We start from the raw sequence: 57,671 nt of genomic DNA on the forward strand, positions 1-57,671 counted from the left end.
AATGAGGTAGAAGTTTGGCGGATAGCAGCCCTCATTGGCACTTATAGTCTATGGGTATTGTTCGTCGTGACGGTGACAGTCACAGCGAGTGCATTATTCTCTACGGGTGTTGCGGGTACTCTAGCAATTCTTCTGACGTATTTTCTACAGCTAATCGATAGCATTATCGGACAGTTCTGGACAGTGTCTCCTTGGAAATTGGGCACATACGCAGTAACGTGGCTTGGGTCAAAACCAGATAGTAGTGATTTTTGGTTATCGGTCGTCGTGACGGTTGTTGCCATAATAGTGTTAATGTTAGTCGGAGTATTTGGTGCAAGAAAGAATATGGAGAATATAAAAATATAAAAAACAAGCTATTCCTTCTCTTCATGTAAAGAGAGAGGAATAGCTTGTTTTTATTTAGATCGTTTTTTAGTCGCTATAGAGTGGGCTTTTTGAGTATTTGCAAAATGCCATTTCGTCATAGATTTTAATGTCGCTTCGCCTTTTGATAATAAAATACGCGCGGCCATTTCATCTACCTTATTACTAGCTCCCTTTTGCAGATCAAATCCAACTAAATCGGCGAGGCGGTCCATTTCTTTTAAGAAGGCGTATCGTGCTAGAATAGAGGCAGCGGCTACTGAAACATGTAATTGTTCTGCTTTTGTAGCAAATAGTACATTCTCTTTAACGATGATTTTTTCATTTTTTAGGTGGTTATAGTAAATGCCACGTTCCGCAAATTGGTCAATCAAAATATGTGCTGGTTTTTCTGGTGCAATTTTGCCGAGCACGTTATGAAGTGCCTGGTTGTGCATCATTGCTTTGATTTTCCCTTGAGACCAGCCTCTAGCTTGAATAGTGTTATATTTGTCGTTTCGTACCGTTAGAATGCTATGAGGTAGTGCTCGCATTAAATCAGGCGCGATTTGTCTCATAAAATCATCCGTTAGCATTTTAGAGTCTTTAACACCGAGCTCACGAACGAGTGCAATTTTATTAGCAGATACATATACGGCTGCTACCGTTACTGGGCCGAAGTAATCGCCTGTTCCTGTTTCATCAGAACCCATTACGGAGAGTTGTTCAAAATTGGAAGGCAACTTATCACCCTTTGATGACGTCTTTTTAGTCGTAGGATCATTAGGTTTCCCCCATCGACTAGACTCCCGTTCGGCTCCGTTACCTTGAAACATCACTTTGCCAGATTTATATGAAGTGATAGAAGTATCGCTTAACTTCGCAGCAAATATGACTCCTGGCGCATTGCGTTCTACTCTAGATGAGGCATAATAAGAAGCAAGTTCTCCTTGCTTTTCGGTTGTTAAAACAATTACAATATTAGACATTTTATAGTCCTTTCTACTCTCGTTATTCACATGATAAACAGTTTCATGGTATGATTAGAAATAGGATTTTAAGGAGGGGCAGCTGTGTCAGAGCAACAAAAAAATCGAATTTCAGTTGATATATATGGTCAAACATATACTATGCTTGGTACAGAGTCAACAACACATATGCGTTTAGTCGCGTCCACAGTTGACAATACTATGAGAGAGATTAAACAGGCAAACCCGAGCCTTGACAGTACAAAACTGGCCGTCCTTACAGCTGTAAATTCAGTAAATGATAGTTTGAAATTAAAAGAGCAACTTGTATTATTAGAAGAAGAACTGAAAAAACTAAAGGATTGAAGTAAATGATCGATATACTTATAATTATTTTATTAATTGCCGGCATTATCACTGGCGGAAGAAGAGGTTTAGTAGTCCAGTTGATACATATCATTGGATTTTTAATCGCGATGATTGTCGCTTATGTTTATTATAAACCTTTAGCTGAGAAATTTGTGCTTTGGATTCCATATCCAGCAGTTGACGGGAATACGACGTTAACTTATGCGATGGAACAATTAGATCTTAGTCAAACATTTTATCAGCTACTTGCCTTTGCACTTATTTTCTTTGTCGTCAAATTTGCAATGCAAATTGTGGCGTCAATTTTTGATTTCTTAAAATATGTGCCTATTATAGGTCCGTTTAATCGCTTTTTTGGCGGAATACTAGGATTTATAGAAGCTTATATATTAGTATTTATTTTACTTTATATTTTAGCGTTGTTACCATTAGATGGTATCCAGAAGTATGTTGATAATTCAATCCTCACAAAATTAATGCTCGAATATACACCAATTATTTCGAACATGTTCAAAAATATGTGGTTTGTCTACATGAAATAACTGTTCTCAACTGAGAGCAGTTTTTTTACGAATAAGGAGGTCATTTTTTGAATAAAAAAACTATCATTCGTACATTTGAAAAAATAGCCTTGTATTTAGAATTACAAGGTGTTAACCCATTTAAAATTTCAGCATTTAGAAAAGCTGCGGCAGCACTAGAAGCAGATACAAGAAGCCTGAGCGAAATTGAAGATATTACTGCGATAAAGGGCATTGGTAAGGGTACTGCAGCAGTTATAGAAGATTTACTGGCAACTGGCGAATCTTCTGTTTTAAAAGAACTTGAAGAGGAAGTACCTAAAGGGTTACCACCATTATTAAAATTGCCTGGCCTTGGCGGGAAGAAAATTGCTAAGTTATATCAAGAGTTAGGCGTGGATTCAGCAGATACGCTAAAGGCAGCTTGTGAAGAAGGTAAAGTTTCCGCTCTCGCCGGCTTTGGCAAAAAAACTGAAGAAAAGATATTAAAAGAACTAGAGGCATTTGGCACACGTTCTGAGCGACTACCAATTTGGCAATTAGATAAAGTTGTCCAAGAAATTGAAGATATTTTAAGCGGAATTTCTGAAGTGCAACAGTTTTCGGTCGCAGGTAGCTATAGACGTGTAAAGGAATCGAGTAAGGACGTTGATTTCATTATTGCAACGGCAAACCGAGAAGCGGTGAAAGAACAACTTTTAGGGGCACTTGTCATTTCAGAAATCATTGCAGCAGGGGATACTAAAATTTCAGTAACTTTGGACGCCGAAGAGCCCGTTAGCGTTGACTTCCGTCTAGTGACACAAGATGAATATGCAACGGCACTTCATCACTTTACTGGGTCAAAAGAACATAATGTAAGAATGCGTCAATTGGCAAAAGACCTTGGTAAGAAAATAAGTGAATATGGTGTAGAGCAAGCGGATGGAACTGTAACAACATTTGCTTCAGAAGCTGAATTTTTTGCTCATTTTGACTTACCGTTTATCCCACCTAGTATACGAGTAGGTAATAAAGAATTTGACCGTTTGGATGAGATTAAGGAACTTGTTCAATTAGAAGATATTCGTTCTGATTTGCATATGCATACAACATGGTCTGATGGTGCTTATGCAGTACATGAAATGGGTGAAGCACTCATTGCTAGAGGTTATGAATATGCGGTTATTACGGATCACTCACAATATTTAAAAGTTGCAAATGGTTTAACACCTGAACGATTAATCGAACAGCGCAAAGAGATTTGGGCATTCAATGAAAAGCATCCAGACTTCCGTTTGCTTGCAGGAACTGAGATGGATATCTTACCAGATGGGTCGCTTGATTTTGAAGATGATGTATTAAAGGAATTAGACTTTGTCATTGCGTCGATCCACTCCAGCTTTTCACAGCCGCAAGAGAAAATTATGGACAGGCTACATAATGCTCTAAAAAACCCATATGTTCATATGATTGCCCATCCTACTGGTCGTATAATAGGTGATCGTGAAGGCTATAACCCAGATATCTCTCAATTGATTGAATGGGCTAAAGAATATGGTAAAATTTTAGAGTTAAATGCAAATCCATATCGTCTTGATTTATGTGAAGAACATTTAGAAATGGCAGCCGCTGCGGGTGTGCCAATTGCTATAAATACAGATGCACATGCCATTGACCAACTTCGTTTTATGGAAGTTGGAACGAAATACGCACAAAAAGCATGGTTAAAGAAAAATAATATCGTGAATACGTGGACATTAGAAGATTTTGTCCACTTTATACAGAAGAAATGAAGGGGAGGTGTTTTGAATGATAGCAGAACGCGCATTGAAAACACTAGAATTTGATAAAGTACGTGCTCAAGTAGCTTCATATTGTACATGCTCTTTAGGGAAAACTGTGATCGATGAACTTGTCCCTGAAACTGATATAGAAAAAGTATTACAACTATTAGATGAAATGGATGAAGGTTTATCAATTCTACGCGTAAAAGGTAACGTGCCAATGGGCGGTATTTTCGATGTCCGCCCGCATGCTAGACGCGCGCAAATTGGTGGTGTACTTAGTCCAGTTGAATTGATGGAGATTTCGAGCACAATACGTGCTAGTCGTATACTTCGTCAGTTTATAGAAGGAATTGAAGTGGAAGAGGATATACAAATTCCATACTTCATTCAGAAAAAAGAAAGCATGCCAACATTGACAGGTTTACAGCATGAGATTAATGCTTGTATCGATGAGAACGGTGCTATTCTAGACTCTGCTAGCTCTGAGCTTCGTTCAATTCGTCAGCAATTGCGAGCACAAGAAGGTCGTGTTCGTGAAAAATTAGCGAGCTTAACACGTGGCACTAATGCAACAAAAATGCTATCTGATGCGATTGTTACAATTCGTAATGATCGATTTGTTATTCCTGTAAAATCTGAATACCGTAGTCATTATGGTGGTGTTGTACATGATCAATCTTCATCTGGTCAAACACTATATATTGAACCGGATGCTGTCGTACAAGCGAATAATGAAATCCATCAATTAAAATCAAAAGAACAAGTTGAAATTGCCCGCATTTTATTAATGTTATCTCTAAAAGTACAAGAGGTAGCACATGACATCTTTATCACTGTGCAATTACTTGGCGAAATTGACGTTATTTTAGCAAAAGCAAAATACGGACAAGCCAATAAATGTTCGAAGCCAATTATGAATAACGATGGATATATAAAATTAGGCAAAGCACGTCATCCTTTACTACCAATAGAAGAAGCAGTAGCAAACGATATTGAATTTGGTAAAGACTTCACTTCAATCGTAATTACTGGGCCTAACACAGGTGGTAAAACGGTTACGTTAAAAACAGTTGGGCTATGTACGTTGATGGCGCAGTCGGGTATTCCAGTGCCAGCTCTTGATGGTTCTCATCTCGCGGTATTTGATCAATTATTTGCTGATATTGGAGACGAACAATCAATTGAGCAAAGCTTGAGTACATTTTCATCACATATGGTGAATATTGTTGATATTTTAAATCAATTCGATGATCGTTCACTCATTCTTTTTGATGAGCTAGGTGCAGGAACTGATCCACAAGAGGGTGCAGCACTTGCCATCTCAATTTTAGATGAAGTACATGGTCGCGGAGCACGAGTAATGGCAACAACTCATTATCCTGAGTTAAAAGCATATGGCTACAATCGTCCAGGTGTTGTCAATGCAAGCGTGGAATTTGATGTGGAGACGTTGAGTCCGACTTATCGTCTATTAATTGGAGTTCCAGGACGTAGTAATGCCTTTGAAATTTCGACTCGTCTTGGACTACCAGATTCTATTATTGATCGTGCTAAGACATTCACAGGTACTGATCGTCATGAAGTCGAATCTATGATTGCCTCTCTAGAAGAAAGTCGACGCCAATCAGAAGAAGATGCTGAAAGAACACTTGTATTACGCAAAGAAGCAGAAGCACTTCAATCAGAATTAGATGAAAAATTAAAAGCTTATGAAGCGAAAAAAGAAGCATTAGAACAAAAAGCAAAAGACAAAGCACGTAAAATCGTGGATGAAGCGAAAAAAGAAGCTGAAGAGGTTATTTCAGAACTTCATAAAATGCGCTTAAATGCTAACAAGATTGTTAAAGAGCATGAAATCATTGATGCACGTAAACGTTTAGAAAAAGCTGCGCCGGAAAATAAAGTACTGAAAAAGCAACAGCAATTAAAAGCGCGCGCTCAAGAGCTATCTAAGGGTGACGAAGTAAAAGTACTAAGTTACGGTCAAAAGGGTGTGTTACTTGAAAAAGTATCAAATTCTGAATGGATTGTGCAAATTGGAATATTGAAGATGAAGCTTGATGAATCAGATTTAGAGTACGTGAAACCTGAAAAAGACAAGCAAACTGTAAATGTTTCAAGTGTTCGAAATCGAGATTCTAATGTTAAGCTAGAATTAGACCTACGTGGAGAACGTTATGAAGATGCGATTGTACGTACGGAAAAATATATTGATGATGCATTACTGTCTAATTATCAACGCGTCTCAATTATTCATGGTAAAGGAACTGGGGCTTTGCGCCAAGGAATTCAAGCTTTACTAAAGAGACATCCACGTGTAAAATCCTATCGTTTTGGCGAAGCAGGAGAAGGCGGCTATGGTGTGACAGTAGCCGAGCTAAAATAAACCTTTTAAAGTAATCAAAGATAGAGAAAAAATTTGACATTGAAAAGGGGATATTTATGTTATTAAATGGATTTTGGCAATATCCTGTTGTCGAGGCTGCTGGTAATTTCAGTGTTGTTGTCCTTTGCTTAATCCTATCAATGGTGATATTTGAAATCGTAACAAAATACAAAAATTGGGTAGAAATAAAAAAAGGTAATGTAGCAGTTGCACTTGCAACAGGTGGGAAAATATTAGGGGTGTGTAATATTTTCCGTTACTCCATTGAGAGGCATAACTCGCTCGTAGAAATGATGGGTTGGGGACTGTTTGGATTTATCTTACTAATATTTGCATATGTTTTATTTGAATTTATGACACCGACATTTAAGGTAGATGAAGAAATTGAAAAAGATAATCGATCAGTTGGTTTTATTTCGTTTACGATTTCAGTAGGTCTGTCATTTGTTATCGGTGCAAGTATTTCTTAGGGGAGAGTATATGGAAACTTTATCGAAAGTACTAATTGGCGTATGTATTGCGTTTATTTTAGTAGGAATCGTCTTTTTAATAATGAACTAATTTTGAAGTCCTTTATAGGGCTTCTTTTTTTTATGTGTTTGATCAAAAGGTGCTGAAGGACTAGCTAATGATATTACTTTGTTATAGATAAATGAAAGTGAATTTTATAAACGACTTCCAGTGATTGTCGAGAAAGTTAAATTTAAATAAAGATTTATCTGGGAATGAAATACTATTGAGCTTCTAACTAAAATTAAAGAGTTACCGATAAAAGAAGATGATTATAAAAATGTTAAATAGTGTATATATTCGATACTATTTTCATGGTAAGAGAGATATAATATTAATAGTTTAGAAAAAAATGTATGGGAATATTTCTTTCCTAGAATTAATTTCTCAAACATACAGGAGGGGTCAAAATGAGTTTGTATAATAAAAAAACTTCTATATATCTAACAAATTGTGCATTCGTATCTATGGGAATTCTTTTAGCTTCAAGTGTGAGTCCATTCGAAACACCAATATCACCCAAAAAAGTTGAGGCAGCTACCATAAAAACATATAAAGTAACTTCCAATGTGAACTTACGATCTAAAGCCTCAACAAAAGGGAAAATTCTAATAACAATACCAAAGGGAAAATCTGTAACATATATTTCTAAAACCGGCAGTTGGTATAAAGTGAAATATGGTAGGGAAATTGGTTATGTTAATACAAGTTATATTAAAATCACAACTAAAACGACGACGACCTCAACTTTCGCTGCAACAAATTATCAAACAAAAGAAAAGGTGAATTTACGGTCTAGTAGCTCTACAAAAGGGAAAATACTATTGTCGATTCCAAAAGGCAAGACGGTGAAAGCTACCGCGAAATCTGGAGCATGGTATAAAGTAACATACGGAGGCAAAACTGGTTGGGTAAGTAGTTCGTATGTGAAAGAGTATGATGCTTATAAAGAGACTACAACTACTTATTTCCTAATAAAAAAAACGGCTTCATTGCGTATAACACCTAGCACCAAGAAAGCACAAGTTTACACTATCCCAACAAATAATATCTTCACTTCTACGCAATCAGTTGTGAATAGTAAAGGAGAAACTTGGTATCGAATATCCTACAAGGGTAAGTATTATTTTGTGCAATCTACTGTAGTTAGTAAAGTAACACCAACGCAAATGACAAGTACGGATTATAAAGCTAATTCGACAACATCTTTATTTGCTGAAGCGGGAGTTTCGCATACTATACTAACTAGCATTCCAAAAGGTGCAAAAGTGACTTCGACCGATCGAGTTGGCAATTGGTATAAAGTAACCTACGAAGGTAACACAGGGTATATAGACAGTACTAAATTTAGTGTCGATACACCAATTGTCGATACGGAACCGGATGATACAGATGACGATACCTCTACATTACCAAGTGGTTCAACAATTAGTCAGATGACTATTTATAATATTGAAGATTTAAAATTACTCAAAACAAATTCTACATCATCAGATTTGTTACAAGTGATTCCTGCGAAGACAAAGCTGACGACAACTTATAAAGCAAATAATGGATGGTATCAAGTGAGTTATGAAGGTTTTACAGGTTTTGTATCTGGCACTTCTTTAATAGATGAAACAACGAAGTCCAGAATCGCTAGTTTAGAATCCAATCCAAATAGCTATTTGTTTATGGATCTTCGTACTACGTCTTCTGTGAAAGCAGATCAAATCAATACGTATATTGCTAGTAAGACTGTCGGAAAAACAAGCGTTTTAACGGGACAAGGACAAGCAATTATTAATGCTGCCAATAAGTATGGCGTAAACGCTCTATATTTTGCAGCACATGCAATTCATGAGAGTGGATTTGGAGTTTCCGACATTTCACTTGGAAGAAATAACTTGTTCGGCTTTGGAGCATATGATATTACCCCGTTCATAGGTTCTGTAAAATTTGATTCCATCGACAACAATTTGGAGTTTATTGCGCAATCAATGAAGGCTACTTATTTAAATCCTTCCAATTGGAAATACAATAGTGGGGCTTATTTAGGATACTCCGTTAAAAACGTTAATGGAGCTCGCATTGATTCCTTAAGTAAGGGGATGAATTTTTATTATGCAAGTGATACTAATTGGGGAAATGCAATCGCCAATCATATGAACGGGATTTTGGCATATGATAAAGAAGAAGCAGTTTCAAAAAAACCTAATATAGTCGTTCCTTCTGCTCCAAAGTATCCTGAGCTTAAAGACGTGTTCCCGACTGGAACGTTAGCGATTGCGAATAGTAATTTGAATGTTTACAGTGAAAAAGGAAGTACAAATAGTGTTGCAGCAACTATTTCAAAAGGTGAGTCTTTTAATTTGCTAGAAAAGCACAATGATTACTGGCTAACAGTATCCTATAAAGGGGAAAAGTATTATACAAATGTTGTAAGTTTCAGTGCTTACAATAAACATTTTACTGTGCAGAACTTAGCTCGTGTTAATACTTCTTCAGCTAATGGAATAGCACTAAATGTACGCTCAGAAGGAAACGCGTCCAGTTCTAAAGTAGGCGAATTAGCAAACTATCAATTTGTTGAACTGGAAATAGATACAAATAATAAGCCGATTATGAGTGGAACTTGGTATAAAGTAAAATTACCAAATGGAAAACAAGGCTATGCATCAGGTACCTATTTAGTTCGTGAATTAAATAAATAAGTATATATATTAAAATACAAAAAAATGACTTCGATAAAAATTGAAGTCATTTTTTTGTCTAGGTGGGGTGATCTTTATTGTTGTTGTATGTTTAGCTCATTTAAGTAAATTATAATGGGGAATGTTTTTATTGCTCCTAATGGAAGGGAAAAAAATTATTTCCAATAAATTGATATTAAATTTGAAAGCGTTACCACTTTTATTTTATACTGAATTATAAGAGTATTCTTATAATTTTATAACAAAGGGGGAATGGAGCATGACTGAACAGGTTTGGCTGTCAAATTATCCGGATAATATTCCTACGTCTTTGGAATATGAAACAATTCCTTTGCAACAGTATTTGACAAGAGCGAGCAGCAAGACACCTTCCAAAGTTGCAATTCATTTTATGGGGAAGGATATTACGTACAAAGAGTTGTATGAGAGCTCATTAAAGTTCGCCAATTATTTAGTTTCCATTGGTATTGAGAAAGGTGATCGCGTAGCCATTATGCTTCCAAATTGTCCTCAAGGCGTTATAGGTTATTTTGGGGTGCTATATGCCGGAGGAATTGTCGTTCAAACAAACCCGCTTTATACAGAAAGAGAAATTGAGTATCAGATGAAAGATTCGGGCGCAAAGGTGATTTTATCTTTGGATATTTTATATCCCCGTATTGCTAAGGTCATGAAGGATACTCATCTAGAACATGTCATTATTACAGCGATTAAGGATTACTTACCTTTCCCCAAAAATTTAATTTATCCATTTATTCAGAAAAAACAATATGGCTTTAAGGTTACAGTTGAGCATAGTGGTAGCAATCATTTATTTACAGAAATTATAAGGGTAAGCACAATTGAATCAATCGTTTTAAATTTTAACATTGAAGAGGACATCGCATTATTGCAATATACAGGCGGTACAACCGGCTATCCTAAAGGAGTTATGTTAACGCATAAAAACCTAATAGCGAACGTACAAATGTGTAGTGTATGGATGTCTGAGTGTATACCAGGTGAAGAGGTAATTATGGGTGTGCTGCCATTTTTCCATGTTTACGGGATGACAACGGTATTGTTATTGTCTGTTATGCGAGGAGATAAAATGGTACTCTTACCGAAATTTGATGTTGAAACAACGTTAAAAACGATTCAAAAACAAAAAACAACGCTATTCCCAGGGGCGCCTACCCTCTATATAGGTTTATTAAATCATCCAGATATAGCGAAATATAACTTATCTTCTATCAAGGCTTGTATGAGTGGTTCAGCACCATTGCCAATTGAAGTACAAGAGAAATTCGAGAAAATTACGGGCGGCAAGCTTGTAGAAGGATACGGTTTAACAGAAACATCACCTGTAACACACTGCAATTTTATTTGGCATAATGAGCGTGTGAAAGGTTCTGTCGGCGTTCCTTGGCCGAACACAGACGCGGCTATTCTCCAAGTAGATTCAACAGAGCCACTACCAATTGGTGAAATCGGTGAGATTGCTGTGAAAGGTCCTCAAGTGATGAAAGGATACTGGAATCGCCCTGAAGACACAGAAATGGCGATGCGCGATGGTTGGCTTTTGACTGGAGATCTAGGTTATATGGATGACAAAGGCTACTTTTATGTTGTTGATAGGAAAAAGGATATTATCATTGCTGGTGGATTCAATATTTATCCTAGAGAAATTGAGGAAGTTTTATATGAGCATGAAGCCGTTCAGGAATGTGTAGCTCTTGGTGTACCAGATCCATATCGCGGTGAAACAGTAAAAGCTTTTATCGTGTTAAAAGAAGGTATGAAAGCGACAGAAGAGGAATTCAATACGTATTGCAGAGAAAACTTAGCGGCATTTAAAGTTCCGCGTATTTATGAATTCCGCGATGAACTACCAAAAACAGCTGTAGGTAAAATACTACGACGTACTTTACAAGATGAAGATAAAGAAAGAACTCAGAAAATTATGTGAAAATAATGACAAGTCCGCTTGACAAGTGTAAAATGAAATTATAAGATGAAAATATGAATGAATAGTCATTCATATTTTCATTTTTTATATGGTGGTGATCGTATTGAAGAAAGATAAACCGAAGTATAGACAAATTATCGATGCGGCCGTTATTGTAATTGCGGAAAATGGTTATCACCATGCACAAGTTTCCAAAATTGCTAAACAGGCAGGCGTCGCCGATGGAACAATCTATTTATACTTTAAAAACAAAGAAGACATATTAATTTCGGTTTTTAAGGAAAAAATGTCTGTTTTTGTAGAAAATTTACAGTGTATAATTAGAGATGGAAAGTCATCGTCTGAAAAGTTAAATGCGATGATTGAGAAACATTTCCAGGTACTAGCAGGAGATCATCATTTGGCTACAGTTACACAATTAGAGCTTCGTCAGTCTAATAAAGATGTTCGTCTCAAAATCAATACGATATTAAGAGAGTATTTAATATTACTTGATGAAATATTAGTAGAAGGTATGGAGACGAAAGAATTCAATCCAGAGATGGATCTGCGACTTGCTCGTCAGCTCATTTTTGGAACGATTGATGAGGTAACAACATCATGGGTCATGAATGATCATAAATATGATTTAACTGCGCTAGCACCGAAAGTACAACATTTAATACTCAATGGAATAAAGGCATAGGCAATTGTAAAAATCAATTGGTTGAATTGGTAGTAGCCAAACCATTGCTTCGATTCAACTAGGAAACTACTTACATAGCCAAATGCAAAGGGGGAAATGGGAGTATGGAATTTTTACGTTGGACAGTTGAAGATGGAGTTGCAATTGCAACGATTCAGCGCCCACCCGCTAATGCTTTATCGCGGGGACTAATTTTAGAAGTAAATGAACTTTTAACTGCTGTAGAGCACGATGATTCAGTTCGAGTCATTGTATTGCATGGAGAGGGAAGATTCTTCTCAGCAGGAGCAGATATTAAAGAATTTACAGATGTTACATCGGGTGCTGAATTTGTAAAATTGTCTGCTAATGGACAAGATGTCTTTGAGCGTTTAGAGAAATTCTCTAAGCCAGTTATTGCTGGAATTCACGGCGCAGCTTTAGGTGGGGGACTTGAGCTAGCGATGAGTTGTCATTTCCGCTATGTGACTGAAAATGCGAAATTAGGATTACCTGAATTACAATTAGGGTTAATTCCTGGTTTTGGCGGTACACAGCGTTTGCCTCGCTATGTTGGGGTAGCAAAAGCGGCAGAAATGATGTTTACTAGTGATCCAATTTCCGGTACGGAGGCTGTCAAGTGGGGCTTAGCAAACGCTGCCTTTTCTGATGAGGAATTACTACCTCAAACGATTGCAACAGCGAAACGTATTGCAAAAAAAAGTTCGGTTGCTTTAAAAGCCGCAATCGATATGCTGCAATATGCTAAACATACTTCATTCTACGAAGGCATTGAAGCTGAGGCAAAAGCTTTTGGTACCGTTTTCATGTCTGATGATGCCAAAGAAGGTATCCAAGCATTCATCGAAAAACGTGAACCAACTTTCACAGGAAAATAAAAATAGTATTAGGAGGTTTGTTGAATGAACATTTTTGTATTAGTAAAACGTACTTTTGACACAGAAGAAAAGATTGTTGTAACTGGTGGGGCAATCCAAGAAGATGGAGCTGAATTCATCATCAACCCATACGATGAATACGCAATCGAAGAAGCTATTCAAGTTCGTGATGCACAAGGCGGCGAAGTAACAGTTGTTACTCTCGGCGGAGAAGATGCAGAAAAACAACTCCGTACAGCTTTAGCAATGGGAGCTGATAAAGCTGTCTTAATCAACACTGAAGATGATTTAGATGAGCTTGATCAATTCTCAGCAGCATATATTTTAGCTGAATACTTAAAAGATAAAGAAGCAGATCTAATTTTAGGTGGTAACGTTGCTATCGATGGTGGCTCAGGTCAAGTAGGTCCACGTGTTGCGGAATTACTAGGTATTAACTATGTAACAACGATTACTAAACTTGATATCGATGGTAAAACTGCGAAAATTATTCGTGACGTAGAAGGGGATTCAGAAGTTCTTGAAGCACAATTACCACTTTTAGTGACAGCGCAACAAGGTTTAAACGAGCCTCGTTACCCATCATTACCTGGTATTATGAAAGCGAAGAAAAAGCCTCTTGAAGAGCTAGAATTAGATGATTTAGATATTGATGAAGATGATGTTCAAGCAAAGACTACAACAGTTGAAATTTACTTACCAGCTCAAAAAGTAGCTGGACGTGTATTAGAAGGCGATTTATCTGAACAAGTGAAAGAGCTTGTAAGTCTATTACATTCTGAAGCAAAAGTCGTTTAAGCTGATTTTAAATTGTATGGGAGGGACATAACATGTCTAAAAAAGTATTAGTATTAGGTGAAGTACGCGAAGGAAGCTTAAGAAATGTATCATTCGAAGCTATTGCAGCTGCAAAAAAAGTGTCTGGTAGCGGAGAAGTTGTAGGCGTTCTAATCGGAGACGCTGTAGCGAATCTTGCCGAGGAACTTATTCAAAACGGTGCAGACCGTGTAGTGACTGTTGAACACCCACATTTAAAACAGTATACTTCTGATGGCTTTAGCCAAGCATTTATGGCTGTTACTGAGCAAGAGCAACCAGAAGCAATCGTTTTCGGTCATACTGCTCTAGGTAAAGACCTTTCACCTAAACTAGCTAGTAAATTACAAAGCGGTTTAGTATCAGATGTTACAGATATCGAAGGGGAAGATGATTCAGTAGTTTTCATCCGTCCAATCTATTCTGGTAAAGCATTTGAAAAAGTACAAGTGAAAGAGGGACTTGTGTTTGTGACAATCCGTCCAAATAACATTGCACCTCTAGCAAAAGATGAATCTCGCTCAGGTGATGTGTCATCAATTTCTGTAGATATTACGAATCTACGTACTATTATTAAAGAAGTTGTTCGCAAATCAACAGAAGGCGTTGATTTGTCAGAAGCGAAAGTAGTAGTAGCCGGTGGTCGTGGCGTGAAAAGTGAAGAAGGTTTTGCTCCATTAAAAGAGCTTGCTAACGTACTAGGTGGCGCTGTAGGTGCTTCACGTGGAGCATGTGACGCTGATTATTGCGATTATTCATTGCAAATCGGTCAAACTGGTAAAGTTGTTACGCCTGATCTTTATATCGCTGCTGGTATTTCAGGTGCAATCCAACATTTAGCTGGTATGTCTAACTCAAAAGTAATCGTTGCGATCAATAAAGATCCAGAAGCGAATATCTTTAAAGTAGCTGACTACGGTATCGTCGGAGATCTTTTTGAAGTTATCCCAATGCTTACTGAAGAGTTCAAAAAATTATTAGTAAACGCATAATAGCTGCTTCTAAACCCTGTAAACGGTCATACTATTTACAGGGTTTTCTTCATCCAAGCATACATACTAACGTGTGATAGACGTTTTTTACTATCGTTATTGCAAAATAATGCTGTTATAAGCATAACAGTCGCTCGTGCTTTTCATCCATGCTATACTACCGTTATACGTAAGTTGAAGGAGGATATTTAATATGGCAATCGTACACGCAACAGATGCAAGCTTTTCACATGATATCGCAGAAGGTTTAGTACTAGTTGATTTTTGGGCAACTTGGTGCGGACCTTGTAAAATGATCGCTCCTGTTTTAGAAGAACTAGATTCTGAATTAAACGGTGCAGCTAAAATTGTTAAAGTTGATGTAGACCAAAACCAAGAAACAGCAAGCAAATTCGGCATTATGTCAATTCCAACTCTATTATTATTCAAAGACGGAGAGCCAGTTGATAAAACTGTTGGTTTCCAACCGAAAGAAGCATTAGCTGAATTCATTCAAAAACACGCTTAATCTTTGAAAAAATGAATATTAAACCGGGTTCCTACAATGGTTCCCGGTTTTTTTTAGAATTAATAGAGATTAAAACTATTATGTAAAGAATATAAATACAGCGCCTAGACCTCGAGGTCAAAAGCTCAATTGACGTGGAGGTTATAGAATAACCTTTAGGTCAATTCGCCTATGATTGCCGGAACTGAACAAGGTGCTCGCACTTTTTTAAGAAGGTGATAAGATGAACGAATTAATAAAACAAAAATTGGCCATTCTACCTGACCAACCTGGATGTTATTTGATGAAGGATCGTCAAGGAACAATTATTTATGTCGGCAAAGCTAAAGTATTAAAAAATCGCGTACGTTCTTATTTCACAGGCAGCCACGATGGTAAAACGCAAAGACTTGTTAGTGAAATAGAAGACTTCGAGTACATCGTGACATCTTCGGATATAGAGGCATTTATCTTAGAGTTAAACCTCATTAAAACTCATGATCCGAAATACAACATTATGCTGAAGGATGACAAGACGTACCCATATATTAAAATAACGAATGAGAAGCACCCGCGACTGCTTATTGTCCGCAAAATAAAAAAGGATAATGGTAAATATTTTGGGCCTTATCCGAATAGCTTTGCTGCAAATGAAACGAAAAAATTACTTGATCGCTTATATCCGCTAAGGAAATGCACAAATTTACCGAATCGAGTTTGCTTATACTATCATTTAGGACAATGTCTAGCTCCTTGTGTAAAAGAAGTTGAGAAAGAGCAATATCAAGAGATCATTCAAGGTATTACGAGTTTCCTAAATGGTGGGTACGGAGAAGTCAAAGAAGATTTAAATGCAAAAATGCTCGATGCAGCTGAAAAATTAGATTTCGAACGAGCAAAAGAATATCGAGATCAAATTTCACATATTGAAACTGTCATGGAACGTCAGAAGATTACGCTTACGGATTTAACGAATCGTGACGTTTTTGGTTATGCGGTTGATAAAGGTTGGATGTGTATCCAAGTATTCTTTGTAAGACAAGGAAAGTTGATTGAAAGAGATGTTTCGTTATTCCCTATTTATCGAGATCCTGAGGAAGAATTTTTAACATTTGTGGGGCGCTTTTATGAACAGGCAGAACATATCAAGCCAAAGGAAATCTTTATACCTTCTAATATTGAAGGAGACCTTCTAGCTACAGTACTTGATTTAAAAGTGACGATACCTCAAAGGGGAAAGAAAAAAGAGCTTGTTGATTTAGCGAGTAAAAATGCTCAAATTGCTATCTCTGAGAAGTTCCAGTTACTTGAGCGTCAAGAAAAAAGAACAATAGGTGCCTGCGAAGAATTGGGAAATGCGATGAATATTGCGATACCGCTTCGCATAGAATCATTTGATAACTCCCATATTTTTGGAGCGGACGCCGTCTCAGCGATGGTAGTTTTTATTGACGGTAAGCCTAGCAAAAAGGATTATCGAAAATATAAAATTCAAGTTGCAGCAAAGCACGACGATTACGGTGCAATGCGAGAAGTCATTCGCCGAAGATATACTCGTGTATTAAGAGATGGCTTACCTTTACCCGATTTAATCGTTATTGATGGTGGGAAAGGACAAATGGAAGTAGCAAGAGAAATCTTAGAAGATGAGCTTGGTTTAGATATTCCTATTGCAGGTTTGGCAAAAGATGATAAACACCAAACTTCTCAATTGCTGTATGGCTCGCCGCCAGAAATTATTCCGTTGAAGAGAACGAGTGAAGCGTTTTATCTTTTACAAAGAATTCAAGATGAAGTTCACCGTTTTGCTATTACCTTCCATCGCCAATTACATGAAAAGAATGCCATTACATCTGTTCTCGATGAAATTGAAGGAATTGGACCAAAAAGAAAGCAACAGCTTCTCAAACAATTTGGATCTGTTAAAAAAATTCGTGAGGCATCCTATGAAGAATTAGTAGCTGCGAATGTACCAAAAAAACTAGCTCAAACCATATTTACTTATTTTTCTGAAAAATAAATTGTAGTAATCTGAAAATTGTGTTAAGGTAACATTACTATTATAAATAATCACTATTTAGTGATGATAGAGGCGCGGATTTCAAGAGTAATCAGCAAGAGGATGAGTAGATCCTATGACTGCTGACGAAAGGGGAGGCCGCCGAAGTGATAAATTGACTATTTCCAATTTATTACTGGTTCTGCATTTAACAAGTGTAGAATTGTCAGATCCGTTTCGGTTCTGGAGGGCTATCTCACATGAATGTTCTTTTGAACGTGCATGCTACGAGGCGGCTTTTCACACTTAAACGTGTGAAAGGCTGCTTTTTTCATAAGATGTCATTGTGAATACGGTCGTCATAACAAATAAGGGAGAGGTTATGGGTGAGTTGTTTAGTTTTTAAATTTGGTGGTACATCAGTTGCAACGATTGAACGCGTATTGCATGTGGCAAAGCGCATTCAGAAAGAGAAAGAAAAGGGTTATGATATTGTCGTTGTTGTTTCAGCGATGGGCAAAACGACGGATAAGCTTGTAGAAATGGCACATGAAATTATGCCAAATCCATCGAAACGAGAAATGGATACGCTCTTAACAACAGGTGAGCAGGTGACTATCTCATTATTATCGATTGCATTACAAAGTTTAGGGTTATCAGCGCAGTCCTTCACTGGTTGGCAAGCTGGAATTTTAACGGAGGCAATTCCGAGTGATTCTCGCATTGTTGAAATTCAGTCTGGAAAGGTGCGAAGAACGTTGGATAAAGGCCATGTTGCAGTAGTTGCAGGCTTCCAAGGAATCGATAGTAATAACAATATTACAACCCTAGGTCGCGGAGGATCAGATACGACAGCAGTTGCTTTAGCTGCAGCATTAGGTGCTGAGCGCTGTGATATTTATACAGATGTTGATGGTGTGTACACTTCAGATCCACGTTATGTTCCTAAAGCTCGCAAACTACAAGAACTGTCATATGATGAAATGTTAGAATTAGCAAATTTAGGGGCAGGTGTCTTACATCCACGTGCCGTAGAGTTTGCAAAAAACTACAATATCCCATTAGCAGTTCGCTCTAGTTATGTAGAAGATGAAGGAACAATTATGAAGGAGGAAGTAGAAGTGGAAAAAGATTTAGTTGTACGTGGAGTAGCATTTATGTCAGATATTGTTCGAGTAACGGTAGGTTACGAGGGGAATTATAAAGGTTCTTTAGTCAATATTTTCACAGTTTTAGCTGATAATCATATTAACGTTGATATTATCGTTCAAACTATTCTCGAAGGGGTAGAGCCTTCAGTATCATTTACTATTACAAAAGAAAATTTAGCAGATACTGCTCGAGTCTTAGAAGTTAATAAATCTAAAATTGGTTATTGTCATGTGAATTATGAAGAGGACGTAGCTAAAGTATCGATTGTAGGTTCTGGTATGGTATCTAATCCTGGCGTAGCCGCAAAAATGTTCGATCGCTTACATAAAGAAAACATTACATTAAAAATGGTAAGTACTTCTGAAATTAAAATTTCTGTTGTCATTCCACAAGAGTCGATGTTGCTAACTGCAAACGCATTACATGATGAATTTGAATTGGCAGCTAGTCTAGCAATTCAAGTTTAATTAAATAAAATAAAAAGAAGCTGACTAGCCATCTTGAACAGATATTTAGTCAGCTTCTTTCTATAGTTGGTCTTTTAAATCCCATTTGACATGGAATCGTACAAGCCCACGCTTTGCTTTCTTTTCGTCGTAGCATTCTGTTAAGAAACCACTGATTTTCTCTTGTTGAGCTGCTAGGAAGCCACTTTCAAGACGGAAGCAGCGTTTTTCAAATTGCATAGCCTCAGGATCTCCAGTGAGAGTATAAAACGTTTCATCTTTAGATTGTTTTTCTATAGAAAGCTCTCCCCATCCTGCTTCTTGGAAAAATGAAACAGCTTCTTCCATACTGTATAAAGGAAACTTGCGGGCTAACTCTTTACCGCACCAATATAGGATATCTTCTTCGTTTTTTCCGAGAACAGACGAGAGAACGTGATCTCTGATTAGTTCGTAACCAAATAATGGGAAGTGTTGAGTGTTTGTAGATGACATGATTTGCCTTCTTTCATTTAATTTTGTCTAATTTTTGTCAGAGTTAGAGAATAGCGTTTTCTGGTAGAATATTTATGTATTTACGAGAAAAAAACGTGATTTAATGGTACCTAGAAATAGTGCTAGTTACCTTGACGCTCTGCCATGATGAGAGTACAATGAACTTGTCATAATATTGTACCATGATGAAATATGCAGTCAATGGATACCACGTTGGAAAGCGTTGGTAGTTGTTCGTCTGTCTATTTTCAGTATTAAGGGGGGTAACAGTTTTGTCGAAAGATCGAGAGTTTTATTGGCGTCGACTACATTCACTTCTTGGAATTATTCCAGTTGGACTGTTCTTGACGCAACACTTGTTTATTAACTTTACAGCAACAAAAGGTGCAGAATCATTTAACACAGCAAGTGAATTTATGGGGAGTCTCCCATTCTTATGGGCTCTAGAATGGATTGTAATTTACATTCCATTAATGTTCCATGCTTTTTATGGTGTGTACATAGCCTTCACTGCACAACCAAACACTAAACGTTTTAGCACTTTCCGTAACTGGATGTTCGTATTACAACGTTTCACAGGAGTATTCCTAGTTGTATTTATCGCTTGGCATATTTTCCAAACTCGTATCCAAAAAGCACTTGGAACTGAAGTTGATTACGACATGATGGCAGATGTACTATCTAATCCTTGGATGGTAGCATTCTATATCGCTGGTATTATTTCAGCAACTTTCCACTTAGCAAACGGTGTTTGGGCATTCCTAGTAAGCTGGGGAATTACTCAATCTCCAAAATCACAAAAAATCGCAACATATGTTACTGTTTTAATTTTCTTAGTGTTATCTGTAGTCGGCGTATCGGCTTTACTTGCATTCGTATAAGGCAGTGCACTTAAACTCATGAAAGCGCTTGATTACTAATTGAAAGAGGAGTGAGAAATATCATGGCTAAAAGCAAATTGATAGTCGTTGGCGGCGGTCTTGCTGGTTTAATGGCTACTATGAAAGCAGCCGAAATGGGCACAGAAGTTGAATTATTCTCATTAGTACCAGTAAAACGCTCACACTCTGTATGTGCACAGGGCGGAATCAACGGTGCTGTTAATACAAAAGGTGAAGGGGATTCTCCATGGGTCCACTTTGATGATACAGTTTACGGCGGGGACTTCTTAGCGAACCAACCACCAGTAAAAGCAATGGCTGATGCTGCACCAGGAATCATCCATTTATTTGACCGTATGGGTGTTATGTTCAACCGTACACCAGAAGGTTTATTAGATTTCCGTCGTTTCGGTGGTACTTTAATGCACCGTACAGCATTTGCTGGTGCGACAACAGGACAACAACTTCTATACGCTCTAGACGAACAAGTTCGTAAATGGGAAGTAGAAGGCTTAGTTACAAAATACGAAGGTTGGGAATTCTTAGGACTAGTTCTTGATGACGAAGGCGTTTGTAAAGGGATTAAAGCACAAAACCTTACAACTCACGAAATCAAAGCATTCCGTTCTGACGCAGTGATCATGGCAAGTGGTGGTCCTGGTATTATCTTCGGTAAATCAACAAACTCAATGATTAACACTGGTTCAGCAGCATCTATTGTTTACCAACAAGGTGCTAAATACGCGAACGGGGAGTTCATCCAAATTCACCCTACAGCAATTCCTGGTGACGATAAACTTCGTCTAATGTCAGAATCTGCTCGTGGTGAAGGTGGTCGTATTTGGACTTACAAAGACGGTAAACCTTGGTACTTCTTAGAAGAAAAATACCCTGCATACGGTAACTTAGTGCCACGTGATATTGCAACACGTGAAATCTTTGACGTTTGTATTAACCAAAAACTTGGTGTAAACGGTGAAAACGTTGTTTATCTAGATCTTTCTCATAAAGATCCACATGAACTTGACATTAAGCTTGGTGGTATCATTGAAATCTACCAAAAATTCGTAGGTGACGATCCACATAAAGTACCTATGAAGATCTTCCCAGCAGTTCACTATTCTATGGGTGGTCTATGGGTAGATTACGATCAACATACAACAATTCCAGGCGTATTTGCTGCAGGTGAATGTGATTACTCTCAACACGGTGGTAACCGTCTAGGAGCTAACTCATTACTATCAGCTATCTATGGTGGTAGTATTGCAGGACCAAACGCTGTTAACTACATTAAAGGTCTAGAAAAACATGTAGAAGATCTTCCTTCTTCAATTTACGATTCCGCAGTTGCTGAAGAACAGCAAAAATGGGATGATACATTGAAATTAGACGGTAACGAAAATGCATACCTACTTCACAAAGAACTTGGTGAATGGATGACAGCTAATGCTACTGTTGTACGTTTCAACGATAAATTAAGAGCAACAGATAATAAAATCATGGAATTACAAGAACGTTATAACAACATCAACATTAACGATACTGCTAAATGGAGTAACCAAGGTGTACAATTCACTCGTCAGTTGAAAAACATGATGGCTCTTGCTCGTGTTATTACTTTAGGTGCGTTAAATCGTGATGAAAGTCGTGGAGCACACTATAAACCAGACTTCCCAGAACGTGATGATGAAAACTTCTTGAAAACGACTATCGCGGAATTCACTCCTTCTACTGAGCCTAAACTAAGCTACGAAGAAGTTGATGTTTCGTTAATTCCACCACGTAAACGTGACTATTCTGCAAAGAAAGGGGATAAATAATCATGGGACAAGCAGTTGAAACGAAATATATTACTGTAGAAATTGAACGTCAAGATACAACGGATTCACAACCATATTGGGAAAAATTCAACGTACCTTACCGTCATGGTATGAACGTAATTTCTATATTAATGGAAATTCAACGTAATCCAGTAACTGCAGATGGTAAAAATACATCTCCAGTTTCATGGGACATGAACTGCCTTGAAGAAGTTTGTGGAGCATGTTCAATGGTTATAAACGGTCGTCCTCGTCAATCATGTTCAGCGTTAGTTGACCAACTAGAACAACCTATTAAATTACAACCAATGAGCACTTTCCCTGTCGTTCGTGACCTACAAATAGACCGTAGCCGCATGTTCGATTCACTTAAAAAAGTGAAAGCATGGGTTCCAATTGATGGTTCTTATGATCTTGGTGAAGGCCCACGTATGCCAGAACGCAAACGTGAATGGGCTTATGAATTATCTAAATGTATGACTTGTGGTGTTTGTCTTGAAGCATGTCCTAACGTGAATACTCATTCTGATTTCATGGGACCAGCTCCACTTTCACAAGTACGTTTATTTAATGCTCACCCAACAGGTGCAATGAACAAAGACGAACGTCTAGCTGCAATCATGGGCGAAGGCGGTCTTGCTAACTGTGGTAACTCTCAAAACTGTGTAGTTGCATGTCCAAAAGGTATTCCTTTGACTACTTCTATCGCATCTTTGAACCGTGCTACTACAGTACAAATGTTCAAAAACTTCTTTGGTTCTGACCATATGGTTGACTAATCTATTATTGAAAAGTAACAGATTAGAAACTTTTAAAGCAGCTTCACACTTATGTGTGGAGCTGTTTTTTTGCGTCATATACAGAAGATTTGACCGTGTTAATCTTTGGAATTTTCTGTTATAATTAAATGAATAACTGTTCATTTTTTCAGAGGGGGAAATACCATGCAATCGTCATACATTAGCAATATGGAAGAATGGAAAAAAGGGTTTTCATTTTCAGTACCTGTGCAAGTGAGGTTTTCAGAGACTGATATGTTTGGGCATATGAATAATACTGTACCAATCACATATTTTGAATATGCACGAATCGAATTTTTGAAGCATCTTGGTTTTATGGAGAAATGGATGCAAGGGGACGAAGAAGCTATTCCAGTTGTGGCAGATATTCAATGTGATTATGTGAAGCAAGTGTACTTCGAGGAGCAGTTGAATATTTTTGTGAAAATAGAGAATATCGGCAACTCATCATTAGATCTACATTATTTAGCGATCAATAATAAGGAAGAGATGTGTTTTACAGGACGCGGAACAATTGTGCAAATGAACCGTCAAACAGGGAAGTCTATAAGATGGAATGAATCACAATTACAAAGTGTTCAAGCATAAAATTTGAATAGCCGTCACCGCTTTGCTACTTCCGACATAACCTACATGGAAGAGGGGATTGGAGGGCCGCGTGTGATGAGTCATTCACATCATCGTTCATTGTTAACAAAGCGTGAACGTGAAATTTTTCAATTACTTGTAAAAGACTTTTCGACAAAGGAAATAGCCACACAACTTCACATAAGTGAAAAAACTGTGCGCAATCATATTTCCAATACTATCCAGAAACTCGGTGTGTCAGGCCGTGCACAAGCGATGATAGAGCTTCTTCGTCTAGGAGAATTGTCTTTAGGATGATTGTGCTCTTGCCATTTTCGTCAAAACACTTCACAATAAAGGGATAAGTAATCCTTTTGAGGAGTGAAGGTTCACATGACAAATCAAGATCAAAAGTCCACACATGATGCTGAACAAGTAGCATTTTTGGAAAAAGAACTTCGACATATTTCGGCATTAATTAAGCAGAAGGGTCGAGAAATATTAAGTAATTATACAATTACACCTCCGCAATTCATTGCGTTACAATGGCTTCATGAGATTGGTGACATGACAATTGGAGATTTATCAAATAAAATGTATTTAGCGTTTAGCACAACGACTGATTTAGTCGATCGCATGGAAAAAAATGCGCTTGTTAAACGTATACGTGACAATGAGGATCGTCGAGTTGTTCGAATCCATCTATTAGAAGAAGGCGAACGTATAATTGAAGAAGTGATTGTAAAACGACAAAAATATTTAAACGATATCGTAACAGATTTTAGCGAAACAGAAGTACTAGAATTATCAAGACTACTACACAAACTATATAACGAAATGAACCAGGATTGAGGCGGTTAACGTGAATGCTCCCATCGGAGTGATTGATTCAGGTGTTGGTGGACTAACCGTTGTAAAAGAAATGCTACGATTACTACCGAACGAATCCATATATTATATTGGTGATACTGCAAGATGTCCGTATGGACCACGTTCACAAGAACAAGTGAGAACCTTTACATGGCAAATGGCGGACGCATTGTCGAAAATGAATATCAAAATGCTTGTCATTGCTTGCAACACTGCAACTGCAGTTGCTTTAGAAAGCTTGCAAAAGAAATGTCCGTTCCCAGTTATCGGTGTTATTAACGCAGGTGCTAGAGCAGCGATTAAAGCGACGAAAAGCCATGACATTGTAGTCCTTGGAACAGAGGGTACAGTGAAGAGTGGTGCATATGATGAGGCGCTCTATTCACTTTCTTCATCTAGTAGAGTAACATCACTAGCTTGCCCGTCATTTGTTCCTTTAGTGGAGAGTGGCGAGTACGAAGGGGAATTTGCAGACCAGTTAGTTAAAGAAAGTTTACAACCATTACATCAAACAAGTTTTGATACGGTTATTTTAGGCTGTACACATTATCCACTTATTCAGCGGAATATTGAACAGACAGTAGGTGAACACGTTCATGTTGTGTCTTCAGCAGAAGAAACAGCCAAGGACGTCCAAGATCTACTGAGTTATCATCATATCGCAAGAATGGAACAATTAGCACCAGAGCACCGTTTCTTTACGACGGGCTCGGTGCCAATGTTCCGATTAATTGCGAGCAAATGGTTACCACTTCAGAAGATACAAGTGAAAAGAATTACTTTAACAAAGTAATAGCGTAAATAATAGTATAGTAAAAGCCCGAAATGATGGACATTTCGGGGTTTTACTATGAATAAAAACAACATAATTGGAGGTACATCATGACAAGAAATGATGGACGTAAAAAAGACGAGCTAAGACCGATTCAAATGGACAAGGACTATCTAATGCACCCGGAAGGCTCTGTTTTAATAACAGTAGGGAATACGAAAGTCATTTGTAATGCAACGATTGAAGAAAAAGTACCACCATTTATGCGAGGAGAAGGAAAAGGTTGGGTAACAGCAGAGTATTCAATGTTACCAAGAGCAACTGAATCACGAACACGCCGCGAAGCATCAGCAGGTAAAATCGGCGGTCGTACAATGGAAATCCAACGTTTAATTGGACGAGCTTTACGCGCAGTTGTGGATTTAGAAAAACTTGGAGAAAGAACAATTTGGATCGACTGTGATGTCATTCAAGCAGATGGAGGCACGCGTACAGCTTCTATTACAGGTGCATTTGTAGCAATGGCAGATGCGGTGGCGAAATTACAAGACGCTGGCAAAATCACACACTACCCATTAAAAGACTTCCTAGCAGCAACAAGTGTAGGTATCGCAGCTGAAGAGGGCGCTATTTTAGATTTAAACTATCTTGAAGACTCGGCGGCAGAGGTGGATATGAATATTGTTCAAACAGGTAAAGGACAATTTGTTGAGCTACAAGGTACTGGTGAAGAATCTACATTCTCTCGTGAACAATTAAATGAGCTTTTAGAATTAGGCGAATTAGGTGTCCAACAATTAATCAATGCTCAAAAAGAAGTGTTAGGTGAAGTAGCACTACGCATTGAACGTAATATGGAGGCGGTAAAATGAAACAAGTCGTAATCGCAACGAAAAATAAAGGAAAAGCGAAGGATTTTGAAGCAATTTTCGGTCCTTTAGGCTTTGAAGTCGTAACATTATTTGATGTAGCACCTGATTTAGAAATCGAAGAAACAGGAACGACTTTCGAAGAGAATGCCATTCTAAAAGCAGAAACAGTAGCTAACTTGCTTGGCAAAATTGTCATTGCTGATGATAGTGGCCTCCAAATTGATGCATTAAACGGTGAACCAGGTGTTTACTCAGCGCGTTATGCAGGCGATCATGATGATGAGGCAAATATGCAAAAAGCATTGAAAAACCTTGAAGGCGTAAAAGAAGAAGATCGTACAGCACGTTTTTGTTGTGCACTAGCTATTGCAGGACCAAATCAAGAAACAACAACTGTTTTTGGTACTTGTGAAGGCTTGATTTTAACAGAAAAACGCGGTACAAATGGTTTCGGTTATGACCCAATCTTCTTTGCTCCACAACTTAACAAAGCTATGGCAGAGCTAACACCTGCTGAAAAAGGAGCCATTTCCCACCGAGGTAATGCCATTCGCCTATTAGCGGATCAATTGCCAACTTGGGTATCAGAAGTGGAGTGATAAATGATGAGAATTCTAGTAATGAGTGACACCCACAGTGACGCTGCCGTTATAGAACAAGTCGTTTCGAATGTTCAGGATATCGATGCCGTGTTCCATTGCGGCGATAGCGAACTATCTTTTAATGCTGATGAATTACGTAATATGTACAAAGTAAGAGGGAATTGCGATTACGATAAACAATTTCCTGAAGACGTTATTGAAGAAATAGATGGGCAAAAAATATATATGACACACGGCCATTTATACAACGTCAAACTGACTCTATTACCACTTTCATATCGTGCGGCAGAAGTAGGCGCTAACCTCGTGTTATTTGGCCACTCACACGTGCTAGGAGCAGAGTTAATAGACGATAAGTTGTTTGTTAACCCAGGAAGCCTTCGCATGCCTAGAGGGCGTAAAGAAAAGAGCTATGCAATCATCGATTTTGACGGTACACAGTGGCAAGTCACATTCAAAACAGAATCAAATGAAATCATTACACAAGAGAATTTTTCTATATTAAAAAAATAATGTTGACACTTTCAAATATCTGATATATACTAAGTATTGTCTTTCCCGTTGGAACGCGGGATTGCACATTTGTCTCAGTAGCTCAGCTGGATAGAGCAGCGCCCTTCTAAGGCGTCGGTCGGGGGTTCGAATCCCTCCTGGGACGTAATAATATACACTCTGTACGTTCGTATAACAGTGTATATAAACATTAGGGATCAGGTCAGGGCTTCGGTCATTGAATCTGAATCCCTTTTTTGTTCCCACAATATTTTATGTATATGAACTAGATTATCTTTCGATTTGAATAGGTTAGAAGTTTATATAAAGTCGTTAGACACGTCTTAAGGTTAGATTCAATTGAAAAGAGCCAAGCTCATTTTTTATTATTTTCATTGCTGAATATAGGGTATACTTTTATAGTCCTATAATTTGCAGATAAAGTAGGAACTTAAAATTAATTGAAAGTTTTATTGGAGGTTTATTATGAATTACATAATTAGTAACAAACAAGTATTTGAACAGGCGCAGCTACGTCCGGTTTCAGACGTTCCATTTAGTGAAGAAGAACTTCAAAACGGTATGAAGTTAGCTGTCTCTAAGGTTGATGAGACCCTCTCTTTGTATTTAGTAGATGTAGACGGGCAGAAGAAATTCGATGTCCGTTGGGATGATTCGTCCGAACTTTTCAACGGTTGGTATTCTGCTTGGGATAATTTCTCTTGGTGCCTTAATATAGTTAATGGTCAAAAATGATCGGCTGTATGTTCATATTTACTACCTATAAATGATTAAGAAAGAGGTGAGGGATTACCAGTAATACAGTAATCCTTCGCCTCTTTTTCTAACTTCTTCCCTCATCCGAAATTTTATGAAAGATGAAGACATTATTCCAGGGCTCAACTATACACTGGACGAAAACGACAAGGTAAGTGCAATTATGACAGATGTTCAAACATATGTTGATGAAATGACTGCTGCTTTCATTACAGGGAAACAAGACTTTGGCAAGTGGGATGACTATAAGAAAACGCTTGATAAGATGGGCTTACAATCGTATCTTGAGATTGCTCAAGGAACATACGAACGTATGCAAAAACAAAAATAAGAGTAAAACTCATACTAAGGTTTCCTTCGTATGAGTTTTATTTTTTAGAAAAGGATGATTTATGGAGTCTAAAAAATATGAATATTTACAATATAATAATATTTTGTTAACAATATCAATAAATTACGATGCTATACTCAAATAGCTATCTGAAAGGGTGGTAATAGTTTAATATACTGGAGGATGAAATTCATTGCATAAAATCACAAAGCAAGTAATATCAACTGCCCTAGCATTATCTATTGTGGGTGGAGTTGGCGGTAATCTGTATTCTGCTGCAGAAGAATCAAATTCCACTACTGTTAGTAAGGTAACTGTCTCATTTAATGGTGATTCTAAAAGTTCGAAAGGATTTACTTGGTATACATCCCTAGCTTCAAAAAATAGTGATTTGCAAGTAGTTAAAAAAACAGGGAAGAAGTCAAACTTTAAAAAAGCTATGACATTTAAAGGAACAAAGAATATCTCTACTAATTCTAAGAAAGAATATGTACATAAAGCAAAAGCGACTGGTCTTAAGGCTGATACCGAATACTATTTCCGTGTCGGAGATGCTTCTAAGAATAGTTGGAGTGAAGTGGGAACATTCGAAACAGCGCCAAGTAAGGGTGCATTTACGTTTATTGACTTAGCTGATACGCAGGCCAAAACAGAACAGGAAGCCATTCTTTCTGCAGAAACAATTTCAAAAGCCATGGATAAGGTTCCAAATGCAGAGTTCATTGTTCACAATGGAGACTTACTTGACGACGGCGTAAAAGAGGAACAGTGGGATTGGCTATTAGGACACTCACAGAAAAGCCTGTTAAATACGACATTGGTTCCATCAGCAGGAAATCATGAAGATGAAAATTATGCTTTTATTGACCACTTTAATCTTGATACACCTAAAAAATCAGCAACTAAAACAGGTGCTTATTATTCATATGATTATAGTAACGCTCACTTTGTTGTACTGAATAGCAATGAAAACTCTGCAAAATACGCAAACTTTTCAGAAAAACAAGTGGAATGGTTGAAAAAAGATGTGAAAGCAGCAAAAGCAAAAGGTGCTAAATGGATTATTGTTAATATTCATAAAGGGCCGTACACAACTTCCAACCATGCAACTGATGATGATATTATGGGTCCAAATGGTGTAAGAAATCAGATTGCACCACTTATGGCTAAACTTGATATCGACTTTGTTCTTCAAGGCCATGATCATATTTATGCACGAACAAAACCGATCAATAGTAAAGGGACAGTTTCAAAAATCCAAAAAATTAGTGAAACTAAAAAGGGACAGAAAATTGAGTATGCTGTAAATCCAGATGGTTCAATTTATTTAATTCCTGCAACTGCTGGACCAAAAGTATATTACAAAAATCAAGATCCAGTGCTTGGAAATGCATTTTATAAACTGTTTGAAGTAGCAGATGAGAATCATGCAGCAATCTACGGCCCAGATCCAGACAACAATGATCGTCCAGCCCGCAGCCAAATTCAAAACTTCGTCGGTGTCACTATTGATAAAAATAAGCTGACTGCCGTAAGTTATGAAATCGATCAAAATAAGAATAACGCTAAACCTTATATTATTGATCAATTTGGTATTATTAAGAAATAATAGCGATTTAGGAAACAATGAAAAAATGGTTTTGGTGAGGGGGAATATTGAGTTAAATATACTTATGCGACCTTTACTAATACGCGAATAATTATCAACCATATACAACCGTGGAGGATTTAGTGAAGTCCAACTTATACAAAATTAGGGAGATCTCCAAGGTCTCCCTTTTTCATTGTTCACCATCAGTATGTTTGAAAGCTACCCCCTTTTAGGACAAGAAGAACTAACAATAATGAGCCATCAACCGGTCTCAGTAGAACGTAAGGTCACGATTTCCAAGCAGTGAAAATTTACTTAAGACGATTTTGTTTATGTGTTTAGTTAATCCTTGTTGCTCTAAAACACACATATTTTCAATCTTTCGGTGACGAAAAATATGTTTAATTTGTAATAAAGTCGTTTAAAGATAAATAAAAAGAGCTCAATGTTCAAATTAATGTTACAGTTAGAAAGAATAATTTAAAAGTGAGTAGGCGAAAACATGATAGAAGTAAAAACATCTCCATTAAGTGACGGAGAATTCAATAGAGGGGTATTTGCTACATGCGATATCCAAAAAGGAGAGCTATTACATGAGGCACCTGTAATTTCTTATCCAAACGAACAACATCAATACATTGAGCAAACTATACTCGCTGATTACGCTTTTGAGTATGGAATTGGCCAATCAGCTATCCTTCTTGGTTATGGAATGTTATTTAATCATTCTTATGAACCTAATGCGATGTATGAGATTAATTTTAAAAATCACACATTTGATTTCTTTGCTTATACAGACATAAAAGCAGGAGATGAAATTCTTATTAATTATAATGGCGACGTTGATGACAAAGATCAGCTGTGGTTTAATGAGGAATAAAAGGATGTATTGACGATTTCTTAGGGAATTTAGACTTGAAGAAAACCAATTTTTAAAAACACAATAACCATCTATCAAAGTAACTGATAGATGGTTATTGTGTTTTTAGGAACAAAATGAACCACTTTAATGAATATCTTCAAACTAACTGCCAGTTAACTTAAGTACATATCTTTACAAACGCTCATTATTTACTTGTTTTTATATAAAAACTGTTTTTTCTGTATTGTTTGGAAAATTGAGTAGTTTATGACAGGGAAAGAGGAGGTAAAACATGCTGTTATCAAGGGGCGACTTGATGCGAGATTATCTTCAGAAATTAACTTATTAACTAAGAACATACTGTTGATAATTGATAAGTTTTCTTTTGCACTAGACAAATAGGAATTTTTATTGTATAATAAATGTAATAAGATCGATTGCAAGAATAAAACTAATTCACATATTACAAAGAGTAATCGTGTTTTGTTTGATACTTTTTGTAATATGTGAATTTTTTCTTTTTCAAGAAATATGATATTATTTAATACAATTAATGGAGGTCATTTAAATGACACAACAAGGTACAGTAAAATGGTTTAATGCAGAAAAAGGTTTTGGTTTCATCGAAGTAGAAGGCGGAAACGACGTATTCGCTCACTTCTCAGCTATCCAAGGTGAAGGTTTCAAATCACTTGACGAAGGTCAAAAAGTTGAATTTTCAGTAGAAGATGGCCAACGTGGACCACAAGCTACAAACATCGTAAAACTTTAATTTTAATGATGTAAACAAAAAAAGAGGCTTCCTTTCATTAGGAAGCCTCTTTTTTATGTGTGAAGTTTATAATAATGTAATGTAGATACTGCTATTGATAGGCCCTTCTACGATATAGCCGTAGGTGTGATCGTATAGATATAGTTGCTTTTAATTTTATTATAATTATATTTATTTATTTTTTGTTCATATAAGAGTAATCCTCATCATCTTCTTGGAATTCATCTTCATCGTCCGAATTAGGTCCTCCCAAGTAATAATACAATAGAGCCATGAAGGCTGTTCCACCTACCATATTCCCTAGTATTACAGGAATGAGGTTATGAAGAGCTTTGCCAATTGAAATTGCATCAGGATGATCTAATACTAGAGCTATCGAGAATGTACTCATATTCGCGATAGAATGTTCATATCCCGAAATGAAGAAGCCGAATACTAAAAAGATCATTGTAAATAGCTTAGGACCATCGCCTTTTAATGCCATCGGTACGTAGAAAGCTAAACAAACAAGCCAGTTACAAAGAATAGCACGGAAGAAAAGTTCTGACGCTGGTGTATTCATTTTTCCTTCAACTACACTCATTAAGAATCCATTCACTTCATGTGAAGCGAATAAACCTGTTAAGGAGATTAAACCAGCGAAAAAAAAAGCACCAATTATATTGCCGCTATATGAAGAAATCCACATTTGAATGACTCTCTTCCATGACATATTGCCACGAAGAGCAGTGTAAGTAAAATAAAATGTATTTCCCGTAAATAAATCACCACCAGCATAAGCAATTAGAACAATTGCTATACCGAATGTTAAAGCAGCAATTGGATAAGCTACCGGAGAATGTTCAGCATAGAATAAGTTCCCTGTTTTAAATGCGACGATTACACCGAATCCGATAAATGCACTTGCAAGCATGGCCCGTAACAGATATTTTATAATGCTTTGATCAAATACTTTTTGTTTTTTGAGTGCCAATTTCTCAACATTACGTAGAGCTGTATTTTCCATAATTCCTCCTACTAGCTTGTGTTACTGATCTCAACATGTAACACATTGATATAATATCGTTAAGCTAAGATTACAAAAGTAGAAACTTCCATTTGTATTCATGAATTTGAAGAAAAGGGCCGATTGGATTCGGCAAAAGCCATAAAAAACTACAACAAAAAAGAAAAGGGTTTCGGAATGATGACATGCCGAAACCCTTTTCTCTACAACATGAAACAGCTTTTCAATTATGATAAGCCGTTTTCTCTGTTGGTATTCGTTCCTAAACGATTCGGCAAGATCAAATGTAATATAACCATATAAATGGGATGCGCTGGTGAATCTCCAGGCGTATATTTTAATATATTAAAACTGCTAAAATCAATAAGATATTTTTGGGAATTGATATTTTTTTGTTATGTATAGCTATGTTATATCACTATTATATTGCGACTATGCATGATAGATAGTAAGTCTATCTAATGAAGAGTTAGCTCTCAAAAAACACTTCGAATTTAAAAAATATTATGAATAAATGAGTGATTTTATTATGAAGCAGTTGAATTTAATTTATGAAGTTTTTAATAGTCGTTAAAATAATACCAATTGAAAAATGCCAATACTTATAATTAATTTTTCCGGAAGTTAATATACAGGTTTTAAGGATATAAATTTTCATTTTTTATGCAGGAAAATTATGATGAGGTAGAAGTGTGGTATTATTTACCTCATATATTTTGCAACCAATTTCTAGTAAGAAAAGAATGATGATACGTTTAAATATTATATTAAAATAATTTAAACTTTACTTTAAACGTTAATAATTAACATAAAATCAATGGGAAATTACAATATTAGGTATATATAAAGCAAATATTCCGAAAATAAATTTAAATTTGGTGAATATTTATTTTCTAAGTATAATGTTATAATGCTGAAGGAGATACTTTACATATCAGATTTATTTTGATAGTATTCGTAGTGGAAAATTCGAAAAGAATGACTTAAATTGATTTATTTCATTTAGATTTAGTTCTTATTTTAACTAAAAAAATTTCAAATATGTAGGAGGATAAATATGAACTTTGTTTTTTTAGTTACAGGTTTGCTGTTCGTATTTGTATTGGGTTATATATTCAGTTATAACCGTAAAAATATACGGATACGTCCAATTGCTATGATGTTAATAGCGCAGTTAGTGCTAAGTTTCTTTATTCTTAACACAACTATTGGTTTGAGCATCATTAGTGCTATATCAAAACTATTTGATACATTAATGGGCTATGGTGTTGAAGGTGTAAACTTTGTATTTGGCGGAATGGAAAATGAGCCTGGAGCTGTATTTTTCTTAAACGTACTGCTACCAATTGTTTTCATCTCTGTCCTTATTGGAATATTAAATTTCATTAAGGTACTCCCGTTCTTTATTAAATATGTAGGTATGGGTATGAGTAAACTAAATGGTATGGGTAAATTAGAAAACTATGTAGCTGTATCATCTGCTTTGTTTGGACAATCAGAGGTATTTTTAACTACAAAAGAGCAACTAAATAAGATTTCTAAACGACGTTTATATACGTTGTGTACTTCTGCGATGAGTGCTGTAAGCGTTTCCGTAATTGGCGCATACATGACAATGTTAGAACCTAAATACGTTGTTGTAGGGATTATCATCAATATTTTCTCAGCATTGATTGTAGCAAATTTATTGAATCCATATGAGTTAAAACCAGAAGAAGATTATACAGTAATCAACGATGAAGCTCATCATAAAGAAAAAGAATCTTTCTTCCAAATGATTAGTGAAGCCATCATGGATGGTTTTAAAGTAGCGGTTATTGTAGGCGCTATGTTGATTGGATTTATTGCTTTAATGGCAATGATTAATAATCTATTTGAAATAATATTCCAAATTTCATTCCAAGAAATCCTTGGGTATGTGTTTGCTCCAATTGCTTTCATCATGGGTGTTCCTTGGTCTGAAGCTGTTGCAGCAGGTGGTATTATGGCGACAAAACTTGTAACAAACGAGTTCGTAGCGATTCTAAGTTTCCAAGACATTGCTGCAGGTCTTTCAGCTAAAACAGAAGCGATAGTTTCTGTATTCTTAATAAGTTTCGCAAACTTCAGTTCAATCGGAATTATTACAGGTGCCGTTAAAGCCCTAAATGATAAACGAGGATCAGAAGTTGCATCATTTGGTTTGAAATTACTCTTCGGATCAACGCTTGCATCTATCCTATCAGCTACATTAGTTGGTTTATTTATGTAATTAGCTTTGATAATTACTGTTGCGAATTTGCATCTATTTTAATGACAGGTTCGCACATATTAAAAGTCCATCCAGAGTTTTCTGGTTGGACTTTTTTGTTTTGAATTAATAATGAAAGTCTCCAAGTTATACCAACTGGTGTGTTTTATATATAATGGAGATAATACTCAAAAAGGGGGACTGAAAATGACACAATATCAATCAAGAGCAGACGTGAAGATTGAAGAAACATGGGATCTCCAACATATTTACCCTAATATGGAGGAATGGGAGCAAGATTTTCAATCAGTTTTGAAGGATACGGAAAAATTAAAGCAATTCGATGGCAACATCAATAATGCACAGTCACTTTACGATTATTTAACTTTAAGTGAGATGGTCGGCTCCAAGTATAGAAAGCTGTATGCATATGCAATGCTTCAATCAGACCTGGATACAAGAGTACCAACTTCACAAGCTTTGGTAGATCGCTCTAGTCAATTAGGACAAAAAATAAGTAGTGCGACTTCATTTTTCATGCCGTTTTTATTAAGTCTTGAGGAAGACAAACTGAAATCCTACATACAAGAGATTGAAGGGCTTCGCTATTTCGAAGATGATTTATTAGAGTCATATCGATATAAGGCACATGTACTGAATAAAGATCAAGAAGCGATTTTATCTCAGCTTGGAGAAGCGCTTTCTTCCCCACAAAAGACGTTTGGGATGATTAATAATGCCGACATCAAGTTTGGTACCGTTACAAATGATGAGGGTAAAAGTATTGAACTTACCCGTGGCATGTACAGCAAATTGATGGAAGACTCAAATCGCGATAAACGAAAAGAAGCATATAAAGCGTATTATCAGCCATATGTGCAAATGCAAAATACGATTGCCAGTACATTGTCATCAGCTATTAAAAACAATGTGACACTTGCCAAAACAAGGAATTATCCATCAGCACTTGAGAAGTCGTTGTTTTCAGACGAAGTACCGATTGAAGTTTATGAGAATCTAATTGCAGCTACAAAAGCAAACATTCAGCCGATGTATGACTATGTAAAACTACGTAAACAAATCTTAGGTGTTGATGAGCTGCGTGCTTATGATTTAAGCGTGCCGCTAGCCCAAGAGGCGAAAGAGGAAATTTCCTATGATGAAGCATTTTCAATCATGCTTGAAGCACTTAAGCCGCTTGGTGATGATTATGTATCTACTCTAGCTGATTTCAAGAAAAATCGCTATTACGATGTAAGGGAAACACCTGGAAAACGTTCGGGAGCTTATAATATGGGTTTATACAGTGTACACCCATTTGTTCTTCTCAATCATCGAGATGACTTAAACAGCTTATTCACACTTGCCCATGAATCAGGGCATGCGATGCATTCTTATTATAGTTCAAAATATCAGCCTCAAATCAGTGCGGGATATTCTATCTTCGTAGCAGAGGTTGCTTCAACTGTTAATGAAATTCTGTTGATTCGCTACTTATTAAAAACAACTACAGATGAAAATAAGAAGAAGTATCTTTTGAACCACTTCATTGATTCCTTTAAAGGTACGTTTTTTACACAAGTCATGTTTGGCGAGTTCGAAAAAATAACGCATGAAAAAGCGGAAAATGATGAGCCATTAAATGCAGAAACTTTTAATACCGTTTATGAAAAGATTTTCCGTGAATATAATGGCGAGGATCTTGTTTTTGATGAAGAGGTGAAGTATGGCTGGTCACGTATTCCTCATTTCTATCGTCCTTTCTATGTGTACAAATATGCGACTGGCTATGCTTCTGCAATCGATATTGCAGATCGAATTTTATCTGGTGAAGAGGGAGCACTTGAAAACTACTTAAACTTCCTAAAAAGCGGTAGCTCCGAGTATCCACTAGAATTATTGAAGAAAACAGGCGTGGATCTTACGAAACCAGAACCAATTGAAAATGCATTAAAGATATTCAGTGAGCTTGTGGAAGAATTCGGTGGATTGTTTCAACAATAATAGAAAATAGATAGCCATAAATGAAATCGACAGTCTTTAATTAGAGAGCAGTTACATTAACTTGTAACTGTTCTTTTTGTTTATTATTTTATACGCAGTTGAAGATAGCGTAAATTTCTATTCCAGAACTTAATAACATGTCCGCGTCACAATCCGAAGATTACCCCCCTTTTTCCAAAAGATAACTCCTTACAATGAATATTCAGAAAATATAAAATTAAATAAATGGAAGGCGGTGGTGAAATTTATGGGAGAAACAGTATTGGAATTGAGAGGGATTACAAAAAAATTCCCTGGTGTCACTGCGCTAAATAATGTCTCATTTGTGTTGGAAAAAGGGCAAATTCATGCGCTGATGGGAGAGAATGGTGCAGGGAAATCGACCTTCATCAAAGTAATCACAGGTGTACATAAACCAGATGAGGGTGAAATGATCTTAGATGGAAAGGCAGTTTCTTTTTCAAATCCTAATGAGGCAAAGGCAGCAGGGATTGCCGCCATTTATCAGCACGTAACAAATTATCCAGATTTGAATGTTACAGAAAATATCTTCATGGGACATGAGAAAGTAAGTCCAACTACAAAGCGTCTACTTTGGAAAGAAATGCACGAAGAAGCTAAAAGAATATTACAGTCTTTAGGCTCCTCTATAAATCCGAAGCAAGATATGGGGACACTTAGTGTAGCGCAACAGCAAATTGTCGAGATTGCGAAGGCAATATCGACAAATGCAAGAATAATCATTATGGATGAACCGACAGCGGCCTTGACGGCACGAGAAAGTGAAGAGTTGTACCGTATTGCTGAAGATTTGAGAGATCAAGGAACAGCTATCATTTTCATTTCTCATCGTTTTGAAGATATGTATCGATTGGCATCACAGGTAACAGTATTACGAGATGCAAATTATATAGGGTCATGGGCAGTAAATGATATTTCAAATGACAACTTAATCGTCGCTATGGTTGGGCGCGAGATCAATCAAGTATTCCCACATAAAACACATGACATCGGTAAAGAAATCTTTCGTGTAGAAAGTTTAGGGAAGATTGGCTATTTTGCAGACGTTTCCTTTACGTTAAGGAAAGGTGAAATACTTGGTATGACAGGCTTAGTTGGTGCAGGTAGAACAGAATTGTGCGAAACATTATTTGGTATAGAAAAATATGATAGCGGTTTCATTTATCTGCATGGCAAGGAAATAAAGTTTAAAAATCCAAAAGATGCGATGAAACAAGGCGTTGGTTACCTGCCAGAGGACCGTCAGAAGCAAGGTCTCATTCTTCCTTGGGGAATTGGTAGAAATATTACACTACCAACATTGGAGAGCTTTACTAAAAGTGGCTGGCTTCATGAAAAAAGTGAATCACTTAAAGCAAAAGAGCTAGCAGAAAAATTAAATGTGAAAGCACAAAGTGTATTTGATCTTGTCAGCTCATTATCTGGTGGAAATCAGCAGAAGGTTTCGGTAGCGAAATTATTGATGACAGATTTAGATATCATCATTTTAGATGAGCCTACTAAGGGCGTAGATATTGGTGCGAAATCAGCTATATACGAAATTATTAATGAGCTGGCACATCAAGGTTATGGCGTGATATTAGTTTCTTCCGAAATGCCTGAGGTAATTGGTCTAAGTGATCGTGTAGCCGTAATGAGAGAAGGACGTATGGTGAAGATAATGGACCCTCATGAAATATCACAAGAATCAATTCTTGCTGCGGCAATGGGTGAGATGCCACAAGGAGGGGAAACAATTTGTCTACCAGTATGATGGATGAGACATTGCCAACTAATATTGAGAAAAAGGAATCGAAGCTAGCAAAGATAGGGCAATTTCGAGAAATTGGACTTCTTGTTTTCATTGTTATTTTAGTAATTGCTGTGCAGCTTCGAAATAGTAGTTTTTTAACTTTAGAGAATATTAGTGATATGGCAACGAATACAGCGATATTATCAATTCTTGCTGTTGGAATGATGCTAGTTCTTGTGACAAGAGGAATTGATCTTTCCATAGGGGCCACCTTGGCTTTGTCAGGCATGATTGTGGCACAGTTTGTGAGTAATCATCCAGGTACATCTCCAGTTATAGCTATTTTAATGGGGATCGGTATCGGCATTGTCTGTGGGCTTGTAATAGGTGGATTAGTGTCCTATTTAGGCGTGTTACCGATTATTGCGACTTTGGCGATGATGAACATATTCCGCGGGCTAACGTATATGGTCAGCGATGGTAGGTGGATTAGCTCTTATCAAATGTCAGAAAGTTTTGTTGGTATTGCTACGAGTAAGTTGTTAGGTGTTAATACGTTAATCATTATTGCATTAATTGTCTATGCTTTTGCGATTTATTTTATAGGACACACTCGTACAGGTAGACAAATTTATGCGGTTGGTAGTAATCCTGAATCTGCTAAGGTAACTGGGATTAGCGAGAAGAAAGTCTTCATTATTGTTTATACATTAATGGGCGGATTATCAGGTTTAAGTGGTGTCCTTTGGGTATCGAAATTTGCTTCAGCACAGGGTGATACAGCTACGGGCTATGAACTTAGTGTGATAGCGGCTTGTATTTTAGGTGGTGTCAGTATTGCTGGTGGAGCAGGGAAATTAAGTGGCGTCATTTTAGGAGCATTTTTAATCGGAATTTTAAATAATGCATTGCCACTTTTGAATGTATCTCCATTTTGGCAAAAGGGAATAGAAGGTTCGATTATTTTAGCAGCTGTTTTGCTTAATGTCATGGTGAAACGCGGTGTAGAGCGGAATAATTTGTTGAAGAGGAGGGTGTGATTTATGGCGTCTAAAATGGAAGAAACCTATGTTCATAGAAAACTTGAGGCACATAAGCCCTTTTCGACGAAGCAATTTTTTCTACAGTGGGAATGGTTACTTGTATTAATTTTAATTGGAGTAATGGTACTGAATACATTGTTATCACCCTACTTTCTAAATGTAACGAGTTTAAGAGATGCGACGATGATCTTTTTAGATAAATCCTTCATCGTGTTTCCGATTGCCTTCATTATGATTATGAGAGAGATTGATATTTCGGTAGGATCGACTGTGGCTCTTTCTTCGGTCGTAGTGGCAACTGCTTATAATGTACTAGGCATGCCAATGGAAGTAGCAGTTATCATTTGTCTTTTGGTTGGTGCCCTATGTGGATTGTTAAATGGGCTATTAATAACGAAGTTTCCTGAATTGTCAGCAGTTATTGTTACGCTGGCGACGATGATTTTATATCGAGGAATTGCCTATATCATTTTGGAGGATCAGGCATCTGGGAATTTTCCTGAATGGTTTGGCTTCTTTGGATGGGGTTATATATTCGGGATTCCATTTATCTTAATTGTTTTTGTAATTATTGCTGTCATGTTCGGATTATTACTCCATAAAACTTCTTTTGGTCGAAGAGTATTTGCGATTGGCCATAATGATGTCGCTAGCAAGTTTTCAGGTGTAAATGTCAATCGTACAAAGTTAATTGTTTATACATTAGCGGGGGTGATGGCAGCACTTACAGCAGTTTTTTTAGCATCTCGAATGGGCAGTACTCGGCCAAATATTGCAAATGGCTATGAGCTCGATGTCATAGCGATGGCCGCACTTGGTGGTATTAGTACTGCTGGAGGAAAAGGGAGATTAATCGGGACAGTTATTGCCATCTTTATCATTGGTTATTTGCAATATGGGCTAGGTTTGATCAATATCCCATCTCAAACTTTAATGATTATTATTGGAGCCTTATTACTATTCGCAGTTATAGTGCCAAAGGTCAAAGAAATGCGTAGATAGAGGAAATCATGTTTTATCAAATATAAAATTTAAAGGGGTGTTCTTATGAAGAAGTTGTTCATGTTAATCGTGACATCAGTACTGCTACTTGGTGTTTTAGCTGCTTGTAGCCAAGGTAGTAGTTCAGGAGATAGTCAAAAGCCAAGCAAGGATAAGGAAGACGACGGTGGTCAAAAGAAATACGCATTTATTTTTAAAAATACAGGAAATCCTTACGGTGAGAAAATGATGGACGGTTTTGAGGAGGCGATAAAGGAGTTAAATGGTGAGGCTATTTTACGTGCACCAGATCAGCCTACTGCAGAAGCGCAAATTCAAATTATTGAGCAACTTATTACACAAAAAGTAGATTCAATTACGATTACAGGGAATGACCCAGATGCATTGCAACCAGCTTTAACAAAAGCAATGGATGCAGGAATTAAAGTTATTTCAGTTGACTCAGCAGTTAATGCTAAGAGTCGTATTACACACGTCAATCAAGCGGATCCAGAAGCAATTGGCCGTGTACAAATTGAAGCAATTTCAGAAATGATTGGTGGCAAAGGTCAAATTGCAATTTTAAGTGCAACCTCTCAAGCAACAAACCAAAATTTATGGATTGAATACATGCAAAAAGAGCTTGAAAAAGATGAGTACAAAGATATTGAGTTAGTAAAAGTAGCATATGGTGACGACTTACGAGATAAGAGTGTTTCAGAAACAGAAGCGTTGTTAAAAACCTATCCAAAGCTGAAAGGAATTATTGCGCCAACTACTGTTGGTATTGCGGCAGCAGGTAAAGTTTTAACGGATAAAGGCTTAAAAGGAAAAGTGATGTTAACTGGCTTAGGTCTTCCAAGTGAGATGGCAAGCTATATTGAAAGTGGCGTTTGTCCATGGATGTATCTGTGGAATCCAATTGATGTAGGCTATGCGGCAGGTTATACAGCTTCAGCTCTAATTAAAGGGGATATTGAAGGGGAAGTTGGAGATAAATTTGAAGCAGGCCGTACAGGTGCAAAAGAAGTTGTTGAGGACGGCGATGGTACACAAATTATGTTAGGTGAACCATTCAAATTTGAGAAGAGCAATATTGCAGAGTGGAAAGAAGTTTACTAATCAGAAATTGTCCTCAGTCCTGATGTAGACTGAGGATATTTTTCTTCATTAAAAAAACATAGCAGGAGGTAATGACATGATACAAAATACATGGGTGCAAGAAAAAGCAGAGAAGAAGCAAGGATTAGAAGAGTTGGTGTATCGCTCCAATCTAATTGGAAGTGATCGATCTGTTTGTAACTGGGGTGGCGGAAATACCTCGATGAAAACGATCGAAAAAGATTTTCGTGGACGTGATATAGAAGTGATGTGGGTAAAAGGTAGTGGCTCGGATCTCGCTACAATGGGTGCCGGCAACTTCACAGGACTTCGTCTCGACGACATCAGACCACTTATTGAACGCGATGAAATGTCAGATGAGGAAATGGTGGAATATTTAACGCATTGTATGCTAGATGCTAAGCATCCGAGGATGTCGATTGAAACACTCTTACATGCTTTCTTGCCATTTAAACACGTGGATCATACGCATCCTGATGCAATTATTAGTCTTTGCTGTGCTGATAATGGAAAGAAAATAGCCGATGAAATTTTTGGTGATCGCTATGTTTGGGTTCCGTATGTACGACCAGGATTCACTTTATCGAAAATGATTGCAGAAGGTGTAGTACAAAATCCAAATGCAGAACTTGTATTGATGGAAAAACACGGCCTTGTTACTTGGGGAGATACTTCTGAGGAGACATATGAACAAACCATTAAAATTATCAACGAAGCAGAAAACTATATTCATAGACTTCAAACACGCGCACCATTTGGCGGAGCCAAGGTGGGTTATCAGCAAGAAAATAAGCGAAAAGAAATAGCCGCCTCAATTATGCCAGTTATACGAGGTGCAGTTAGTACGGAACGCAGTATGATATTAGATTTTGATGATGCAGCGGATATTTTAGAATTTGTTAATAGTCATGACGCGAGCAAGCTATCTAAAATTGGAGCTGCATGTCCTGACCACCTTGTGCATACAAAGATGAGGCCATTATTTATAGAATGGGATCCTGCAAGTGGTGATACCGAGTCGTTGAAAACACTTATAAAAGAGGGCATTACACAATATAAAGAGGATTATGAAGATTATTTTAATCGACATAAAAAAGACGGAGACATTATGTTTGAGCCAGCACCTCGTGTGATTTTAATTCCTGGTGTAGGTATGGTCAATACAGGTAAAAATAAGAACAATGCCAAAGTTAGTGGAGCGTTATATCACCGTGCTGTATCGGTGATGAAAGGCGCTACAACACTCGGTAACTTTGTGTCACTTAGTGAAAATGAGTCTTATAACGTTGAATATTGGCCACTGGAATTATATAAATTATCATTAGCTCCAAAAGAAAAAGAATTTTCTCGTAAAGTAGCCTTCATTACCGGAGGACCGGGCGGTATTGGTAGTGCGACTGCACGTAAACTCGCAGAGGAGGGCGCGCATGTCGTATTAGCAGATTTGAATTTAGAAGGTGCTGAAAAGTTAGCAACTGAACTAAATGAAATATCGAAAGAACAACGTGCCATCGCTATTCAAATGAATGTCACGAAAGAGGATCACGTACAAATAGCATTTCAGGAAGCGGCACTTGCATATGGTGGTGTAGATATTATTGTGAATAATGCTGGCTTAGCAACTTCCAGCCCATTTGATGAAACGACTTTGCAAGAATGGAATTTAAATATGGATGTTCTAGGCACTGGCTATTTCTTAGTGGCAAGAGAAGCCTTTAAGCAAATGAAGACACAGGAAACTGGCGGTAGCATGGTATTTGTCGGATCTAAAAACTCCATCTATGCAGGCAAAAACGCTGCCGCTTATAGTGCGATAAAAGCACTAGAAACGCATTTAGCGAGATGTATTGCAGCTGAAGGTGGCGAATATGGGATTCGAGTTAACTCCGTATTACCTGATGCCGTACTACAAGGTTCTGCGATTTGGGGTTCTAGATGGCGTGAAGAGCGTGCGGCAGCTTACGGCATTGAACCAGATCAATTAGAAGAACATTATAAAAAACGCAATACATTATTAGTAAATATATATCCTTCTGATATTGCTGAGGCCATAGCGTATTTTGCTTCTTCGAAATCTGAAAAAACAACTGGTTGTATGATGACAGTCGATGGTGGAGTACCAGCAGCCTTTACGCGATAACACCTTTGGGAGATGGGAGTGAAGGTCATGACACATATTGCGATTGATATTGGTGCTTCAAGTGGGCGTTTTGTTATGGGGACTTTACAAAATGATCAATTACAAATAGAAGAAATGCATCGCTTTTCGAATGGTTTTACAGAAGTAGATGGTCGCTCTTTATGGAATATGGACCATTTACTTAAGGAAATCTTAGTTGGTCTTGAGAAGGTGAAAAAGCGTGGCTTTCATAATGTGACAGTGGGGATAGATACATGGGCTGTGGATTATGTGCTAGTAAGCGAGGACGGTGAACGCTTGCAGGAGGCATATTGTTATAGAGATCGCCGCACAACCAATACGATGGGGAAAATAGAGTCACATTTACCACTAGAGGATATATATTTGAAAACGGGTATTCAGTTACAGCACTTTAATACGCTTTACCAACTATATGAAGAGGATCAGAAATTACTGCAACAAACAAAATATGTTCTATTAATACCAGATTATTTAGCGTATAGGCTGACAGGTGTAGCGGTTCTTGAGATGACGAATGCATCAACCATGCAGCTACTTAATCCAGAGAATCGTAATTTTGATGAAAATTTATTAAAGATTATAGGATTAGAGAAATCACAATTTGCACCTTTTATTGAGCCGGGGCAAGTAATTGGGGAATTAAAACGAGATCAATTTCCTACGTATGATCTACCGGAGTGCGAGTTTGTTGCTGTGGCTTCCCATGATACGGCTTCGGCCATTGCAGGGACACCAGGGGGAGATGGACAGTGGGCTTACTTAAGTAGTGGTACTTGGTCATTATTAGGTGTTGAAAAAAAGGAACCAATTATAAATCTACAAGCTTATCAAGATAACTATACGAATGAATGGGGCGTTTCAAATACGTATCGTTTTTTGAAAAATATTATGGGAATGTGGATTTTACAGGAAATCATTCGGCATTACCCGGGCCAATACTCTGTTGAACATGTTATTAAAGAAGCGGCAACAGTTTCTCCGTACTTACAATATATTAATTTTAATGAAGAGCGTTTTTTAAACCCGCTTAATATGATTGAAGAAATTAAGCAGTATTGCCAGGAAACGGAGCAACCAATTCCACATACGATTGGTGAACTAACAGCATGTGTATTTTCTAATTTATCAATTATTTATGCTATTGAAATGGAGCGTTTAGAGGCAATTACGCATGAACCAATCGACAAGCTACATATTGTTGGGGGTGGCTCCAAAAATGATTTACTTAATCAATTGACCGCTAACTTAAGTGGTGTAACTATTTATACAGGCCCATCAGAAGCGACAGCTATTGGCAATTTACTAGTTCAAATGATTGCACAAGGGACATTAAAATCCATAGCAGAGGGGCGAGAGCTTGTCCAATCATCTTTTACAATTCAAAAGTTTGAGCCACATGTAGTAGATGCAAAAGAAATTATCAATAACTTTACTGCAGTAACTACAAAGGAGAGATGGCGTGTATGATTCGTAAGGCGTCGAAAATGTTTCTCTATAAAGATTGCTATGGGGAATATAAAAAGAGACATGACGAGCTGTGGGATGACATGAAGGTAGAATTGAAAGAGCATGGTGCTCATAATTATTCCATTTTTTTAGATGAAGAAACGGGGCAATTATTTGCTTATGTTGAAATTGAGAGTGAAGAGAAGTGGGCTACTATGGCTGACACTGCGATTTGCCAAAAATGGTGGACGTATATGGAGCCATTAATGGAAACAAATGAAGACCTCAGTCCAGTAGCGGTAGAGTTGAAGTCAGTTTTTTACTTAGCATAAAGCCATTTTCATAGGGAGGTATTTTAATGACAGTTGAACAGAGTTATGCTTTAGCAAAAGAAGCTTATGGTAAATGGGATGTTGATACGGATGCTGCACTAGAAATTTTAAAAACAATTCCTGTCTCGATTCATTGCTGGCAAGGCGATGATATCGGTGGCTTTGAAGTGAATAAAAGTGAATTATCAGGTGGTATTGATGTAACAGGGAATTATCCTGGAAAGGCACGTACGCCAGAGGAGTTACGTGCGGATTTAGAACTCGCGATGTCTTTAATTCCAGGTCGTCATCGCGTGAATTTACATGCTCTTTATGCAGAAACGAATGGCCAGGTAGTCGACCGTGATGAACTAGAACCGGTGCATTTTAAAAACTGGGTCGAGTGGGCAAAAACGCAGCAAATTGGTTTAGATTTTAATCCTACGCTATTCTCACACCCGAAAGCGGAAGATGGCTTAACATTAGCAAGCCCAGATGCAACAGTTCGTGAATTCTGGATTGAACATTGTGTGAAGTGCCGAAAGATAGCGGAGTATTTCGGTAAAGCATTAGGAACGCCTTCTTTGATGAATATATGGATTCCTGATGGTTACAAAGATATCCCAGCAGACCGGCTGACGCCAAGAAAACGCCTAAAGGATTCACTAGATGCTATTTATGCGGAGGAAATAAGCGGAAAATATTTAATTGATGCAGTGGAAAGTAAAGTATTTGGTATTGGATCGGAATCTTATGTAGTTGGGTCGCATGAATTTTACATGGGCTATGCATTAACAAATAAAAAGACTTACCTGATGGATACTGGGCATTATCATCCAACTGAAACAGTATCCAATAAAATTTCATCCATGCTCCTTTTTTCAGACAAATTAGCTTTACATGTATCAAGACCTGTTCGCTGGGATAGTGATCACGTCGTTATTTTAGATGATGAACTAAAAGAAATCGCAATTGAAATTGTACGTAATGATGCACTTGATAAAGTTGCTATTGGATTAGATTTCTTTGATGCGAGTATTAACCGAGTAGCTGCTTGGACAATTGGTACGCGAAATATGATAAAGGCGCTGCTATATGCACTATTAATGCCGCATGATTTATTGAAACGTTATCAAGATGAGAGGAATTATACTGCTCGATTAGCATTATTAGAAGAATTTAAAACATATCCATTTGGTGCCGTATGGGATCAATATTGTGCGAAGATGAATGTGCCAGTTGGTGAAAAATGGCTAGCAGAAGTTGAAAAATATGAGCGTGAGGAATTATTCAAACGTACTCAAGAGGTTTTATCAGTAGATTGAGTAGTACATGTTTTATGAATGTAAGGCAACTAGTTGCTCCTGACTAGTTGCTTTTTCTGCTGTTCATAACAAATTGAAAGCTGACTCATAGGGTGAAAACCGAATGGTGAGGCAGCTTCATTTCTTTACTATACGACTTTATATTCAGTGCCCATAAGTTTTGCCATTTTCGTGAATACACTAGCATTATGCCCTATTGCCATTGCACAATGATGTGTTGGTGCTTCTTTAAAGAGCGTATCAAAATATTCATCCGGATGTAGAGAAAATTTAACCGGCGTTTGCGTGTTTCCTATTGTCATAATTCGGCCATCTGTAGATTCTGCTTCACTAATGATCCATTTTAAGCGGCTCTCTACAGTTTGCGTTAGATAGAGTAAAGTAATTGGCCCTGTTTTTACTTTAGCCTCTACAGAAATGCCACTCCCTTGCTTACCGTGATAGACGCCCATTCCACGAAGCGCAGGTTTTCCTTCAGCTATGTCGATGTGGAAAGGTCCATCATGTCCAAACAGGATTGTGCCTTCTTTGTAATCAGTTAAGACAATTTCACAAAAACTACCGCCGACACCAATTGTATCGCATACTTTCATTGCAACAGCAGTTTTTAAATCACCTTCACCCGCACAAGAAATACCGTTAGCTGTTAATAGAGAGTGTCCTAAAATAAAGTCGCTTTGCAGCTGTTCATAGGCATTTCCTGGAGACCCGTGATAATAGTAAGCAAGAGCATCTAATCCATGCTCTTTCACTAATTTTTGCTGTGTGGCAGCTACCTTATAGGCTTGTGTAAGTTGTTCTTTGCTTGGCTTTTTAGCGAGTTTTTCAGAGGGAGAATCTTCAGCAATGTTAAACATTTCTTGTGTGATTTGCTCGATTTCAGCAACATCTGAAGTTGTCACATATTCTTGTAAAGCCTGTAAATCGCACATTTCCAGTACTTCTATATGAATTCCTGTTTGTGCTTGGAGCATCGTGAAATCACTATAAAGGTCAAGCATACCACTATAAGTGTTACCTAAAAAACCAAAAGTAGCCTGCTGTAAATTATGCTTAATCCTTGCTGCTTGTACCCATTCATTAATAGTTTTCCATGCTTTTTGTGCTTCGGGCATGTGTGAGGTATTTTCGTTAGATCTTGTGCCGACTGGTGTTTCCGAAAGTCCTAGTAAACCATTAATCACATCATATGAAATATTCGATCGATGGAGAGCATTAGCGAATTCAGGTACAGGACATGCGCCGCAGTTTGCTAGCCACTCAGCTGTATTCGTTTCATCATAATTAAGCTGTGGACTTGGTTGTAAATTCAATAATATCACTTTTGCTGAGCAATGCTGGTGAACAGGTAATACTGTAGCGCTTGTTGCATACGTTGCAGCGTGGACAAAAATAATATCTACTTGTTGTCCATTAAACCAATCACCTGCTTTACGGGCTTTTTGAACAGTATCAACTAGACCAAAATTCGATACATCACAAGATTTGGCTAAATTGCTTTCGATAAAGCGATTATAAGTGAGTAAACGTTCGCGTAAGCCAGGGAATTGAGCCCAATAAGCCTCCAATCCAGTAGAATATAGGCCGATTCGTGGTTTCTTATATTGAACACGTTTCATATTTGTTTCCTCCTTGTAAAAACTGTATGATTATTGAAAATAATACTAATATCTATAACTAAAAGCATTAGAGTATATTGTCTTTTTATATGATTATCTTGACTAGCGGGGGAGCAGCATGAAATTGTGGCAGCAATATAGAGACAATTGGTCTGAGGACTCCATTTGGATTACTGATAGTCCTTCTATTAAAGCGAAAGAGCATTTAAACACGCTACATGAGTTTGGCTATTTTAAAACATATGCACCTTATTTCACAGAGAGAAGTGGGCTTGATTTATATTTAATTGTATTGACGTTAGAAGGGGAGGGATTCCTGCAGTACAAGGACAAAACGTATACATTACATAAAGGAAGCTTGTTTTTAATACATTGTCGAGAGTATCAAAGATATTGGACAGCAGAAAAAGGGACATGGAATTTCCTTTGGATGCATGTAAATGGATCAGCTGTTTCTTCTTATTTCAATCTACTAAAAGAGGCTGAGGGACTAGTTGTAAAGGTTAAATCACTAGATTTCTTTGAACAAATAATGTGGTCAATAAGGCCACTACTAAACCAACATCAGTTTTATTATGAAGTCGAAATATCACAACGAATTCAGCACATTTTGGGTGAGCAATTGAAACTTTCACTGCATCAGCCAGAGAATACGGAAGTGATGCCAACATATGTAATTGAACTACAGGAGGTTTTAACGACAGATTTTGAACGAAAATGGACACTTGACCAACTGGCAAAGCGTGTAGCTGTAAACAAGTATCAAATGGCTAAACAGTTTAAAAAATATACAGGTCTATCCCCAAATGAGTTTTTAATCGTCCAACGAATGAATGCCGCAAAATATAAATTAAGAATTGGCAATGACGCCATATCTCAAATTTCTCGAGATGTAGGTATAGAGGATGTTAGTCATTTTATAGAGTTATTTAAAAAACGAGAGGGTATTACTCCGTTGAATTATCGGAAGATTTGGTCTCTTAATTTAATTGAAGAGTAGGTGATTATATGAATAAAAGTTGGTTCTTAATGATTCTTTATGTAATCGCTATCATTTCTTTGGTTATTGGATGTACAAGTCCAGAAAAATACCATGTATTATATGAAGCCGACAAGGTTAAACAGGAACAAACTGAAAAAAAGCCCAAGACTAAAAAACATTATCGCATTGCTTACATACCGAAAGTAGGTAATATACCATATTTTGAATCTGTTTATGAAGGCGTTAAAGAAGCAGCTGAACAATTGGAAATAGAGATAGTATATGAGGGGCCATTAAAAGCGGAAGCGGAACTACAACGTGACATTGTGGAGAAAATGATGGATAAGAAAGTGGATGCTATTGCAGTCTCAGTGATTGATAGTAAAAGTCTATCTTCAGTATTGAAGGAGGCTAAAAAGCGAGGCATCAAGATTGTGACATGGGATGCTGATAGCCAACCAGAAGCCCGAGATCTATTTGTGGATATGGTTGACTCTGAAATTCTTGGACGTCATTTAATGGACCAGTTAGCACTTCATACAGGAGAAGAAGGAGAGTTTGCGATAATGACAGGCTCATTTTCAGCAATTAACCATAACTCTTGGGTCAAATGGATTCAAGCACAATGGCAACAATATTATCCGAATATGAAGTTGGTAGAGGTCGTTGCAACTAATGATGATCCAGAAATTGCGTATGAAGCAGCAAAAACATTATTAAAAAAGTACCCAAATATACAGGGGATTATCGGCAATTCTTCTGTTGGACCTCCTGCTGCAGCACAGGCTGTGAAAGAACAAAATAAGGTTGGACAGATTGCAGTAGTTGGTCTATCGACACCAAATTTAATGAGGGATTATTTACTGGATGGATCAGCACAGACAGTTACTTTATGGAGTCCGAAAAAGTTGGGCTATTTAACGATCATTTTAACTGAGAAGATACTTGCAGGAGAACATATTCAAGATTATGAAGTCATTCCAGGTGTGGGCATTGTGCGTTTCTATAATAATGAGCAACGTGTTGTTATGGGAGAAGCCATCGATTTCACAAAGGAGAATGTAAATCAATATGACTTTTAAGCGAAGGCGATTTAAAAACTATACGTTAAAAACAAAGCTATTATTGACCTATATTATTATTACTATTATTCCAACTGCTTTATTAGGGTACGTGGCTTATAGTCAATATGTTTTATCAGTAGAGAGACAAGTAGGTACATATATTCCGAGGTTATTAAACCAAGCTAATAATAATATGGAGCGACAAATTGAACAGTATTTTGATGAAATGAATCAAATAAATAACAACAAAGAAGTAATGAATATTTTGAGAAAGTCCACTTTTCAAAATGTATCAAATATGAAACAGGATGAACATGTAGTTGAAAATTATTTGGCAAGTTCCTTTATGCAAGGTAGTAGGGAGCATATTATTAGTGTGTTTGTTTCTTCAAAGGATCGTCTGTTTCAAAATTCACGACTTTCATATGATTCTGGATTCTCAACAAGTCAGTCTATCGGATTATACGGAAATTCCTTTAAATTAAAAGAGGAGGAAAGGGTGTTTTTTCCGCATGAGACCTCTCTTTTCTTCAAAGAGGGCAAACCATTTGTGCTACTAGTAAAACAAATTATTGACTATGAAAACAGGCACAATTTAGGCACCGTATTTGTGGCACTTGATTTAGCCTTTATCGAGCAAACAATACGTACTGTCGATGAGCAAGATGATGCGAAAATGTGGATGATAGATGATCGAGGTTATATTATTTATCATTCCATACCGTCTCTAATCGGTACCCTTGATAAAGATAAGGTAGATTATCCAATAGCTAATGGTAGTTTTCAATCAGATCAAACATTATATAGTAGCGCCAATAGTGTTAAAAACCGGTGGACCTTTATGCATGCTATTCCCGTGAGTCACTTAACTGAAGAGTCTGATTTTGTACGCAATATAACAATCATATCATTCTTCATTATTGTAGTTTTGGCAATAGGCAGTTCGATCATTCTTGCGTGGGGCGTAGCAAAACCAATTCAACGTTTAGCGGGTGAGATGAAGCGAGCGGAAAAAGGAGATTTTGATATCCAGCTCACGAATGAGTCGAATGATGAAGTAGGTATGCTTTCAAAAGCATTCACGAAAATGCTAAGAGAAATTGAGGAATTAATAAATGAAAAGTATGAAATTGAACTGAAGCAAAAGGAAGCAGAGCTATATGCACTTCAGTCGCAGATCAATCCGCATTTTATGTACAATACGTTAGAAAATATCGCCATTATGGTGGAAGAGGATGAAAAAACGAACGTGGTAGAGATGGTCACAAATTTAGGTCGCATGCTGCACTATTCATTGGGCAATAAAGACCAATTCGTTCCCTTATATTTAGAGCTTCAACATATTCAAGATTACCTAGTGATTCAGAAAGCACGCTTTGAAGAAACGTTAGCATATTCGGTCGTAGCTGCACATACATTGCACGACAAAATGACACCAAAATTTATCCTCCAGCCACTGATTGAAAATGCATTTGAGCATGCGTACATACCTGGGCAGACGTTAGAAATCAATGTCACGGTTACAGAAGAAGAAAACGTGATGCAGCTTGTCATTCAAGACAATGGTAAAGGAATTAGTACTGAAAAATTAACTTTAATCAAACAGCAGTTAACTGACAATCAGATATTTAAAAAGGATGATAGCTTTGGCTTATCCAATGTAAACGGTAGACTTGTACTCCATTTTGGTAATGAGTATCATCTACGTATTCAAAGTGAAGAGGGCATCGGCACCAAAATTTTCATGCATATACCTATTCTAGATAGAGGAAGTGTTTACAATCATGACAGAGAAAATTAAAGTCATCGTTGTTGACGATGAAAGTCGTCTAAGAAGGGGCATTGAAAAACTAATTACAAGTAACGGTGAAGAATGGGAAATTGTTGGCTCATATGTAACGGGCCAAAGTTGTCTCGATGATGTTATAACACATGACCTTCCATTTGATGTGCTGTTTACCGATGTGAAAATGCCCTTGATGAGTGGTTTGGAATTGTTAACTCGTTTAAATGAAAGGACCTCAAAAGCTTATTATGCAGTGATAATTAGCGGTTACGATGATTTTGAATTTATTCAAAAAGCAATGCGTGAAGGGGCCCTCGACTATTTATTAAAACCCATTGATAGGCTGGAAATGCAAGTGTGTCTCGATAAAATTAAAGCTAAATTCCACAAGAATGAAGTGCTAGCGGAGCCTGAATCGAAGAATGTGTCGATTGAAATCGCGACCCAGTGGATTCATGAGCATTTACATGAACCGTTAACGATTGAGAAAATAGCAGGTAAGGTTTTTATGAACGCCACCTATTTTAGTGAATACTTCAAACGAAAAACTGGCGAAACCGTCTTGGATTACATCACTAAAAAACGAATGGAAAAGGCGATCACCCTGCTCAAAACAACGAATATGAAAATATATGAAATATCACTTGCGACAGGCTACACAGATACAAAATACTTTAGTAAATTATTTAAAAAGCATTACGGCATGTTACCCTCGCAAATTCGTCATGGAGAATAGGCGGAATATGAGGTGTAGTATTGTTAATTGATGTCAAATAGGAAAAGAGATGCCTGAAGCCCTTTTACATTAAGGGTTTTGGGCGTTTTTTTTTTTGCAGTATTAGGCTTTTAATTAGATATGTTCTGATTGATTTTAAATTGAGTAAAAATCATTCACCTATTGTTTTAAGGTTTTTGTAAGGTTGGCATTAATATCACGTAAGATTAGCAAGTTATACTGACTATTATTCAAAATAAAGAACTCAAAGGAGATATATATGAATCCATCCATATCACAAAAGGAAAGAATTATTTCATTAGACATTATACGTGGGCTTGCTCTTTTTGGCATACTTCTTATAAACGTTGGAGCATTTAAAGTTATTATAGAAGGTGACCCCTTACCAGATTACAGTGGGTTTAATGGAATTATTAGCCTGTTGATAACAATCATAGTTGAAAAAAAATTCTTTTCTATTTTTTCTTTCTTATTTGGAATAGGCTTATATATTTTCGCTTCAAGAGCGGAACGTCGTGGAGATAAACCTAAATTACGTATGGTACGACGATTACTAGTACTCTTACTTCTTGGAATCGTCCATGTATTTATTTTTTGGGGAACAATTTTACCAATATACGCAATTGTAGGATTGTTTTTAATCCCATTTTACGGTGCGGAAATTACTACAGTAAAGAAATGGTTAGTTAGTTTTGTAACTATTTATGTAGTTTCTTTAATAGTTAAGTTTTTTTTGCCTACTATTATAATAGTCTCATCTATCCTTGATTTCTTTTCTAATGATATTATACTAATCTTTATAATGTTTTTAGCTGGCTTTTTAACCGCTAAAGCAGGGTGGTTATTACAAATAAAAGAATTGTCAAAACAGATTAAATGGATTCAAAATGTAACTTTTGTATTGTTCATTGTTTCCTCTTTATGCATTTGGTACGCTCATCTAAGCGATTATAATAATGAAAAACTAGTTGTTGAATTAGGAGTAATTCCAACAACAATGTTTTACTTATCAACATTATTTTTATTGTTAGAAAATAAGCGTATAGAGAAATTAATGAAACCTATTGCGCGTGTGGGACAAATGGCATTTACAAATTACATTGCACAAAGCATTATAGGAACGATGATTATTTCACTAATTGGCCTTGGTGTTGTATCTCCAAAGGATGTTGTATATATCGCAATCCTGATTTTTGTTATCCAAATTATTTTTAGTAATATCTGGTTTAAGTTCTTTCCTATTGGACCATTAGAGAAAGTATGGCGTTATATGACTTATGGAAAGAAGAAATACAATAACAAAGTTTAATTTAGACATACATTATAAATTAGTATTTTAATAGATTTTGCTACAATAAAAAAAGCCACTCAAAATGAAGTGGCATTTTTTTATTGTTACATAACTTTGACTGATTCAATGATGTTAAGCAATTTTAATAGTCCACTAACAGAATATCGTATATATGTTTATTTTGAAGGATTATCCTTAGTATAAGGTTCTTATATACTCTCGTCCTTTCCAATAATCCATTTTTTCTTCAGTTTGTATATCTTTATTGACTACACATTCAGTAAGACTAGTTTTTTCTTCATTGTTTAATTTTATAAGTAAACCGTCTATTCCATTTCCATTAACTTCATCATCACGGTCAACAATACCCTTTATATTTTCGTTATTTTTAACAATTTTGTATTTCACGGCTATTACTCCCTTCCGACAAACCTGATTTACCAGGCGATTTTAAGAGTTCAGTTGAGCAAAGCTTTTCCGTACATTACTAGGTTTTATACTATATTGCCTAAGAATTTTTTTTGGAAAATCCCTGATTTGTCGTTGCCATATTTGCTTGTAAGATCAATTATTCAGCAGTTTGTATTAGCTAACTATTCCGATTCTAAAAGTTATTTTTATCCTCTAAACTACTCATTAACATACATAACGTTTAGAACAATAAAAGGTAGTTCAAGATGAAATCCCAAAACGACTGCTTGCTATTCTATACTATTAATTGCCGACTTTAATGTTCAATATCTCTCACTCCTTATACGAATAATAACAGCCTTGTTTAACTAAATCCTGTCCATCTATGCTTTGTTTAGACACATTTTGTAATTGCAATAAAAGTAAATACACCTCTTGCTATGAAAAATTCTAGAACAAATAAATAGAAGAAAATGCCTTTTTTAATGCAAAGTGAAATGGAATCTATGATGTAAGGCAAATAAAAAGACCATTCAATTGAATGGTCTAACATAAATAATCCAGCCTAAATATTCATCATCTTTAAAACAATTCTTGTTCAGTTGTCAGAAATAGAAACATATGTTCTTTTTGTGGTTAAAAAAAATCCCTTTCAATATTCAGAGGATCAAAAAATATACGATAGCCATTATAGATGGTCGATAAGCCATAGCGCTGTCGATACCTTTCTATAGCGCAATATAAGTATTGTGGGGTTATTTCTAGGTACGTGCAAATGTCTTCTTCAGTTCTTTGATCAGCAACATAGCATTCAATTAGTTTGTCCAAGGAAACAATCTTTTCATAACCCCATCTTCTAGCTGTAAGTTCTAATTTTTGATTGCGGACACTTTCTAAATTCGTAATGTCTCCGTAAGTTGTTTCATAATGCCCAATCTCTTCTGCTAAAACACAATGTTTTTCGTAAAGGCTTAATCGTTTATTCACAATGATTTGATGGTCTACATAAAGTCCAGATAACCCTTTTGGCATTAACAAGGATTCTTTAAATGTTAAGTGCTTATATTGAGACATAAGTGCTTCGTATAACATAAATTCACCTCACTTTTTACGTTGCGATTTTATAAAGTCTATGTAGTTTTTAATAACCTCCATTTCTTCCTCTGTTACATCATCATCTATATGTGCTGCAATGGTTTCAATCGTTTTTTCTTTAATGGATAATTCTTTTTGAGTTTCAAATGAAGGATCAATCCTTGATTTTTCAACGTTTAAGGCAGCAGCCATTTTCTCTACATTGCTAATATTAATGAGCGTTTTACAATTTAAATAATCAGATAGAGTACTTTTTGATATACCAGTTAACTCACTAAGTTTGATTTGATTTAAATCGTTTTTTTTTAGTAACTCTTTAATATTTTTGGCAATCTCCTTTTTGAGAGGTAAATCCCTATCTATCATGCTCATTTCCTCCAATCACCTAAAATAGTTAAATTAATCATAATCGATTACTCCATTATGTGCAATTAAAAATCCGGGAATATTCGGAAATATTATGAAGAAATTGAAATTAATCGTTTTACAATCCGAAAAAATTCGGATAATATACAACTAATAGAAATAATGAAATGGTGGAAGCATACTAACCAAACCTTATTGGAATAATAGATGAAGCTATGCATTTTGTAATCGGCAACTTTTCAAAACACTTATAACAAAATACATTTGGGAGGTAGTAGTATGAAACAATTTAATCGTTTAGCAAATATGGACATTAAAGAAAAAGAGATGCATGAAAAAGAGGATGAAATAATTCATCACAAAGGGAAGCTATTATGCAAAGTATCTCGTAAAGCTAAAGTTGGCGACTATGTTCGTTTCCATAACCTACACCGCTCATATGAAATGAAAGAAAATACAATCAACGGGAAATTGTATAAAGTGTTCAAGCAAGGTGGATATGAAGATGGGGGCGTGTATTTTGATGAGGAGGGTAATGAAAGAGATGTCCTTGGTTGGGAGATAGATCCGATTCCAGATGTATTTGAAGTATGTGGTGTTTATGACCGTGCTCCATACAATGCTTCTGAAACTGCTCAAAATGAACAAGAATCGTTAAGCATAAATAACCTGAAGACGATTGCAAAAAGAGTACAACAACTTCAAGTGGATAGAGTAATCCATCAACAACAAATAATCAATTATTACTTTGGATTTGAAACTGTAAGTATACATCTAACAGAAGATGCTTTTCTTTCTATTTTTACGAGCTACACACATGAAAATTACGATGGACAATATACGAAACTAAGCGCTGTGATGAATGAGGTCGAATTTTTTTGCTTGCAAGAAAAACAGACTTAAATGATATTTCAAATCAGAAAGGTGAAATTTTATTATTTGCGTACAACATTTATTAGATAAATAGATATGAAATTAAACAGATGAATGAACTTGTAAATGAAAACGAAAAATTCAACTCAAAAATCAAGGTTTTTTATTTGCGAAACGTTTTTCTACGTGGAAAAAAAGAGAAGAAATATTTCTTCTCTTTTTTTATTGATGATTTTAAGGGTGGTTCTACATAGCAAATAAGAGACAGGAACAGAGAGGCTTGTCTTTATGAAAGAGAATAAAATTATGCCTATTACTTGGAAGTACACGATGCATGAGTAAAAACTTGTAATGATTTTTATTTGAATCAAGCAATTATCAAGAATTATTGAGGAAGGATCTAATTGATTTCTACTAGCAAGACCCTTACCTCTATAGAAAAAAGATTCAGCGTGTCATGAATGTAGAATGAATTAATTGTTTCACTTTTTTCTACGGTCCATTTTTGACATTTGATATGTTAAAAGATCAATTTGCTTTTGCATCTGTTCTAACTGTCTTGATTGTTCTTTAAGCAAATGTGACTGTATGTTACTCA

General features: G+C 36.7%; 53 protein-coding genes, 1 tRNA gene and 1 riboswitch (1 of these 55 running past the window's edge). Of the genes, 47 read left to right on the forward strand and 7 right to left on the reverse strand.

Going from position 1 to position 57,671, the window contains the following annotated elements; translation table 11 throughout:
* Window positions 1-348 carry the 3' portion of an ABC transporter permease gene (locus MHH98_RS05140; RefSeq protein ID WP_076034315.1) on the forward strand. 435 nt of this gene lie to the left of the window's left edge, so the window shows 348 of its 783 coding nt (coding positions 436-783); its start codon lies off the left edge, out of view; its stop codon occupies window positions 346-348.
* Window positions 349-398: 50 nt separating this feature from the next.
* On the opposite strand, the gene rnhC is transcribed toward MHH98_RS05140, so the two are convergent.
* A complete protein-coding gene (gene rnhC, locus MHH98_RS05145; protein ID WP_076034316.1) occupies window positions 399-1,334 on the reverse strand; it encodes a ribonuclease HIII in 936 nt (311 codons plus the stop codon).
* Between the two features lie 84 nt (window positions 1,335-1,418).
* On the opposite strand from rnhC, the gene zapA reads away from it, so the two are divergent.
* The 14 genes from zapA to MHH98_RS05215 all read left to right on the forward strand — a co-directional run bounded on the left by zapA (window position 1,419) and on the right by MHH98_RS05215 (window position 18,985).
* Window positions 1,419-1,679 carry a cell division protein ZapA gene (gene zapA, locus MHH98_RS05150; protein ID WP_038187658.1) on the forward strand — a complete coding sequence of 87 codons (261 nt, stop codon included), beginning with the start codon at window positions 1,419-1,421 and terminating at the stop codon, window positions 1,677-1,679.
* Window positions 1,680-1,684: 5 nt separating this feature from the next.
* Window positions 1,685-2,224 (forward strand): CvpA family protein, encoded by a 540-nt coding sequence (locus tag MHH98_RS05155; RefSeq protein ID WP_038187655.1) that lies wholly within the window; start codon window positions 1,685-1,687, stop codon window positions 2,222-2,224.
* A gap of 47 nt (window positions 2,225-2,271) precedes the next feature.
* The gene (gene polX / locus MHH98_RS05160; RefSeq protein ID WP_076034317.1) at window positions 2,272-3,978 is read left to right on the forward strand and encodes a DNA polymerase/3'-5' exonuclease PolX; all 1,707 of its coding nucleotides are present in this window, start codon (window positions 2,272-2,274) and stop codon (window positions 3,976-3,978) included.
* A 16-nt stretch (window positions 3,979-3,994) separates the two neighbouring features.
* Entirely contained in the window at window positions 3,995-6,358 is a 2,364-nt protein-coding gene (locus MHH98_RS05165) for an endonuclease MutS2 (protein WP_038187648.1), read from the forward strand.
* Between the two features lie 56 nt (window positions 6,359-6,414).
* Complete coding sequence (locus tag MHH98_RS05170; protein ID WP_038187645.1) at window positions 6,415-6,828, forward strand: DUF350 domain-containing protein; 414 nt, start codon at window positions 6,415-6,417, stop codon at window positions 6,826-6,828.
* A gap of 450 nt (window positions 6,829-7,278) precedes the next feature.
* Window positions 7,279-9,561, forward strand: a complete 2,283-nt coding sequence (locus MHH98_RS05175) for an SH3 domain-containing protein (RefSeq protein ID WP_051448780.1) — start codon at window positions 7,279-7,281, stop codon at window positions 9,559-9,561.
* 259 nt (window positions 9,562-9,820) lie between these two features.
* Window positions 9,821-11,509: an AMP-binding protein gene (locus MHH98_RS05180; protein WP_076034318.1), complete on the forward strand. Its 1,689-nt coding sequence runs from the start codon at window positions 9,821-9,823 to the stop codon at window positions 11,507-11,509.
* Between the two features lie 103 nt (window positions 11,510-11,612).
* Window positions 11,613-12,194, forward strand: a complete 582-nt coding sequence (locus tag MHH98_RS05185; RefSeq protein WP_038187642.1) for a TetR/AcrR family transcriptional regulator — start codon at window positions 11,613-11,615, stop codon at window positions 12,192-12,194.
* Between the two features lie 104 nt (window positions 12,195-12,298).
* A complete protein-coding gene (locus MHH98_RS05190; RefSeq protein ID WP_076034319.1) occupies window positions 12,299-13,072 on the forward strand; it encodes an enoyl-CoA hydratase in 774 nt (257 codons plus the stop codon).
* Window positions 13,073-13,096: 24 nt separating this feature from the next.
* Window positions 13,097-13,870, forward strand: a complete 774-nt coding sequence (locus MHH98_RS05195) for an electron transfer flavoprotein subunit beta/FixA family protein (RefSeq protein ID WP_038187638.1) — start codon at window positions 13,097-13,099, stop codon at window positions 13,868-13,870.
* A 32-nt stretch (window positions 13,871-13,902) separates the two neighbouring features.
* Window positions 13,903-14,880 carry an electron transfer flavoprotein subunit alpha/FixB family protein gene (locus tag MHH98_RS05200; protein ID WP_038187636.1) on the forward strand — a complete coding sequence of 326 codons (978 nt, stop codon included), beginning with the start codon at window positions 13,903-13,905 and terminating at the stop codon, window positions 14,878-14,880.
* Window positions 14,881-15,073: 193 nt separating this feature from the next.
* Window positions 15,074-15,388, forward strand: coding sequence for a thioredoxin (gene trxA, locus MHH98_RS05205; RefSeq protein WP_038187634.1), 315 nt, complete (start codon window positions 15,074-15,076; stop codon window positions 15,386-15,388).
* 223 nt (window positions 15,389-15,611) lie between these two features.
* Window positions 15,612-17,387 (forward strand): excinuclease ABC subunit UvrC, encoded by a 1,776-nt coding sequence (gene uvrC / locus MHH98_RS05210; protein ID WP_038187631.1) that lies wholly within the window; start codon window positions 15,612-15,614, stop codon window positions 17,385-17,387.
* A 59-nt stretch (window positions 17,388-17,446) separates the two neighbouring features.
* Window positions 17,447-17,628: riboswitch (Lysine riboswitch) on the forward strand.
* Between the two features lie 124 nt (window positions 17,629-17,752).
* Window positions 17,753-18,985, forward strand: a complete 1,233-nt coding sequence (locus MHH98_RS05215) for an aspartate kinase (RefSeq protein ID WP_076034321.1) — start codon at window positions 17,753-17,755, stop codon at window positions 18,983-18,985.
* A gap of 60 nt (window positions 18,986-19,045) precedes the next feature.
* Here MHH98_RS05215 and MHH98_RS05220 read toward each other — a convergent pair whose 3' ends face one another.
* Window positions 19,046-19,459, reverse strand: coding sequence for a YslB family protein (locus MHH98_RS05220; protein WP_076034322.1), 414 nt, complete (start codon window positions 19,457-19,459; stop codon window positions 19,046-19,048).
* A gap of 272 nt (window positions 19,460-19,731) precedes the next feature.
* Between MHH98_RS05220 and MHH98_RS05225 the strand changes: the two genes are divergently transcribed.
* From MHH98_RS05225 to MHH98_RS05300, 16 genes are all read left to right on the forward strand, one after another.
* On the forward strand, window positions 19,732-20,340 hold the full coding sequence (locus tag MHH98_RS05225) for a succinate dehydrogenase cytochrome b558 subunit (protein ID WP_038187621.1): 609 nt from the start codon (window positions 19,732-19,734) through the stop codon (window positions 20,338-20,340).
* A 62-nt stretch (window positions 20,341-20,402) separates the two neighbouring features.
* Window positions 20,403-22,160 carry a succinate dehydrogenase flavoprotein subunit gene (gene sdhA, locus MHH98_RS05230; RefSeq protein ID WP_038187619.1) on the forward strand — a complete coding sequence of 586 codons (1,758 nt, stop codon included), beginning with the start codon at window positions 20,403-20,405 and terminating at the stop codon, window positions 22,158-22,160.
* A 2-nt stretch (window positions 22,161-22,162) separates the two neighbouring features.
* Entirely contained in the window at window positions 22,163-22,939 is a 777-nt protein-coding gene (gene sdhB, locus MHH98_RS05235; RefSeq protein WP_038187616.1) for a succinate dehydrogenase iron-sulfur subunit, read from the forward strand.
* Window positions 22,940-23,104: 165 nt separating this feature from the next.
* Window positions 23,105-23,548: an acyl-CoA thioesterase gene (locus MHH98_RS05240; RefSeq protein WP_076034323.1), complete on the forward strand. Its 444-nt coding sequence runs from the start codon at window positions 23,105-23,107 to the stop codon at window positions 23,546-23,548.
* A 75-nt stretch (window positions 23,549-23,623) separates the two neighbouring features.
* The gene (locus MHH98_RS05245) at window positions 23,624-23,845 is read left to right on the forward strand and encodes a helix-turn-helix domain-containing protein (protein WP_038187611.1); all 222 of its coding nucleotides are present in this window, start codon (window positions 23,624-23,626) and stop codon (window positions 23,843-23,845) included.
* A 75-nt stretch (window positions 23,846-23,920) separates the two neighbouring features.
* Window positions 23,921-24,379, forward strand: a complete 459-nt coding sequence (locus MHH98_RS05250) for a MarR family winged helix-turn-helix transcriptional regulator (RefSeq protein WP_076034324.1) — start codon at window positions 23,921-23,923, stop codon at window positions 24,377-24,379.
* 10 nt (window positions 24,380-24,389) lie between these two features.
* Window positions 24,390-25,190, forward strand: coding sequence for a glutamate racemase (racE, locus tag MHH98_RS05255; protein WP_038187605.1), 801 nt, complete (start codon window positions 24,390-24,392; stop codon window positions 25,188-25,190).
* 89 nt (window positions 25,191-25,279) lie between these two features.
* A complete protein-coding gene (gene rph, locus MHH98_RS05260) occupies window positions 25,280-26,041 on the forward strand; it encodes a ribonuclease PH (RefSeq protein ID WP_038187601.1) in 762 nt (253 codons plus the stop codon).
* A complete protein-coding gene (locus MHH98_RS05265) occupies window positions 26,038-26,640 on the forward strand; it encodes an XTP/dITP diphosphatase (protein WP_038187600.1) in 603 nt (200 codons plus the stop codon). The genes rph and MHH98_RS05265 overlap by 4 nt, the downstream gene beginning before the upstream one ends.
* Before the next feature lie 3 nt (window positions 26,641-26,643).
* Window positions 26,644-27,156 (forward strand): metallophosphoesterase, encoded by a 513-nt coding sequence (locus MHH98_RS05270; protein ID WP_340708777.1) that lies wholly within the window; start codon window positions 26,644-26,646, stop codon window positions 27,154-27,156.
* Window positions 27,157-27,227: 71 nt separating this feature from the next.
* A tRNA-Arg gene (locus MHH98_RS05275) sits at window positions 27,228-27,301 on the forward strand.
* A gap of 320 nt (window positions 27,302-27,621) precedes the next feature.
* On the forward strand, window positions 27,622-27,891 hold the full coding sequence (locus tag MHH98_RS05280) for a hypothetical protein (protein WP_038187594.1): 270 nt from the start codon (window positions 27,622-27,624) through the stop codon (window positions 27,889-27,891).
* Between the two features lie 115 nt (window positions 27,892-28,006).
* Entirely contained in the window at window positions 28,007-28,243 is a 237-nt protein-coding gene (locus MHH98_RS05285; protein WP_143690991.1) for a hypothetical protein, read from the forward strand.
* Window positions 28,244-28,436: 193 nt separating this feature from the next.
* Window positions 28,437-29,852 (forward strand): purple acid phosphatase family protein, encoded by a 1,416-nt coding sequence (locus MHH98_RS05290; protein ID WP_038187591.1) that lies wholly within the window; start codon window positions 28,437-28,439, stop codon window positions 29,850-29,852.
* A 484-nt stretch (window positions 29,853-30,336) separates the two neighbouring features.
* On the forward strand, window positions 30,337-30,714 hold the full coding sequence (locus tag MHH98_RS05295) for an SET domain-containing protein (RefSeq protein WP_038187588.1): 378 nt from the start codon (window positions 30,337-30,339) through the stop codon (window positions 30,712-30,714).
* A 550-nt stretch (window positions 30,715-31,264) separates the two neighbouring features.
* Complete coding sequence (locus MHH98_RS05300) at window positions 31,265-31,468, forward strand: cold-shock protein (RefSeq protein WP_038187584.1); 204 nt, start codon at window positions 31,265-31,267, stop codon at window positions 31,466-31,468.
* A gap of 175 nt (window positions 31,469-31,643) precedes the next feature.
* On the opposite strand, the gene MHH98_RS05305 is transcribed toward MHH98_RS05300, so the two are convergent.
* Window positions 31,644-32,474, reverse strand: a complete 831-nt coding sequence (locus MHH98_RS05305; RefSeq protein WP_076034325.1) for a formate/nitrite transporter family protein — start codon at window positions 32,472-32,474, stop codon at window positions 31,644-31,646.
* Window positions 32,475-33,531: 1,057 nt separating this feature from the next.
* Between MHH98_RS05305 and MHH98_RS05310 the strand changes: the two genes are divergently transcribed.
* The 10 genes from MHH98_RS05310 (at window position 33,532) to rhaA (ending at window position 46,850) form a co-directional block, all read left to right on the forward strand.
* On the forward strand, window positions 33,532-34,725 hold the full coding sequence (locus tag MHH98_RS05310) for a NupC/NupG family nucleoside CNT transporter (RefSeq protein ID WP_038187579.1): 1,194 nt from the start codon (window positions 33,532-33,534) through the stop codon (window positions 34,723-34,725).
* A 186-nt stretch (window positions 34,726-34,911) separates the two neighbouring features.
* Window positions 34,912-36,708, forward strand: coding sequence for an oligoendopeptidase F (gene pepF / locus MHH98_RS05315; protein ID WP_340712265.1), 1,797 nt, complete (start codon window positions 34,912-34,914; stop codon window positions 36,706-36,708).
* A 247-nt stretch (window positions 36,709-36,955) separates the two neighbouring features.
* Window positions 36,956-38,482 (forward strand): sugar ABC transporter ATP-binding protein, encoded by a 1,527-nt coding sequence (locus MHH98_RS05320; RefSeq protein ID WP_076034326.1) that lies wholly within the window; start codon window positions 36,956-36,958, stop codon window positions 38,480-38,482.
* The gene (locus MHH98_RS05325; protein WP_340712266.1) at window positions 38,467-39,501 is read left to right on the forward strand and encodes an ABC transporter permease; all 1,035 of its coding nucleotides are present in this window, start codon (window positions 38,467-38,469) and stop codon (window positions 39,499-39,501) included. Before MHH98_RS05320 ends, MHH98_RS05325 begins: the two co-directional genes overlap by 16 nt.
* A gap of 3 nt (window positions 39,502-39,504) precedes the next feature.
* On the forward strand, window positions 39,505-40,506 hold the full coding sequence (locus tag MHH98_RS05330) for an ABC transporter permease (RefSeq protein ID WP_340712267.1): 1,002 nt from the start codon (window positions 39,505-39,507) through the stop codon (window positions 40,504-40,506).
* A 45-nt stretch (window positions 40,507-40,551) separates the two neighbouring features.
* A complete protein-coding gene (gene rhaS, locus MHH98_RS05335) occupies window positions 40,552-41,607 on the forward strand; it encodes a rhamnose ABC transporter substrate-binding protein (RefSeq protein ID WP_038187570.1) in 1,056 nt (351 codons plus the stop codon).
* A 76-nt stretch (window positions 41,608-41,683) separates the two neighbouring features.
* Window positions 41,684-43,747: a bifunctional aldolase/short-chain dehydrogenase gene (locus MHH98_RS05340; protein ID WP_340712268.1), complete on the forward strand. Its 2,064-nt coding sequence runs from the start codon at window positions 41,684-41,686 to the stop codon at window positions 43,745-43,747.
* A gap of 27 nt (window positions 43,748-43,774) precedes the next feature.
* Complete coding sequence (gene rhaB, locus MHH98_RS05345; protein WP_076034329.1) at window positions 43,775-45,235, forward strand: rhamnulokinase; 1,461 nt, start codon at window positions 43,775-43,777, stop codon at window positions 45,233-45,235.
* Entirely contained in the window at window positions 45,232-45,546 is a 315-nt protein-coding gene (rhaM, locus tag MHH98_RS05350) for an L-rhamnose mutarotase (RefSeq protein ID WP_038187562.1), read from the forward strand. Before rhaB ends, rhaM begins: the two co-directional genes overlap by 4 nt.
* A 26-nt stretch (window positions 45,547-45,572) precedes the next feature.
* Window positions 45,573-46,850, forward strand: a complete 1,278-nt coding sequence (gene rhaA, locus MHH98_RS05355) for an L-rhamnose isomerase (RefSeq protein WP_340712269.1) — start codon at window positions 45,573-45,575, stop codon at window positions 46,848-46,850.
* Between the two features lie 128 nt (window positions 46,851-46,978).
* Here rhaA and MHH98_RS05360 read toward each other — a convergent pair whose 3' ends face one another.
* Window positions 46,979-48,469 (reverse strand): L-fucose/L-arabinose isomerase family protein, encoded by a 1,491-nt coding sequence (locus MHH98_RS05360; protein ID WP_340712270.1) that lies wholly within the window; start codon window positions 48,467-48,469, stop codon window positions 46,979-46,981.
* A gap of 118 nt (window positions 48,470-48,587) precedes the next feature.
* Here MHH98_RS05360 and MHH98_RS05365 point away from each other — a divergent pair, with 118 nt between their 5' ends.
* The 5 genes from MHH98_RS05365 (at window position 48,588) to MHH98_RS05385 (ending at window position 54,346) form a co-directional block, all read left to right on the forward strand.
* Window positions 48,588-49,469 (forward strand): helix-turn-helix domain-containing protein, encoded by an 882-nt coding sequence (locus tag MHH98_RS05365; protein ID WP_038187552.1) that lies wholly within the window; start codon window positions 48,588-48,590, stop codon window positions 49,467-49,469.
* 8 nt (window positions 49,470-49,477) lie between these two features.
* Window positions 49,478-50,533: an autoinducer 2 ABC transporter substrate-binding protein gene (locus MHH98_RS05370; RefSeq protein WP_076064925.1), complete on the forward strand. Its 1,056-nt coding sequence runs from the start codon at window positions 49,478-49,480 to the stop codon at window positions 50,531-50,533.
* Complete coding sequence (locus tag MHH98_RS05375) at window positions 50,523-52,316, forward strand: sensor histidine kinase (RefSeq protein ID WP_076064924.1); 1,794 nt, start codon at window positions 50,523-50,525, stop codon at window positions 52,314-52,316. The genes MHH98_RS05370 and MHH98_RS05375 overlap by 11 nt, the downstream gene beginning before the upstream one ends.
* Window positions 52,300-53,037 (forward strand): response regulator transcription factor, encoded by a 738-nt coding sequence (locus tag MHH98_RS05380; protein ID WP_038187546.1) that lies wholly within the window; start codon window positions 52,300-52,302, stop codon window positions 53,035-53,037. Before MHH98_RS05375 ends, MHH98_RS05380 begins: the two co-directional genes overlap by 17 nt.
* Before the next feature lie 259 nt (window positions 53,038-53,296).
* Window positions 53,297-54,346 carry a DUF418 domain-containing protein gene (locus tag MHH98_RS05385; RefSeq protein WP_340712271.1) on the forward strand — a complete coding sequence of 350 codons (1,050 nt, stop codon included), beginning with the start codon at window positions 53,297-53,299 and terminating at the stop codon, window positions 54,344-54,346.
* 177 nt (window positions 54,347-54,523) lie between these two features.
* Here the strand turns inward: MHH98_RS05385 and MHH98_RS05390 are convergent, their stop codons facing one another.
* From MHH98_RS05390 to MHH98_RS05400, 3 genes are all read right to left on the reverse strand, one after another.
* Entirely contained in the window at window positions 54,524-54,736 is a 213-nt protein-coding gene (locus MHH98_RS05390) for a hypothetical protein (protein ID WP_038187541.1), read from the reverse strand.
* A 639-nt stretch (window positions 54,737-55,375) separates the two neighbouring features.
* The gene (locus MHH98_RS05395) at window positions 55,376-55,831 is read right to left on the reverse strand and encodes an ImmA/IrrE family metallo-endopeptidase (protein WP_038187538.1); all 456 of its coding nucleotides are present in this window, start codon (window positions 55,829-55,831) and stop codon (window positions 55,376-55,378) included.
* A 9-nt stretch (window positions 55,832-55,840) separates the two neighbouring features.
* Complete coding sequence (locus MHH98_RS05400; protein ID WP_051448778.1) at window positions 55,841-56,200, reverse strand: helix-turn-helix domain-containing protein; 360 nt, start codon at window positions 56,198-56,200, stop codon at window positions 55,841-55,843.
* 279 nt (window positions 56,201-56,479) lie between these two features.
* On the opposite strand from MHH98_RS05400, the gene MHH98_RS05405 reads away from it, so the two are divergent.
* Entirely contained in the window at window positions 56,480-57,103 is a 624-nt protein-coding gene (locus tag MHH98_RS05405) for a hypothetical protein (RefSeq protein WP_038187535.1), read from the forward strand.
* Window positions 57,104-57,671 lie beyond the last annotated feature (568 nt).

The organism is Viridibacillus sp. FSL H8-0110, assembly GCF_038003565.1.
In the GTDB taxonomy this organism is placed as follows: domain Bacteria; phylum Bacillota; class Bacilli; order Bacillales_A; family Planococcaceae; genus Viridibacillus; species Viridibacillus arenosi.

Bases quoted from the DNA above. Each gene is read 5' to 3' on its own strand.
- MHH98_RS05295 (WP_038187588.1), top strand. From the start codon at position 30,337: ATGATAGAAGTAAAAACATCTCCATTAAGTGACGGAGAATTCAATAGA.
- MHH98_RS05380 (WP_038187546.1), top strand. From the start codon at position 52,300: ATGACAGAGAAAATTAAAGTCATCGTTGTTGACGATGAAAGTCGTCTA.
- MHH98_RS05190 (WP_076034319.1), top strand. From the start codon at position 12,299: ATGGAATTTTTACGTTGGACAGTTGAAGATGGAGTTGCAATTGCAACG.
- MHH98_RS05240 (WP_076034323.1), top strand. From the start codon at position 23,105: ATGCAATCGTCATACATTAGCAATATGGAAGAATGGAAAAAAGGGTTT.
- MHH98_RS05405 (WP_038187535.1), top strand. From the start codon at position 56,480: ATGAAACAATTTAATCGTTTAGCAAATATGGACATTAAAGAAAAAGAG.
- MHH98_RS05400 (WP_051448778.1), bottom strand. From the start codon at position 56,200: ATGATAGATAGGGATTTACCTCTCAAAAAGGAGATTGCCAAAAATATT.
- MHH98_RS05395 (WP_038187538.1), bottom strand. From the start codon at position 55,831: ATGTTATACGAAGCACTTATGTCTCAATATAAGCACTTAACATTTAAA.
- MHH98_RS05310 (WP_038187579.1), top strand. From the start codon at position 33,532: ATGAACTTTGTTTTTTTAGTTACAGGTTTGCTGTTCGTATTTGTATTG.
- MHH98_RS05280 (WP_038187594.1), top strand. From the start codon at position 27,622: ATGAATTACATAATTAGTAACAAACAAGTATTTGAACAGGCGCAGCTA.
- MHH98_RS05375 (WP_076064924.1), top strand. From the start codon at position 50,523: ATGACTTTTAAGCGAAGGCGATTTAAAAACTATACGTTAAAAACAAAG.
- trxA (WP_038187634.1), top strand. From the start codon at position 15,074: ATGGCAATCGTACACGCAACAGATGCAAGCTTTTCACATGATATCGCA.
- MHH98_RS05360 (WP_340712270.1), bottom strand. From the start codon at position 48,469: ATGAAACGTGTTCAATATAAGAAACCACGAATCGGCCTATATTCTACT.
- pepF (WP_340712265.1), top strand. From the start codon at position 34,912: ATGACACAATATCAATCAAGAGCAGACGTGAAGATTGAAGAAACATGG.
- rhaS (WP_038187570.1), top strand. From the start codon at position 40,552: ATGAAGAAGTTGTTCATGTTAATCGTGACATCAGTACTGCTACTTGGT.
- MHH98_RS05365 (WP_038187552.1), top strand. From the start codon at position 48,588: ATGAAATTGTGGCAGCAATATAGAGACAATTGGTCTGAGGACTCCATT.
- rnhC (WP_076034316.1), bottom strand. From the start codon at position 1,334: ATGTCTAATATTGTAATTGTTTTAACAACCGAAAAGCAAGGAGAACTT.
- MHH98_RS05340 (WP_340712268.1), top strand. From the start codon at position 41,684: ATGATACAAAATACATGGGTGCAAGAAAAAGCAGAGAAGAAGCAAGGA.
- rph (WP_038187601.1), top strand. From the start codon at position 25,280: ATGACAAGAAATGATGGACGTAAAAAAGACGAGCTAAGACCGATTCAA.
- MHH98_RS05165 (WP_038187648.1), top strand. From the start codon at position 3,995: ATGATAGCAGAACGCGCATTGAAAACACTAGAATTTGATAAAGTACGT.
- MHH98_RS05195 (WP_038187638.1), top strand. From the start codon at position 13,097: ATGAACATTTTTGTATTAGTAAAACGTACTTTTGACACAGAAGAAAAG.
- MHH98_RS05180 (WP_076034318.1), top strand. From the start codon at position 9,821: ATGACTGAACAGGTTTGGCTGTCAAATTATCCGGATAATATTCCTACG.
- MHH98_RS05220 (WP_076034322.1), bottom strand. From the start codon at position 19,459: ATGTCATCTACAAACACTCAACACTTCCCATTATTTGGTTACGAACTA.
- MHH98_RS05170 (WP_038187645.1), top strand. From the start codon at position 6,415: ATGTTATTAAATGGATTTTGGCAATATCCTGTTGTCGAGGCTGCTGGT.
- MHH98_RS05155 (WP_038187655.1), top strand. From the start codon at position 1,685: ATGATCGATATACTTATAATTATTTTATTAATTGCCGGCATTATCACT.
- MHH98_RS05270 (WP_340708777.1), top strand. From the start codon at position 26,644: ATGATGAGAATTCTAGTAATGAGTGACACCCACAGTGACGCTGCCGTT.
- MHH98_RS05305 (WP_076034325.1), bottom strand. From the start codon at position 32,474: ATGGAAAATACAGCTCTACGTAATGTTGAGAAATTGGCACTCAAAAAA.
- rhaB (WP_076034329.1), top strand. From the start codon at position 43,775: ATGACACATATTGCGATTGATATTGGTGCTTCAAGTGGGCGTTTTGTT.
- MHH98_RS05245 (WP_038187611.1), top strand. From the start codon at position 23,624: ATGAGTCATTCACATCATCGTTCATTGTTAACAAAGCGTGAACGTGAA.
- MHH98_RS05200 (WP_038187636.1), top strand. From the start codon at position 13,903: ATGTCTAAAAAAGTATTAGTATTAGGTGAAGTACGCGAAGGAAGCTTA.
- uvrC (WP_038187631.1), top strand. From the start codon at position 15,612: ATGAACGAATTAATAAAACAAAAATTGGCCATTCTACCTGACCAACCT.
- sdhA (WP_038187619.1), top strand. From the start codon at position 20,403: ATGGCTAAAAGCAAATTGATAGTCGTTGGCGGCGGTCTTGCTGGTTTA.
- MHH98_RS05175 (WP_051448780.1), top strand. From the start codon at position 7,279: ATGAGTTTGTATAATAAAAAAACTTCTATATATCTAACAAATTGTGCA.
- MHH98_RS05370 (WP_076064925.1), top strand. From the start codon at position 49,478: ATGAATAAAAGTTGGTTCTTAATGATTCTTTATGTAATCGCTATCATT.
- MHH98_RS05330 (WP_340712267.1), top strand. From the start codon at position 39,505: ATGGCGTCTAAAATGGAAGAAACCTATGTTCATAGAAAACTTGAGGCA.
- rhaM (WP_038187562.1), top strand. From the start codon at position 45,232: ATGATTCGTAAGGCGTCGAAAATGTTTCTCTATAAAGATTGCTATGGG.
- MHH98_RS05385 (WP_340712271.1), top strand. From the start codon at position 53,297: ATGAATCCATCCATATCACAAAAGGAAAGAATTATTTCATTAGACATT.
- MHH98_RS05300 (WP_038187584.1), top strand. From the start codon at position 31,265: ATGACACAACAAGGTACAGTAAAATGGTTTAATGCAGAAAAAGGTTTT.
- MHH98_RS05320 (WP_076034326.1), top strand. From the start codon at position 36,956: ATGGGAGAAACAGTATTGGAATTGAGAGGGATTACAAAAAAATTCCCT.
- rhaA (WP_340712269.1), top strand. From the start codon at position 45,573: ATGACAGTTGAACAGAGTTATGCTTTAGCAAAAGAAGCTTATGGTAAA.
- MHH98_RS05265 (WP_038187600.1), top strand. From the start codon at position 26,038: ATGAAACAAGTCGTAATCGCAACGAAAAATAAAGGAAAAGCGAAGGAT.
- MHH98_RS05285 (WP_143690991.1), top strand. From the start codon at position 28,007: ATGAAAGATGAAGACATTATTCCAGGGCTCAACTATACACTGGACGAA.
- sdhB (WP_038187616.1), top strand. From the start codon at position 22,163: ATGGGACAAGCAGTTGAAACGAAATATATTACTGTAGAAATTGAACGT.
- MHH98_RS05250 (WP_076034324.1), top strand. From the start codon at position 23,921: ATGACAAATCAAGATCAAAAGTCCACACATGATGCTGAACAAGTAGCA.